Source organism: Pseudomonas sp. RT4P38 (assembly GCF_054897765.1).
Genome location: NZ_CM142703.1, coordinates 229275 through 286363, shown reverse-complemented (window position 1 = coordinate 286363; position 57089 = coordinate 229275). Strand labels below are relative to the sequence as shown.

At 58.1% G+C, this 57089-nt stretch carries 53 protein-coding genes (2 of these 53 cut by a window edge); 20 read left to right on the top strand and 33 right to left on the bottom strand.

Annotated features, from left to right (window positions below):
* A protein-coding gene (gene katE / locus ACYZT7_RS01290) for a catalase HPII (RefSeq protein ID WP_462039646.1) crosses the window boundary here: on the top strand, positions 1–560 show its 3' end. The gene continues 1579 nt to the left of window position 1, outside the view; 560 of the gene's 2139 nt are visible here — the last part of the coding sequence; its start codon lies beyond the left edge, outside the window; it ends in the stop codon at positions 558–560.
* Positions 561–677: 117 nt separating this feature from the next.
* On the opposite strand, the gene ACYZT7_RS01285 is transcribed toward katE, so the two are convergent.
* Genes ACYZT7_RS01285 through zur form a run of 4 tightly spaced genes read right to left on the bottom strand, consistent with a single transcriptional unit; the run spans position 678 to position 3481 of the window.
* Positions 678–1394 carry a PA5502 family lipoprotein gene (locus tag ACYZT7_RS01285; protein ID WP_449644411.1) on the bottom strand — a complete coding sequence of 239 codons (717 nt, stop codon included), beginning with the start codon at positions 1392–1394 and terminating at the stop codon, positions 678–680.
* A gap of 38 nt (positions 1395–1432) precedes the next feature.
* Entirely contained in the window at positions 1433–2221 is a 789-nt protein-coding gene (gene znuB, locus ACYZT7_RS01280) for a zinc ABC transporter permease subunit ZnuB (RefSeq protein WP_056738429.1), read from the bottom strand.
* The gene (gene znuC, locus ACYZT7_RS01275) at positions 2214–2999 is read right to left on the bottom strand and encodes a zinc ABC transporter ATP-binding protein ZnuC (protein ID WP_462039645.1); all 786 of its coding nucleotides are present in this window, start codon (positions 2997–2999) and stop codon (positions 2214–2216) included. The genes znuB and znuC overlap by 8 nt, the downstream gene beginning before the upstream one ends.
* Positions 2999–3481, bottom strand: a complete 483-nt coding sequence (gene zur, locus ACYZT7_RS01270; RefSeq protein ID WP_462039644.1) for a zinc uptake transcriptional repressor Zur — start codon at positions 3479–3481, stop codon at positions 2999–3001. The genes znuC and zur overlap by 1 nt, the downstream gene beginning before the upstream one ends.
* A gap of 66 nt (positions 3482–3547) precedes the next feature.
* Between zur and ACYZT7_RS01265 the strand changes: the two genes are divergently transcribed.
* Positions 3548–4468 carry a zinc ABC transporter substrate-binding protein gene (locus ACYZT7_RS01265; RefSeq protein WP_462039643.1) on the top strand — a complete coding sequence of 307 codons (921 nt, stop codon included), beginning with the start codon at positions 3548–3550 and terminating at the stop codon, positions 4466–4468.
* A 33-nt stretch (positions 4469–4501) separates the two neighbouring features.
* Here the strand turns inward: ACYZT7_RS01265 and ACYZT7_RS01260 are convergent, their stop codons facing one another.
* Complete coding sequence (locus ACYZT7_RS01260; protein ID WP_462039642.1) at positions 4502–5452, bottom strand: homoserine kinase; 951 nt, start codon at positions 5450–5452, stop codon at positions 4502–4504.
* A 58-nt stretch (positions 5453–5510) separates the two neighbouring features.
* Complete coding sequence (locus ACYZT7_RS01255; RefSeq protein WP_449644416.1) at positions 5511–5801, bottom strand: DUF2782 domain-containing protein; 291 nt, start codon at positions 5799–5801, stop codon at positions 5511–5513.
* A gap of 74 nt (positions 5802–5875) precedes the next feature.
* Between ACYZT7_RS01255 and polA the strand changes: the two genes are divergently transcribed.
* Positions 5876–8647 carry a DNA polymerase I gene (polA, locus tag ACYZT7_RS01250; RefSeq protein WP_462039641.1) on the top strand — a complete coding sequence of 924 codons (2772 nt, stop codon included), beginning with the start codon at positions 5876–5878 and terminating at the stop codon, positions 8645–8647.
* Between the two features lie 303 nt (positions 8648–8950).
* Here the strand turns inward: polA and yihA are convergent, their stop codons facing one another.
* On the bottom strand, positions 8951–9592 hold the full coding sequence (gene yihA, locus ACYZT7_RS01245) for a ribosome biogenesis GTP-binding protein YihA/YsxC (RefSeq protein ID WP_462039640.1): 642 nt from the start codon (positions 9590–9592) through the stop codon (positions 8951–8953).
* A gap of 191 nt (positions 9593–9783) precedes the next feature.
* Between yihA and ACYZT7_RS01240 the strand changes: the two genes are divergently transcribed.
* The 7 genes from ACYZT7_RS01240 to ACYZT7_RS01210 all read left to right on the top strand — a co-directional run bounded on the left by ACYZT7_RS01240 (position 9784) and on the right by ACYZT7_RS01210 (position 17118).
* Positions 9784–10074, top strand: a complete 291-nt coding sequence (locus tag ACYZT7_RS01240; RefSeq protein WP_449644419.1) for a c-type cytochrome — start codon at positions 9784–9786, stop codon at positions 10072–10074.
* A gap of 46 nt (positions 10075–10120) precedes the next feature.
* Positions 10121–10732: a c-type cytochrome gene (locus ACYZT7_RS01235; RefSeq protein WP_462039639.1), complete on the top strand. Its 612-nt coding sequence runs from the start codon at positions 10121–10123 to the stop codon at positions 10730–10732.
* A gap of 200 nt (positions 10733–10932) precedes the next feature.
* Complete coding sequence (locus ACYZT7_RS01230; RefSeq protein ID WP_462039638.1) at positions 10933–11574, top strand: thiol:disulfide interchange protein DsbA/DsbL; 642 nt, start codon at positions 10933–10935, stop codon at positions 11572–11574.
* Positions 11575–11588: 14 nt separating this feature from the next.
* A complete protein-coding gene (locus tag ACYZT7_RS01225) occupies positions 11589–12467 on the top strand; it encodes an endonuclease/exonuclease/phosphatase family protein (protein ID WP_449644422.1) in 879 nt (292 codons plus the stop codon).
* Complete coding sequence (locus ACYZT7_RS01220) at positions 12464–14545, top strand: diguanylate cyclase (protein WP_462039637.1); 2082 nt, start codon at positions 12464–12466, stop codon at positions 14543–14545. Before ACYZT7_RS01225 ends, ACYZT7_RS01220 begins: the two co-directional genes overlap by 4 nt.
* Before the next feature lie 103 nt (positions 14546–14648).
* On the top strand, positions 14649–15428 hold the full coding sequence (locus ACYZT7_RS01215; protein WP_462039636.1) for an N-acetylmuramoyl-L-alanine amidase: 780 nt from the start codon (positions 14649–14651) through the stop codon (positions 15426–15428).
* A gap of 76 nt (positions 15429–15504) precedes the next feature.
* Complete coding sequence (locus ACYZT7_RS01210) at positions 15505–17118, top strand: EAL domain-containing protein (protein WP_462039635.1); 1614 nt, start codon at positions 15505–15507, stop codon at positions 17116–17118.
* Between the two features lie 12 nt (positions 17119–17130).
* Here the strand turns inward: ACYZT7_RS01210 and ACYZT7_RS01205 are convergent, their stop codons facing one another.
* Both ACYZT7_RS01205 and algB read right to left on the bottom strand, forming a co-directional pair.
* Complete coding sequence (locus ACYZT7_RS01205; protein ID WP_462039634.1) at positions 17131–18921, bottom strand: ATP-binding protein; 1791 nt, start codon at positions 18919–18921, stop codon at positions 17131–17133.
* A 10-nt stretch (positions 18922–18931) separates the two neighbouring features.
* Positions 18932–20278, bottom strand: a complete 1347-nt coding sequence (algB, locus tag ACYZT7_RS01200; RefSeq protein WP_462039633.1) for a sigma-54-dependent response regulator transcription factor AlgB — start codon at positions 20276–20278, stop codon at positions 18932–18934.
* 432 nt (positions 20279–20710) lie between these two features.
* On the opposite strand from algB, the gene ACYZT7_RS01195 reads away from it, so the two are divergent.
* The 4 genes from ACYZT7_RS01195 to ACYZT7_RS01180 all read left to right on the top strand — a co-directional run bounded on the left by ACYZT7_RS01195 (position 20711) and on the right by ACYZT7_RS01180 (position 24684).
* Positions 20711–20998, top strand: coding sequence for a hypothetical protein (locus tag ACYZT7_RS01195; RefSeq protein ID WP_462039632.1), 288 nt, complete (start codon positions 20711–20713; stop codon positions 20996–20998).
* 79 nt (positions 20999–21077) lie between these two features.
* Positions 21078–21242, top strand: a complete 165-nt coding sequence (locus ACYZT7_RS01190) for a DUF1328 domain-containing protein (protein WP_003177151.1) — start codon at positions 21078–21080, stop codon at positions 21240–21242.
* Between the two features lie 778 nt (positions 21243–22020).
* Complete coding sequence (gene gltP / locus ACYZT7_RS01185) at positions 22021–23352, top strand: glutamate/aspartate:proton symporter GltP (RefSeq protein ID WP_462039631.1); 1332 nt, start codon at positions 22021–22023, stop codon at positions 23350–23352.
* Between the two features lie 102 nt (positions 23353–23454).
* Positions 23455–24684 carry a nucleoside recognition domain-containing protein gene (locus tag ACYZT7_RS01180; protein ID WP_462039630.1) on the top strand — a complete coding sequence of 410 codons (1230 nt, stop codon included), beginning with the start codon at positions 23455–23457 and terminating at the stop codon, positions 24682–24684.
* Positions 24685–24801: 117 nt separating this feature from the next.
* Here ACYZT7_RS01180 and ACYZT7_RS01175 read toward each other — a convergent pair whose 3' ends face one another.
* From ACYZT7_RS01175 to ACYZT7_RS01115, 13 genes are all read right to left on the bottom strand, one after another.
* Positions 24802–25428 (bottom strand): ABC-type transport auxiliary lipoprotein family protein, encoded by a 627-nt coding sequence (locus ACYZT7_RS01175; RefSeq protein WP_462039629.1) that lies wholly within the window; start codon positions 25426–25428, stop codon positions 24802–24804.
* Complete coding sequence (locus ACYZT7_RS01170) at positions 25425–26363, bottom strand: MlaD family protein (protein WP_462039628.1); 939 nt, start codon at positions 26361–26363, stop codon at positions 25425–25427. The genes ACYZT7_RS01175 and ACYZT7_RS01170 overlap by 4 nt, the downstream gene beginning before the upstream one ends.
* A 1-nt stretch (position 26364) precedes the next feature.
* Positions 26365–27168 (bottom strand): ABC transporter ATP-binding protein, encoded by an 804-nt coding sequence (locus ACYZT7_RS01165; RefSeq protein ID WP_462039627.1) that lies wholly within the window; start codon positions 27166–27168, stop codon positions 26365–26367.
* On the bottom strand, positions 27165–28313 hold the full coding sequence (locus tag ACYZT7_RS01160) for an ABC transporter permease (protein WP_462039626.1): 1149 nt from the start codon (positions 28311–28313) through the stop codon (positions 27165–27167). The genes ACYZT7_RS01165 and ACYZT7_RS01160 overlap by 4 nt, the downstream gene beginning before the upstream one ends.
* A 53-nt stretch (positions 28314–28366) precedes the next feature.
* Positions 28367–29398, bottom strand: a complete 1032-nt coding sequence (locus tag ACYZT7_RS01155; protein WP_462039625.1) for a DUF5924 family protein — start codon at positions 29396–29398, stop codon at positions 28367–28369.
* Positions 29399–29661: 263 nt separating this feature from the next.
* Complete coding sequence (locus tag ACYZT7_RS01150; protein WP_462039624.1) at positions 29662–31038, bottom strand: M16 family metallopeptidase; 1377 nt, start codon at positions 31036–31038, stop codon at positions 29662–29664.
* 56 nt (positions 31039–31094) lie between these two features.
* The gene (locus ACYZT7_RS01145; protein ID WP_462039623.1) at positions 31095–32753 is read right to left on the bottom strand and encodes a Na/Pi cotransporter family protein; all 1659 of its coding nucleotides are present in this window, start codon (positions 32751–32753) and stop codon (positions 31095–31097) included.
* A gap of 286 nt (positions 32754–33039) precedes the next feature.
* Complete coding sequence (locus ACYZT7_RS01140) at positions 33040–33417, bottom strand: hypothetical protein (RefSeq protein WP_462039622.1); 378 nt, start codon at positions 33415–33417, stop codon at positions 33040–33042.
* 259 nt (positions 33418–33676) lie between these two features.
* Positions 33677–34318 (bottom strand): hypothetical protein, encoded by a 642-nt coding sequence (locus ACYZT7_RS01135; protein ID WP_462039621.1) that lies wholly within the window; start codon positions 34316–34318, stop codon positions 33677–33679.
* 8 nt (positions 34319–34326) lie between these two features.
* Entirely contained in the window at positions 34327–35073 is a 747-nt protein-coding gene (locus tag ACYZT7_RS01130; RefSeq protein ID WP_462039620.1) for a DUF2515 family protein, read from the bottom strand.
* On the bottom strand, positions 35030–35515 hold the full coding sequence (locus tag ACYZT7_RS01125; protein ID WP_462039619.1) for a PAAR domain-containing protein: 486 nt from the start codon (positions 35513–35515) through the stop codon (positions 35030–35032). The genes ACYZT7_RS01130 and ACYZT7_RS01125 overlap by 44 nt, the downstream gene beginning before the upstream one ends.
* Before the next feature lie 241 nt (positions 35516–35756).
* On the bottom strand, positions 35757–36524 hold the full coding sequence (locus ACYZT7_RS01120) for a TerC family protein (RefSeq protein WP_462039618.1): 768 nt from the start codon (positions 36522–36524) through the stop codon (positions 35757–35759).
* 85 nt (positions 36525–36609) lie between these two features.
* Positions 36610–37917 carry a CitMHS family transporter gene (locus tag ACYZT7_RS01115; RefSeq protein ID WP_282379672.1) on the bottom strand — a complete coding sequence of 436 codons (1308 nt, stop codon included), beginning with the start codon at positions 37915–37917 and terminating at the stop codon, positions 36610–36612.
* A 315-nt stretch (positions 37918–38232) separates the two neighbouring features.
* Between ACYZT7_RS01115 and ACYZT7_RS01110 the strand changes: the two genes are divergently transcribed.
* Entirely contained in the window at positions 38233–38634 is a 402-nt protein-coding gene (locus tag ACYZT7_RS01110) for a GFA family protein (protein ID WP_462039617.1), read from the top strand.
* A gap of 5 nt (positions 38635–38639) precedes the next feature.
* Here ACYZT7_RS01110 and ACYZT7_RS01105 read toward each other — a convergent pair whose 3' ends face one another.
* Positions 38640–38966, bottom strand: a complete 327-nt coding sequence (locus ACYZT7_RS01105; protein WP_462039616.1) for a DOPA 4,5-dioxygenase family protein — start codon at positions 38964–38966, stop codon at positions 38640–38642.
* 82 nt (positions 38967–39048) lie between these two features.
* On the opposite strand from ACYZT7_RS01105, the gene ACYZT7_RS01100 reads away from it, so the two are divergent.
* The gene (locus ACYZT7_RS01100) at positions 39049–39720 is read left to right on the top strand and encodes an NAD(P)-dependent oxidoreductase (RefSeq protein WP_462039615.1); all 672 of its coding nucleotides are present in this window, start codon (positions 39049–39051) and stop codon (positions 39718–39720) included.
* Between the two features lie 48 nt (positions 39721–39768).
* On the opposite strand, the gene ACYZT7_RS01095 is transcribed toward ACYZT7_RS01100, so the two are convergent.
* The 5 genes from ACYZT7_RS01095 to ACYZT7_RS01075 all read right to left on the bottom strand — a co-directional run bounded on the left by ACYZT7_RS01095 (position 39769) and on the right by ACYZT7_RS01075 (position 47153).
* On the bottom strand, positions 39769–40995 hold the full coding sequence (locus tag ACYZT7_RS01095; protein ID WP_462039614.1) for an MFS transporter: 1227 nt from the start codon (positions 40993–40995) through the stop codon (positions 39769–39771).
* Between the two features lie 12 nt (positions 40996–41007).
* The gene (locus ACYZT7_RS01090; RefSeq protein WP_462039613.1) at positions 41008–42294 is read right to left on the bottom strand and encodes an ATP-grasp domain-containing protein; all 1287 of its coding nucleotides are present in this window, start codon (positions 42292–42294) and stop codon (positions 41008–41010) included.
* A gap of 13 nt (positions 42295–42307) precedes the next feature.
* Complete coding sequence (locus ACYZT7_RS01085) at positions 42308–43363, bottom strand: iron-containing redox enzyme family protein (protein WP_462039612.1); 1056 nt, start codon at positions 43361–43363, stop codon at positions 42308–42310.
* A 21-nt stretch (positions 43364–43384) separates the two neighbouring features.
* Complete coding sequence (locus tag ACYZT7_RS01080) at positions 43385–45934, bottom strand: pyridoxal-phosphate dependent enzyme (protein WP_462039611.1); 2550 nt, start codon at positions 45932–45934, stop codon at positions 43385–43387.
* Positions 45935–46202: 268 nt separating this feature from the next.
* Positions 46203–47153, bottom strand: a complete 951-nt coding sequence (locus tag ACYZT7_RS01075; protein WP_462039610.1) for a choline sulfate utilization transcriptional regulator — start codon at positions 47151–47153, stop codon at positions 46203–46205.
* A 114-nt stretch (positions 47154–47267) separates the two neighbouring features.
* Here ACYZT7_RS01075 and betC point away from each other — a divergent pair, with 114 nt between their 5' ends.
* From betC to ACYZT7_RS01060, 3 genes are all read left to right on the top strand, one after another.
* On the top strand, positions 47268–48782 hold the full coding sequence (gene betC / locus ACYZT7_RS01070; RefSeq protein ID WP_462039609.1) for a choline-sulfatase: 1515 nt from the start codon (positions 47268–47270) through the stop codon (positions 48780–48782).
* A 16-nt stretch (positions 48783–48798) separates the two neighbouring features.
* Positions 48799–49719: a choline ABC transporter substrate-binding protein gene (gene choX / locus ACYZT7_RS01065; protein WP_462039608.1), complete on the top strand. Its 921-nt coding sequence runs from the start codon at positions 48799–48801 to the stop codon at positions 49717–49719.
* Between the two features lie 262 nt (positions 49720–49981).
* Positions 49982–51550: a SulP family inorganic anion transporter gene (locus ACYZT7_RS01060; protein ID WP_462039607.1), complete on the top strand. Its 1569-nt coding sequence runs from the start codon at positions 49982–49984 to the stop codon at positions 51548–51550.
* A 23-nt stretch (positions 51551–51573) separates the two neighbouring features.
* Here ACYZT7_RS01060 and aroE read toward each other — a convergent pair whose 3' ends face one another.
* Together aroE and hemF are read right to left on the bottom strand one after the other, a co-directional pair.
* The gene (aroE, locus tag ACYZT7_RS01055; protein WP_462039606.1) at positions 51574–52395 is read right to left on the bottom strand and encodes a shikimate dehydrogenase; all 822 of its coding nucleotides are present in this window, start codon (positions 52393–52395) and stop codon (positions 51574–51576) included.
* A 13-nt stretch (positions 52396–52408) separates the two neighbouring features.
* Complete coding sequence (gene hemF / locus ACYZT7_RS01050; RefSeq protein ID WP_462039605.1) at positions 52409–53323, bottom strand: oxygen-dependent coproporphyrinogen oxidase; 915 nt, start codon at positions 53321–53323, stop codon at positions 52409–52411.
* Between the two features lie 171 nt (positions 53324–53494).
* On the opposite strand from hemF, the gene ACYZT7_RS01045 reads away from it, so the two are divergent.
* Complete coding sequence (locus ACYZT7_RS01045; RefSeq protein WP_462039604.1) at positions 53495–54472, top strand: NADPH:quinone reductase; 978 nt, start codon at positions 53495–53497, stop codon at positions 54470–54472.
* Between the two features lie 99 nt (positions 54473–54571).
* Here ACYZT7_RS01045 and ACYZT7_RS01040 read toward each other — a convergent pair whose 3' ends face one another.
* From ACYZT7_RS01040 to ACYZT7_RS01030, 3 genes are all read right to left on the bottom strand, one after another.
* Positions 54572–55129, bottom strand: coding sequence for an L-threonylcarbamoyladenylate synthase (locus ACYZT7_RS01040; RefSeq protein WP_462039603.1), 558 nt, complete (start codon positions 55127–55129; stop codon positions 54572–54574).
* 54 nt (positions 55130–55183) lie between these two features.
* On the bottom strand, positions 55184–56284 hold the full coding sequence (gene dprA, locus ACYZT7_RS01035) for a DNA-processing protein DprA (protein WP_462039602.1): 1101 nt from the start codon (positions 56282–56284) through the stop codon (positions 55184–55186).
* Positions 56285–56364: 80 nt separating this feature from the next.
* Positions 56365–57089 carry the 3' portion of a LysM peptidoglycan-binding domain-containing protein gene (locus tag ACYZT7_RS01030; protein WP_462039601.1) on the bottom strand. Its footprint extends 301 nt past the window's final position, so only the last 725 of its 1026 coding nucleotides appear in the window; its start codon lies beyond the right edge, outside the window; the stop codon is at positions 56365–56367.

Genomic DNA, 57089 nt, shown 5'->3' with positions numbered 1-57089 from the left:
GGTTGCCAGCGCCCAAAGCCGGGACGGTCGAAGTACGCAAAACCTCACCGGATCGCTCGCCGGCCCTGAGTCAGGCCAACTTGCTGCCGGCGGATATCAAAACCCGCAAAGTGGCAATCCTTGCAGCCAATGGGGTCGATGGTGCAGCGATTGATGCAATGAAGAAAGCGCTGAAGGCCGAAGGTGCGCACGCCAAACTGCTCGGCCCGACGTCTGCGCCTGTGACGACCGCCGATGGCAAGACGCTGCCGGTCGATGCGTCGATGGAAGGCTTGCCTTCGGTGGCGTTCGATGCAGTGTTTGTGCCCGGTGGCGCAGCGTCGATCAAGGCGTTGAGCACCGACGGTGTTGCCCTGCATTACCTGTTAGAGGCGTACAAGCACCTGAAGGCGATTGCACTGCATGGCGAGGCCAAACAGTTGCTGGATGTGTTGAAGCTGGAGGCTGATGCGGGGTTGATCGTGGGTACGGATGCGAAGTTGATCAAACCGTTTTTTGCCGCGATCGGGCAGCATCGGGTGTGGGACAGGGAGCCAAAAGCCAAGGCGATTCCGGCTTAAGGTTTTGTATCAATAGGGAGGACGCCTTCGCGGGCAAGCCTCGCTCCTACGGAATCGTGTCGTTCACAACACTAGCGAACGGCACAAATCCTGGAGCGAGGCTTGCCCGCGATGCTTTTAGGGTTTGCGAGGACTCAGAACCATCTGCGCAGGAATGTTGCGCAGAATCTGCTTCTCCAGATTCAGATCAAAATCCGCATCAAGCTTCTTCACGCGCTTGGTCAGCAACGTGGCCAACCAAGGGTAGTCCTGGGTGCGTGGTGCCTGAATACTCACGTCGCACTGGTAATTCACCACATCAGCGGCGATCGCATCCAATTGGCGACGAAGCTTCGTCATATCCGTCAGGTTCAACGCAACCGTGGTGCTTTCTGCCGTCGGATCAATGACTTTAGCCTGTGGCTTGGCTTCGGCAGCCATGAGCGCAGCTTCGGCTCTATCCAGCTCCGCTTTGCGGGCATCAACGATGGCATTGTTGACCCCGCCAGTCAGAGCCGGAGCCTTGGGCATCAACGACCGGGCGCGGCTCAGCGCCGTGGCAGCCGCATTCACATCGCCCTTTTGCAGCACGATCTGACTGCGGCGCAGATAGGCTTCGGCCAGTTGCCGCTGGTATTGCTCAAGGGATTGATCATTGGGCGACTCGGCCTGCAAGGCAGCCAGTTGATCTTCGGCAGTCGCCAGTTCGCTGCTGGCTAGGCTTTGTTGCAGCTGCGCGATGGCCGTGGCCCGTGCACCGGTAGCCTCGGTGGCCGCCGGTGGCGTGCTTTGGCAAGCGCCCAGTAGCAGCGAAAATGCGACAAGGAGCAGATAACGGGAGGCTAACAGCTTCATTCCTGCGACTCTCTATTTGCGCCAAAAAACGAGCAAGTCTACACCCCTCGACGGGGCAGGACAAAACTCAGCAGAAACAGTGCGGCGGCCGTCACGACGATCGATGGGCCCGCCGGGGTGTCTTTGAACCATGAAAGCGACAGTCCGCCACAGACCGCGAGCATACCCAGCAGGCTCGCGCCCAATGCCATCTGCTCCGGTGACCGGGCGTGACGTTGTGCCGCAGCCGCCGGGATGATCAGCAGTGAGGTAATCAGCAATACACCGACGATTTTCATTGCCACCGCGATCACCACAGCGATCAGCAACATCAGGGTCAAGCGCAACGCCGCCACCGGCAGACCTTCAACCCTGGCCAATTCTTCGTGCACCGTGATCGCCAGTAATGGCCGCCACAACGTCACCAGCAAGGCCAGAACAGCCGCGCTGCCGCCGAGTATCCAGGCCAGATCGGTCGGACTGATCGCCAGCAGGTCGCCGAATAGATAGGCCATCAGGTCGATCCGCACTTCGTGCATGAAGCTTAGTACGACCAAGCCCAGAGAGAGCGTGCTCGGTGCGAGAATTCCCAAAAGCGTGTCGGACGCCAGCGGTTGGCGCTGTTGCAAGGTCACCAGCAGCACGGCTAACAGCAAACAGCCTACGGTGACCGCAACGGTCGGGCTGACATCCAGCAGAAAGCCCAGTGCCACGCCAAGCAGCGCGGCATGGGAAAGGGTGTCGCCGAAATAGGCCATGCGCCGCCAGACCACGAACGAACCCAGCGGGCCCGCGACCAACGCCAGGGCCAGGCCTGCAAGCAGGGCGTAGAGCAGAAAATCAGCCATGCTTGCAGCCATCTCCGTGAACGTGGATAGGGGCCGACGGGGCCGTGCTGACCACCGAACCATGCAAGTCATGGGCGTGGTCGTGATGGTGGTGATAAATCGCCAGGCTTTGTGCGTTCTTTCCGAACAGCTCGACGAAAGCCGGATCGCCGCTGACCTGCTCGGGGTGCCCGGAGCAGCAGACGTGACGATTGAGGCAGACCACTTGGTCGGTGGTGCTCATCACCAGGTGCAGATCGTGGGACACCATCAACACGCCGCAGCCGTGACGGTCACGCAATCGTGTGATCAAGCTGTAGAGCTCGGCCTGACCGGCCACGTCGACGCCTTGCACAGGTTCGTCGAGCACCAGCAATTCCGGCTCGCGCAGCAATGCCCGGGCCAGCAACACCCGCTGCATTTCGCCACCGGAAACACTTTGCACCGGACTGTCGATCACCTGTTCGGCGCCGACTTCCTTGAGGGCCGCCAAGGCCATGGCGCGGTCTACGCCCGGCACCAGACGCAAGAAGCGCAGCACCGACAGCGGCAACGTTGGATCGACGTGAAGTTTTTGCGGCATGTAACCGACCCGCAGTTTCGGCTTGCGCCACACGCTGCCACTGTCCGGTTTCAACAGACCGAGTACGGCGCGAACCAGGGTCGTCTTGCCGGCACCATTGGGGCCGATCAGGGTGACGATCTGCCCGGGCTCGACGCTCAGCTCAATGTTATCCAGCACGTTTTGCCCGGCAAAGGTCACGGCAACCTGCTCGAGGCGGATCAGCGCATTGCTCATCAAACCCCCTGGCAACCCGAACAGAGGCCGACCACTTCAACGGTCTGGCCTTCGACGACGAACCCGACATCCTTGGCGCTACTGATAATCGCGTCGCTGATGGATTTTTGTTCCAGTTCAATCGCGGCGTGGCATTCACGGCATATCAGGAACTGGCCCTGGTGGGCGTGTCCCGGGTGATTGCAGCCGACGAAAGCGTTCAGCGAGGAGATGCGGTGTACGAGGCCGTTTTCCAGCAGGAAATCCAGCGCACGGTACACGGTCGGCGGCGCCGCGCGGCGGCCGTCCTGCTCGCTGAGTACCGCGAGAATGTCGTAGGCACCCAACGGCTTGTGGCTTTGCCATACCAGTTCCAGCACCCGCCGGCGCAAGGCGGTCAGGCGCAGGCCTTGACGTGCGCACAGAGTATCGGCCTCAGACAATGCGCTGTGGACGCAATGAGAGTGGTCGTGGGGACGGCTGGCAATCGGTGTTTTAGGCATGAGCGGCGACGAGTTTTGTGAGAGACGTTATTATGTTACCCGTTCTCACCTCTTTGAGTGGTCATCGTGTCCCGACTTTTTTCTATCTTTGTCGCATTTATCGCAAGTTTTCTGCTGATGGGTTCAGCTCACGCCGAAGTCAAAGTTCTCACCAGTATCAAGCCTCTACAGCTGATCGCCGCCGCGGTGCAGGACGGCGTGGCGATTCCGGAAGTCTTGCTGCCGCCCGGCGCCTCGCCTCATAACTATGCCTTGCGCCCATCCGACGTACGGAAGGTGCAGTCGGTTGATCTGGTTTACTGGATCGGTCCGGACTTGGAAGGTTTCCTGCCTCGCGTGCTGAACGGTCGTACGCTCCCCAGCGTCGCCGTGCAGGACTTGCCGGGCCTGAAACTGCGACGTTTCGCCGAAGATAGCCACTCCCATGAAGAAGAAGCCGACGAACATGATCACGACCACCGTCCCGGCAGTCTGGACTCGCACTTGTGGCTTTCGCCGGTCAACGCTCGCGTAATCGCCACTAAAATGGCTGCTGACCTGAGTGCAGCCGATCCTTCCAATGCGGCGCGTTATCAGAGCAACCTCAAGGCGTTCGGTGAGCGTCTGGATGCGATGGATCTTCGCTTGAAGGCGCGTCTGGCCGGCATCGCAGGCAAACCGTATTTCGTATTCCACGAGGCCTTCGACTACTTTGAAGACGCCTACGGCCTCAAGCACACCGGCGTGTTCAGCGTCGCGGCCGAGGTCCAGCCTGGCGCCCAGCATGTCGCGGCGATGCGCACTCGACTGCAGGAAGTCGGCAAAACCTGCGTGTTCAGCGAACCGCCGCTGCGTCCGCGCCTGGCAGAAACCCTGGTGGCGGGTCTGCCGGTGAAACTTGCGGAACTGGACGCGCTGGGCGGGTACACGCCGGCAACCGCTCAGGGGTATGAGCAGGTGCTGGAGAAGTTGGGGAACGATTTGGCGGGGTGCCTGGAGTCGTTGTAACCCACACTCTGTGGCGAGCCCCCTCGCCACGATTTAAAGGGCGAACGGCAGCAGCGTACTGATCTTCTGACGCTGCGCCAGACGCTGTTGAAACTCCATCGGATCGTGAATCAACACGTCCTGCCCGGCGAAAGACTCCGCCGCGATCAACCGCGACAACCAGAACCGCACACACGCCACCCGCAACAGGGTCGGCCACAACTCGGCTTCGGCTGCGGTAAACGGCCGCAACGCCGCATAAGCGCCGAGTAACGCCCGCGCTCGTGGTCCGACGATCAACCCGTCCTCGTCTGAACACCAGTCGTTCAACGCAATCGCCACGTCGTAGAGCATCGGCCCCGAACAGGCGTTGTAGAAGTCGATCAGCCCGGTCAGGTGAGTGCCTTCGAACATCGCGTTATCGCGGAACAGGTCGGCGTGGATGTTGGCTCGCGGCAGCGCCAGAATTTTCGTCTTCTGCTGTGTGATTTCGTCCAGAGCCCGTTGCAGCAGATCGCTCTGCTCGGCATTCAGGTGCGACAGCAACTGCGTGCCCTCCTCCAGCATCCAGTCCAGGCCGCGATCGGTCTTGCGTTTGATCATGTTGGCCCGGGTTGCAAGGTGCAGATGACCGAGCAACTCGCCGACCTGAGCGCAATGCTGCGCGTTGGCTTCCTTGATGTGCTTGCCGGCCAGGCGTGGCTGCAACAGCGCGGGTTTGCCGGCCAGTTCGCGCAAGGCGACGCCGTCGGTGGTGCGCAATGCATAAGGCACTGGCAGGTTGGCGTCGTGCAGCACGTCGAGCAGCTCGATGAAGAACGGCATCTCCTGAACCGGACCACGCTCAACCAGGGTCAGGACAAATTCGCCCTGCTCCAGGCTGATAAAGAAATTGGTGTTTTCACTACCAGCGGCAATCCCCTGGAAATCAAGCAGGCGGCCGAGCCCGTAAGGGGCGAGAAAGGTTTCCAGCTCGGGCCGAGCCAGCGGGGTGAACACAGACATGTTTAAACTGCCAGTACGGGCGCCGCTGCTTGAGCTAGCGCCGATTGAAATTAAGAAACTACTTCCACTCAAAAATCTTCCACGAAGGAATCAGCATATCCGGTTGATCCGAGCGGATGAAGTTTGCATCCGTCCCGTCCGCACGCACCAGAAAGTAAGGCGGTGCGCCCTTCGGTGTGACCTTGATCGCGTACAGGAAACCGTTTTGGCGGTATTCCTGAATGACTTTGTCCCCTTCCGTGCGAATGGTGACGTCCGGCTCCGGCGATGGCGCATCGTCCGCCGCCATGACGGCCAATGGTGCGATTGCAAACAACCCAGCCAGCAGCAAGCGATTTAGTGTGCGCATGATAACCTTGTCCCTTTGTCGTCAACGGTCCCGCTATTCTAGCGCCGGACCCGCCGAAAAGGTTGATCCTGCTCATGAGCCAAGCCCCCCTCGTCCTGGTGGACGGTTCTTCTTACCTGTACCGCGCTTTTCACGCCCTCCCACCGCTGACCACGTCCAAAGGCTTGCCGACCGGCGCGGTCAAAGGCGTGTTGAACATGCTCAAGAGCCTGCGCAAGCAGTACCCGGAAAGTCCGTTCGCCGTGGTGTTCGACGCCAAGGGTGGGACTTTCCGCGACGAAATGTTCGCCGAGTACAAAGCCAATCGCCCGAGCATGCCCGATGACATGCGCGTGCAGATCGAACCGCTGCACCAGAGCGTGATCGCCCTCGGTTTCCCGCTGTTGTGTGTCGAAGGCGTCGAAGCCGATGATGTGATCGGCACCCTGGCCCGCAGCAGCGCGGCGGCCGACCGCCCGGTGGTGATCTCCACTGGCGACAAGGACATGGCGCAATTGGTCGACGGCCACATTACCTTGGTCAATACCATGACCGGTAGCGCGCTGGACGTGGAGGGCGTGAAGGAGAAATTCGGCGTCGCTCCCGAGCAGATCATCGATTACCTGGCACTCATGGGCGATTCTTCCGACAACATTCCGGGCGTTCCGGGCATTGGTCCCAAGACTGCTTCCGGCCTGTTGGTGGGTGTGAACGGCGGCCTGACTGAGCTCTATGCGCAGCTCGACATTGTCCCGACCTTGCCGATTCGCGGGGCCAAGACCCTGCCGGCCAAGCTGGAAGAACACAAGGAGATGGCGTTCCTCTCCTATCAACTGGCAACCATCAAGATCGACGTGCCGCTGGACATCGGCCTCGACGACCTGCAAATGGGCAAGCCGGATCACGACAAGCTCGCCGAGCTCTATACCCTGCTGGAATTCAAGAGCTGGTTCGAAGAGAACCAGCGCGATGCCAAGCGTTCCGGCCAGGAAGTGACTGCTCCGGTGGCTGAAGAAGCCGCTGTCGAGACTGAGCTCAAGTACACAACGATCCTCACCCAGGCAGACTTCGACCTGTGGCTGAAGAAGCTCAACGACGCCAAGCTGATTGCCTTCGACACCGAAACCACTGGCATCGATGCGCAGCAGGCGCAATTGGTAGGCCTGTCTTTCGCAGTACAAGCCAACGAAGCGGCCTACATCCCGCTGACCCATTCCTACATGGGTGTACCCGACCAGCTTGATCGCGACACCGTGCTGCGAGCACTGAAACCGATCCTGGAAGACCCGAACAAGCTTAAGGTCGGCCAACACGCCAAATTCGACATGAACATCCTGGCCAACTGCGCCATTGGTGGCGATCAGAATTGTGGCATCACCGTGCAAGGCATTGCCTTCGACACAATGCTCGAATCCTACGTGCTGGACTCCACCGCAACCCGTCACGACATGGATAGCCTGGCGCTCAAGTACCTGAATCACACCACCACCAGTTTTCAGGACATCGCCGGCAAAGGCGCCAAGCAACTGACCTTTGACCAGATCTCCCTGGAGCTGGCCGGGCCTTACGCCGCCGAAGACGCCGACGTGACGCTGCGCCTCCATCAAACCTTGCAGGAAAAGCTCAACGCAATTGCGAGCCTGAGCAAGGTTCTGAGCGAAATCGAAATGCCGTTGGTGCCGGTGCTGGCACGAATCGAACGCCAAGGTGCGCTGGTCGATGCCAACCTGCTGGGCATTCAGAGCGTTGAGCTGGGCGAGAAAATGGTCGCCCTCGAGCGTGAGGCGTTCGCCATCGCCGGGGAAGAATTCAACCTCGGCTCACCGAAGCAATTGGGCGTGATCCTGTACGAAAAGCTCGGCCTGCCGATCCTCAGCAAAACCGCCAAGGGCCAGGCGTCCACCGCCGAAGCCGTGCTGGCGGAACTGGCCGAACAGGATTTCCCGCTGCCCAAGGTGCTGATGCAGTACCGCTCGATGAGCAAGCTGAAAAGCACCTACACCGATCGCCTGCCAGAGCAGATCAATCCGCGCACCGGACGGATTCACACCTCTTATCACCAAGCCGTAGCGGCGACCGGGCGTTTGTCGTCCAGCGATCCGAACCTGCAGAACATTCCGATCCGCACCGCCGAAGGTCGTCGGATTCGTCAGGCCTTCGTCGCGCCAAAAGGCTACAAGCTGCTGGCCGCCGACTATTCACAGATCGAACTGCGGATCATGGCTCACCTGGCGAAGGACGAAGGTTTGCTGCACGCCTTCCGCAACGATCTGGACGTGCACAAAGCCACCGCAGCGGAAGTCTTCGGGGTTGAACTGGCGGACGTCACCACCGACCAACGGCGCAGCGCCAAGGCGATCAACTTCGGCTTGATCTACGGCATGAGCGCGTTTGGCCTGGCCAAGCAGATTGGTGTTGATCGAAAGCAATCCCAGGCCTACATCGACCGTTACTTCACCCGATACCCAGGCGTACTGGAATACATGGAGCGCACCCGCGCCCAGGCCGCCGAACAAGGTTTCGTCGAAACCATCTTTGGTCGTCGCTTGTACCTGCCGGAAATCAACGCGAAAAACCCGGCCTTGCGCAAAGGTGCCGAACGCACAGCGATCAACGCCCCGATGCAAGGCACCGCGGCGGACATCATCAAGAAAGCCATGATTGCGGTGGACGGCTGGCTGACAGCGTCAGGCCTCGACGCCAAAGTCATTCTGCAGGTGCACGATGAATTGGTTCTGGAAGTGCGGGAAGATTTGGTCGACCAGGTCCGTGATGAGATTCGCGTGCACATGAGCGACGCAGCGAAGCTTGATGTGCCGCTTTTGGTCGAGGTTGGCGTAGGAAATAACTGGGATGAGGCTCACTGAGCCGTCTGAAATGACGTTTTCCGCTGCGGCATAGTGCCGCGGCAGAAAGGGCGAAAGGGTTCTTAGTTCAGAAAAGGAGTTGGGTTATTCCAAAGGCTTTTTAAGAAATTCTGAACTAATCTTCTGAATCGCCACTCAGAGTAACTGAATGGGTGGTGAAGCCCTTCGATGCTCCTAATGTTGTGTTAAGTGTTGGCAGATATCTGGACCCCGCCCTAGCGGTCCGGAACTTGAACCCCGGAACTTCCCCCTCCCCATAAGAAGTCCGGGGTTTTTTTTGCCTGCTGCTTTTGTTTGGACAGCTTACTCGGCAAGCTCGGCGCCCTTGTCTGCCAGTTCCATCCAGCCCGCCAGTACAGTGTAGGCGTCTTCCAGACCCATGCGCTTTGGCGCCGAAAATAGCTGGATGCTGATTGCATCACCCCAACCCCTGCGGATGTCTGCCTGAACCTTGAGCAGGACGTTTTTCGCCGCGCCGTAGGTCAGCTTGTCGGCTTTGGTCAGCAAAATGTGCATCGGCATGCCGCTGGCGACGGCCCAATCGAGCATTAGCAAGTCGAAGTCGGTCATTGGATGACGGATGTCCATCATCAAAATCAGACCTTTCAAACTTTCGCGACCACCCAGATACGCTTCCAGGTGACGCTGCCAATGCAGCTTCAACGGGATCGGTACTTTCGCGTAACCGTAACCCGGGAGGTCGACCAGACGACGATCATCGTCTAGCTTGAAGAAGTTCAAGAGCTGTGTGCGCCCCGGAGTTTTCGAGGTTCGCGCCAGGCTGGCGTGCGTCAGGGTGTTCAGAGCACTGGACTTGCCGGCGTTGGAACGTCCGGCGAAGGCCACTTCAAAGCCTTCGTCGTCGGGACATTGGTCGACTTTGGCGGCGCTGAGCATGAAGGTGGACTGTTGGCACAGACCGAGGATGGGGTTCTTGAGTTGCATGGGATTTCCGATGTGGGCGGCGCCGGGAATGGACGCGGCGAGCAGTGTCGTTTCCGTTTCAGTGACGCCAGTATATAATGCCGCAGATTTTGTGTGCGCTTTGTCCCAGCGTAGGATGAAGTTCACGAGAGCGATTGACCTTGATTGCGCACTAGAACGCAGCACGCTCTCAACCCTGAAAAGGTCGTTTTATGACGAAATGGCTGCTAGCTGCCGGTGTCTTGATGCCGCTTTACAGCGCTCAGGCTACACAGGATCCGGAAGCTGTGTACAACCGTGTTTGTGGTGCTTGTCATTCCGGCCAACTACCCATGGCGCCTAAAAAGGGCGATCAGGAAGCTTGGACGCCGAGGTTGGCGAAAGGTATGGGGACGCTGGTGCAACACGTAACCCAGGGTTTCAAGGCGATGCCGCCGCGTGGTTTGTGCATGGACTGCAGTGCCGAGGATTACCGAGCAATCATCCAGTGGATGAGCGAGTGATCCCGGCCCATAACTCTTTAACCCTTAGCCGTAGTTGGATTAGCTGATGAACAAATTGATCGTGAGTCTGCTGTTGACCGTGGGGATCTCCGGCATTGCCCATGCTGCAGGTGATGCGACTGCTGGTCAGGCGAAAGCCGCAGTATGTGGCGCCTGTCATGGCCCGGATGGCAACAGTATGGCGCCTAACTTTCCGAAACTGGCAGGCCAGGGCGAACGTTATCTGAACAAGCAGCTGGTCGACATCAAGTCCGGCAAACGCACGGTGCTGGAAATGACCGGCCTGCTGACCAACCTGAGCGATCAGGACCTGGCCGATATCTCCGCTTACTTCGCCAGCCAGAAAGGCAGTGTTGGCGCCGCCGACCCGAAAGTCGTGGCTCGCGGTGAAGCACTGTTCCGCGGCGGTGACCTGGCCAAAGGCCTGCCAGCCTGCACCGGCTGCCACTCGCCGGACGGCAAGGGTAACGCGGCTGCCGGTTTCCCGCACCTGGGCGGCCAGCACGCTCAATACATCGCCAAGCAACTGACCGACTTCCGCAAGGAAGAAGCCGGCCGCACCAACGATGGCGACACCAAGCCGATGCAGACCATCGCCAAAAGGCTGAGCGACGAAGATATCGCAGCAGTGTCCAGCTACATTCAAGGCCTGCACTAAGACCGGCAAATGGGGCGGCGCGCGAGGCTTACATCTCCTGCAACGTTAACGCTCTATTAATCCGTCGCAGCAAGTATAAAAAGGGTGGCTTAGGCCGCCCTTTTTTGTGGCCGCTGCCGTTACACTACAGAACTCAAGCCCGCCAGGACCTGTCTGAAAACAGGTCGCGCGAGGCGACCCAAATTGTCCAGGAGTAAAGCATGCGTAATCTGATCATCAGCGCCGCACTCGTCGCTGCCAGCCTGTTCGGCATGACTGCCCAAGCCGCCGAAGCACCCGCTGCCCCTTATGTCGAACTGACCAATCCGGTTCCGGTTGCCGTGCCTGGCAAGATCGAAGTCGTGGAGCTGTTCTGGTATGGCTGCCCGCATTGCTACGCTTTTGAGCCAGTGATCAATCCATGGGTCGAGAAGCTGCCTTCCGACGTCAACTTCGTCCGCATTCCGGCCATGTTCGGCGGCCCTTGGGACGCACACGGCCAGATGTTCCTGACCCTGGAAGCCATGGGTGTCGAGCACAAGGTTCACGCCGCGGTTTTCGAAGCGATCCAGAAAGAACACAAGAAACTGGTGACTCCAGAAGAAATGGCCGAATTCCTGGCCACTCAGGGTGTCGATAAAGTCAAGTTTCTGGCCACCTTCAACTCCTTCGCCATCAAGGGCAAAATCGTCCAGGCCAAAGAGCTGGCCAAGAAATATGAAATCTCCGGCGTTCCAACCATGGTCGTCAACGGCAAGTATCGCTTTGACGTGGGCTCTGCCGGCGGTGCCGAGCAAGCACTGCAACTGGCCGACAAACTGGTCGACAAAGAGCGAGCGGCTAACAAGGCTGCTGCCAACTAAGCGCGGGGCCTGCCATGCGCCGCTGGGGTACTGAACGCATCGTTGGCCTGCATGATCCACGGGTCAATGAGCATCATCTGGAATCGACGGGTTTGCCCGCAGACAGCCGTCTGCGCTTGCTCAGTTTCAATATCCAGGTCGGCATCAGTACCGAGCGTTATCGGCACTACCTGACCCGGGGCTGGCAGCATCTGTTGCCGCACACCGGGCGTGCCGACAATCTGCAAAAGATCGGTAATCTGTTGGGCGACTTCGATCTGGTCGCCTTGCAGGAGGCCGATGGCGGCAGCCTGCGATCAGGCTACGTCAATCAGGTCGAACACCTGGCCCAGCTCGGTGCATTCCCCTACTGGTATCAACAACTCAATCGCAATCTCGGGCGCCTCGGCCAGCACAGCAATGGCGTGCTCAGCCGCCTGCGCCCGTGGGCGATTGAAGATCATCCGCTACCGGGGCCCAAAGGTCGCGGGGCGATTCTGGTGCGCTTTGGCGAAGGCCCGGAAGCGCTGGTAGTAGTCATGATGCACCTGGCGCTCGGCGCGCGCGCCCGCACGATGCAGCTGTCGTACATCCGCGAGTTGATCGGCGGCTATAAACACCAGGTGCTGATGGGTGACATGAACACCCACGCCAGTGACTTGCTGCAAAACTCTCCATTGCGTGACCTCGGCCTGCTCGCGCCGCAACTGGAAGCGACCTTTCCCAGCTGGCGTCCGCAGCGTTGCCTGGACCATATTCTACTGAGCCCGACCCTGACCCTTGAAAAGGTCGAGGTGCTGGCACAACCCATTTCCGATCACCTGCCGGTCGCGGTAGAGATTCGTCTGCCGGGTTCGCTCACGGCTGATGCATTGCCCGCGTTGAGTCCTGCCCCTCGCGGATCCCATGAATGAGCGACGAAGCACAGCGCTGGAAAGAGAAATACCTCAAAAGCATCGAACAACAGGAAAAGCTTGAGCGTCGATGGGACGCCCGGCTCGACCTGCTTCGTCGTGGCTTGGTACGCAGCACCCTGGCAGCCGAGGGCACTGACCGCGCTGTTGACCTATGCATGAAGGAAATGCGCGAAGTCGTGCGCACCGACGACATGGACGCCGGCCTGGCCGCCCTGCTTCCGCGGCTGGAAAAAGCCGTACTCGACTCCGAACAGCGCCGGGAAACCCGGGTCAATCAAACCAGCGCCGCACTGACCGCACTGGTCTCGCAGCTGCAAACATTGCCGCTGCCCCGGGAAGTAAGCCGGCCGCTGAAAAACTTCGCCAAGCATCTGGATACAAGGGTCGGGCAGGCGCGCGAGATTCCGTTGCTGCTCAGCGAACTGAGTGGCCTGCAAGGCAAAGCCTTGGGTCAGCTTGAAAACCCGGTGGAACCCGGTCGCCCGGGTTTGCTGCAGCGACTGTTTGGTAGCCGCGAAACGGATGAAACGGCATTACAGGTCACCCCCGTCGCTATTCCGACGCCCGGCCCGCAGTATGCCGAATCGATGGCTCTGCCTCATGCCGAGAGACCACAGGTAAACGTCGATCTCGCGCCAGACGTCGATAAGCCGCAAGTGGCGGTCGTACACGTCGCCGCTCCCGTTGCTGCACCCGAGCGACTGACGATCGAGACACAATCGCCCGCAGCAGCGCCTTCTCCTGCCGTTGTAGCGTTTATCCCGCCAGTGCTTGAGCCGCAGCAAGCACCCGACCAGATACCAGAGACGCAACCGCAACCGGGCCTTGAACCTCCAGAAGAACTGGCTCCTTTGAGTATCGAGCCAGCAACTCAGGCTCAACCGGCACTCAATCCCGACGAATTAACCCCGGTGGTCTACCTCGACAGCCTGCCGCTGCCCCCGGCCATGGCCCAGGTGTTGGCCGCCGCAGGTCCTGAACAACCCGAACCGGATATTCTCTACGCCCTGCCGGACTCACCCGAACCCTCCTATAGCTCGGTGGCCAAGCACATCGAAGACACGCTACTGGGCTTACTCGACGACCTGACGCTTCCCGAGCATCATCGTCCGCAAGCCGAAACCCTGCGTGATCGACTGAAAAATGGCCTGAACTGGTATGAGTTGCTGCCAATCCTCGATGATCTGGCAACCTTGATGCTAGCCATCACCGACAGCGGCCAGCACGAATTCGAAGCCTATCTGCAGCAGCTCAACGAACGCCTCGAGTCGTTCCAAAGCAACTTGCAAGCCGCCAGCGACGGGCATGCCGACAACCGTTCTGCCGCACGCGAGATGGACACCCAGATCCGCGAGCAGGTCGACGGCTTGCAGAACAGCATGCAGGACGCGGCCGACCTGGACGATCTCAAGCACGTCCTGGAAAACCATTTGGAAGGCCTGCTCGGCACCATGGACCAGCACCAGAGGCAGCGTGACGAGCGCGAGCAGGAAGTCGCGGCGCGCCTTCATGGTCTGGCCGAACGCGTTGCGCACATGGAGCAGGAAGCCTTGGGCTACCGCGAGCATCTCGAAGAGCAACGCCAGAAAGCCTTGATCGATCCACTGACCGGCCTGCCTAACCGGGCTGCCTGGAGCGAACAGCTGGATCACGAAATCAGCCAATGGCAGCAACAGGGCAACTCCCTGTTGCTGGCAATGCTCGACCTCGACCATTTCAAACGTATCAACGATAACTATGGTCACCTGGCGGGCGACAAAGTGCTGAAAATCATCGCCAGCGTGCTCCGCAAGCGCCTGCGTGGGACGGATTTCATTGCCCGGTTTGGTGGTGAGGAGTTCGTCCTGTTGATGCCCGCGACAGTACCGGCTGTCGGCGCGAAACTGCTGGAAAACCTGCGCGCGTCGATCGAAGCCTGCCCTTTCCACTTCAAGGGTGAGCCGGTGACCATCACCATTTCCATGGGGCTGACTGCGTTCAAACCCGGCGAACATAGCGATCTGGTGCTGAAAAGAGCCGATCAGGCGCTATATCGGGCAAAACATGCAGGCCGCAACCGGGTGGAACTGGGCTGACGGTCAATTGTTCCATTTTGTTTAAAACTTCGCGCTGGCCGTCTGAGTGCAAGGCAGTACGTTACACTGTTGCATTACTGACTTGCGTGTGTTGCCTTCTGCCATGAAATACCTAGCCCTCGTCGTGTCGCTGATTCTGTTGGCCGGTTGTGCCAGCGGCCCACGGTTTGACACCCGTCACCCTTCAGCCAATCACGACAGCCGCATTCAGTTCGTGGTGGTGCATTACACCTCCGCGTCACTGGAACGTTCGCTGCAACTGCTGACCCATGGCGAGGTCAGCAGCCACTACCTGATTGGCGACGACAAGAACGCCACTATCTATAAGCTGGTGGATGAAAATCTCCGGTCCTGGCATGCAGGGGAAAGCGAATGGGGAGGCCGGACCTGGTTGAACTCCAGCTCCATTGGCATCGAAATCGTCAATCCGGGCTTCAAAGTCATCCCGACAGGGCGTCTCTGGTACCCCTATAGCGAAGCCCAGGTCCAGTCCTTGATCATTCTGCTCAAAGACATCAGCAAGCGTTACGCCATCAGCCCCCGCAACATCATCGGCCATAGCGACATCGCACCGCTGCGCAAGCTGGATCCGGGCCCGATGTTTCCCTGGAAACGTCTGGCTGCCGAAGGCCTTGGAGTCTGGCCGAACGAGCAGGCCGTAACGCGCCAGCAAGTACAGTTCGAAGTACAACTGCCAACCATCAGCTGGTTTCAGGCACAGCTGGCCCGCGCGGGTTATCCCACGCCGCAAACCGGCGAACTGGATGTTGCGACGCGTCATGTGATTGCGGCCTTTCAGATGCATTTCCGACCCTCTCGTTTCGATGGCACACCGGATGCGCAAACCGCGGCGCTTCTGCAAGTCTTGAATCAGACAAAATAATGACGCCCGCCCGACGGTCAGGGCTTTTTTTTCAACCAGCAGCTATAACTCATTGGTAACTCTTCGGATATTCCCTATGCCTGCTGCTCGAGAGACACTACGTAGTTGGTTCTATCGCCCCTGGTTTTTGGCGATACTGGCTGCTGCCTTGAGCGCGACACTCCTGATGGCCGGCAGCCTGTTCATGGCCATGCATCAAGTCGAGAAGAGCGAAAGCGAAGAGATGAATGCCCAGGGCGAGCGCTTCCTTGCTCGCCTGGAGCAACTTTTCGGGCAGTTGCGTGAAAGCCTCGACGACCTGGAAGCCCAGCCGTTACGAGGCTGCGATGACGAAATGATCGCGACCTTGCAGCAGGTCAGCTTCAATTACCGCTTCGTTTATGAAGCTGCCTATATGGATGCCTCGCGAATCTGCTCCAACCGCCCCCGCCAGGAAGGGCTGTCAATGATAAGGCCGCCGGACATAAGAGGCCCTACCTACAGTTACTGGCTGAACACCACGACCGAACCCGATGAAAACCGTGCCGCGCTGATGCTTGGGCGCGGTAATTTTCGTGTTGCGACGTCTCGCGGGCATTTGACTGACATGGTCGACTTGTTACCGGGAAGCAGCCTGCTGGTGGTACTCGACCACGGCACGCGCGCGATTCCGGTACTGGGTTTCTCACAGGTCTGGCCACCGACCGAACCCTGGCCCCCGAAAAGCGGCGACGCGCTACAGGTCACGCAGTCCCGCTTGATTTACCGCATGCCAACCAACAATCCCGAATACCAATTGGTGCTGATCAGCCCGCGCACCGGCATGAATGTGCCTGCGGTTTGGTGGTGGTTGCTACCGGCCAGCCTGGTGCTGGCGGTGTGTGTGGGCTTTCTGGTGCTTCTGTTGGTGCGCCAGCGACAGTCGCTGGACGCCGAACTGAGTGGCGCCATACGGCGAGGCGAGTTGCAGGTGTTGTACCAACCGATCTTCGACCTCGACAGTCGCAATTGTGTCGGAGCAGAAGCCTTGTTGCGCTGGCGAAGGCCGGACGGCACCCTCACCAGCCCCGACCTGTTCATTCCGATGGCAGAGAATACCGGTCAGATCCGCCAGATGACCGACTTCGTCCTGCAGCGCCTGCTTGAGCAACTTGGTCAATTGTTGCGAGCCAATCCACAGCTGTACATTTCGGTCAATCTGGCGGCCTGCGACGTCATGGTGCCGCGTATTGGCCAGGTGATGGCACGCCTGCTGACCTTGCACCGCGTCGCAGCAAAGCAAATTGCCTTTGAGGTCACCGAGCGGGGATTGATCGATGTCGTCGTAGCTCGGGAAAACCTGCAAGCCTTGCGGGATGTGGGGCATCAGGTGCTGATTGATGACTTTGGCACCGGCTATTGCAGCCTCGCCTATCTGCAAACCCTGCCAGTCGACTGCCTGAAAATCGATAAGGCGTTTATCGATGCGCTGGGTCATGACGCTGCGAGTAGCGGTGTCGCACCGCACATCATTCACATGGCCCAGGCCCTGCAACTCAAAGTCATTGCCGAAGGCATCGAACATGAATCCCAGGCGGCGTTTCTGAGCAGTGAAGGCGTGAAGTTCGGTCAGGGTTGGCTCTTTGCCCATGCGTTGAGCGCGGTGCAGTTCATCGAGCTGATTACCCGTGGCCGCCGATTGGCTGCTCGACGTCTCGATGACGAAGCCTGAAGCTGCTGCGGCTTATACCGACAGCGCCATATAGAACTGGGTACCCTGCCCTGGCCGCGAATAAACACCCATCCGTCCGCCGTGCAACTGCACGATTTCCTTGCACAGTGCGAGACCTAGCCCGGCACCGCCCTTCTTGCGACCCACCTGTACAAAGGGTTCGAAAATCCGCCCCTGCTGGCCGTAGGGAATACCTTCGCCGTTATCCTCGACGCTGATAATGACTCGCTCTCCATGGCGTCGAGCCTGCAAACGTATTTGCCCGCCGGGGGCGGTGTGGCGCAACGCGTTGTCGATCAGGTTATCGAGCACTCGGTCCAGCTGCGGCTGATCAGCCTGCAATCGCGGTAATGGCCCTTGCACCTCCACCGACAGGTCGATGCGCTGCTCTTTTGCAGGGCCGACAAAACGTTCCCGGGCCTGTTCCAGCAACTCCTCGATGGCGCACGGCGCCAGCGTGAGTTTCTGTAATCCGTTCTGATAGCGGGAGAAGTTCAGCAGATCGTTAATCAACTGCATCAAGCGCTGCATCTCTTCGTTCACGGTATCCAGCAAATCAGCTTCACGCGAGTCCTCGGCAAAGTGCGCGCGCTCGCGGAATAGGCCGAACGCCATGTGCATCCCAGTGACCGGCGTTCGCAATTCATGGGAGGCGCGCAGTACGAACTCGCTGCGCACTCGTTCAAATGCACGCTGTTCGGTGACGTCATGCAGCACCATCACAGCGCCGAGAATATGGCCCTGAGTATGGCTGACCGGTGTCAGGCTAAAGGTCAGCAACCGCGACTCACCGTCGACCTCGATACTCAGGTCTTCCGGCGCCCGCTCCAAGGTGCCGCCGCGTAGCACCAGTTGCAGCTGTTCATCGAGTTCGGGACGCTCAAGCGCCGTCCCCAGACCTTGACCGAGACGATCGGTGTCCCAACCCAACTGACGCTGCGCCACGGGGTTGAGGTGTTCCAAACGACCATCGCGGTCAATCATCAGCAACCCATCGTCGATGCTGTCGAGCACCGCCTGCAAACGTTGCTGGCCTGCGAGCAGCTCATGGACATTGGTGGCCTGATGCTCGCGCAAGGCTTCGGCCATGATCCCGAAGCGCTTGGTCAACTGGTTCATTTCCACTGCCGAGGAAATCGGCAGCGTAACTTCGAAATTACCTTGGCCAATGTTGTCCGCTGCCTGGGCCAGGGCCTCGATCGGTTCACCAAAACGTCGAGCGATAGCGTGGGCGGTGATGAAGCCGATGATCAGCACCGCCAGCCCCACAAGCCCGAGCAGGCCGGCAACCAGCAGCGCCCTTTCCCGAGCCTGCCGTTCGGTGGCATTGATGTTATCCAGCGCCCGCTTGTGCTCGGCGAGCAAACCATTGCGCAGCGCATTGAATTTTTCGGTGAGTACTTCGTTGCCACTCAACACGTGCGTCGAATCACGTGACGAGTCGTACGCTTGCAGAAAGCTCTGGTAGTCAGCCTTGGCCTGCGCGAAGCCGTACTGGAGCTCATCACCCGTCTGGGTATGGGCAATGCCGTCATCAAGCAACTGAAAATAATGCTGCCTGGACGCCTCGAACGCCGCAGGATCTGGCTTTTCGCTGAGCATGATGATCAGTTGATCGTCCAGGGTTTGACGCAATTTCAGCCCCAGGTCGAGCGTGACGAAATTATTGCGAATCAGCGCTTCCTGGGTACCCGCCATCTGCATGACGCTGACCAGCCCGAGCAACAGTCCAAGCAGCGCCACGGTGATCAGTGCGGAAATACTCAGAAACAGCCGCGTGCGCAACTTCATCGCCAGTTTCATCGCAGACAGCTCACAAGTTGTACTGCTTGCGTTTGCGATACAACGTCGAGGCATCGATACCCAGGGTCTTGGCGGCCTGGTCCAGTGTGTCTGCGGTGGCGAGGACTGCTCCGATGTGGGCTTTTTCCAACTCGTCCAGACTCAACGCAGCGCCGATCCGTGGTGCGTTGTTGACCGAAGTTTCGGCCATGCCAAGGTGGCTGATCTCGACCCGCTCCTGTGGACAGATAATGCTTGCCCGCTCCACAACGTTGCGCAGTTCGCGAATGTTCCCCGGCCAGCGGTAGCCGAGCAGCGCTTCACGGGCTTCGTCGCTGAAGCCCCGAGCCGGACGCGCGTACTCCTTGACGAAACGGGCCAGAAAGCGATCGGCCAGGTTCAGAATATCCTCCCTGCGCTCGCGCAGTGGCGGCAGGTGCAGGGTGATCACGTTCAGGCGGTAGAGCAAATCTTCACGGAAACGGCCATCGCGGACCATGTCTTCGAGGTTCTGGTTAGTGGCCGCGAGGATGCGCACATCGGCGCGGCGGGTGACCGGGTCGCCCACCCGTTCATATTCTTTATCCTGGATGAAACGCAGTAGTTTTGGTTGCAAAACCAACGGAAAATCGCCGATCTCGTCAAGAAACAGCGTCCCACCGTCGGCCTGATTGACACGACCCAGAGTACTTTCGCTGGCCCCGGTGAACGCGCCACGGCTGTGGCCGAAGAGCTCGCTTTCCATGAGTTCGGCGGTCAGGGACGGGCAGTTGATCGTGATGCAGGATTTCTTCGCGCGCTTGCTCCAGCCGTGAATGGCCTGGGACAGTTCGCCTTTACCGGTGCCGGACTCGCCGAGAATCAAAATATTGGCATCGGTGCTGGCCACCTGGCGGGCGGTTTCGAGCACGACTTTCATCGCCGGGCTGTGAGAGTCCAGGCCATCCTTGGGTTTGCGCACTTCGCCTTCAAGGGCTTCCAGACGTGCCGACAGTTGCCGTACTTCCAACTGCTTGGCGGTGGCCAGACGCAATTGGTCGGGGCTGCAAGGTTTGACCAGATAGTCGGCCGCACCGGCCTGTATGGCATCCACGGCGGTGTCCACAGCCGAATGAGCGGTGACGATCACCACCCTCATCCAGGGTGCCTGAATACGCATTTGGGCCAGTACATCGAGGCCATTGTCTTCACCCAGGCGCAGGTCGAGGAAGCACAGGTCGAAGACTTGGCGCTGAAGCAGTGCATCAGCCTGGGCGGCGCTGTTGGCGGTAGCGACGCTGTAGCCTTCATCTTCGAGGCAATAACGGAAAGTACGCAGGATGGCGGACTCATCGTCCACCAGCAGAATGCGGCCTTGATGCTCAGTGGCGGATTCCATTTCCTACGCTCCTTAATGAATGATCTTGGTTAGTCCCGGAAAAATCGGGCAAGTTGCATGGTTGATTCTGGTCGATTCCAGCCACAGCAGCGTAGCTCTCTCCGCACCCTACGGCTAATCGTCTGATTTCGTTGTTTTTTTATCAGATAGCCGGTTCGCAGGCAGTTGCCGGTGTCCCCTTGTGACATCCATGCCCTCCTCGCAATTCAAAAATATTGAAATTTCCTACGAATCTATCGTGCATTACGCACGACTTCAAAAGGACCATCGTGCAGGATGCGTCCGATCCGAATCCCACATCATTCATAACATATTGATTTTGTTCGATTTTATTATCATGAAAAACTGGCATGCAGGCTGCAATAGTTTGCTTAAACAGGGCATCTAAACGGCGCCCGAACAAGATCACCACCGTGTGGGAGGAGCTTCAGGATGAGTCGTCAACGTGCCACCCAATTGCGTTTCTCGCCACTGCATATCCAGCAAGGTCTGTTTGCTGTCCTGGCGCTATTAATTACCTTGATCGGCGGCCAGCAGTTTCAGCGTTGGGAGCAAAGTCAGCAGCAAGAAGCGCCACGCCTCTCGATCCAGCATCCGACCCAAACCCATTTCAGTGCGGCCAGCAATAACCAGGCTGACAGTGCGCCGATGCGAATGATGGACGTCGACCAGGCTCAGCCTGTGGATGAGATGCCTCGTCAGGAACGTTGGGTGTTCTAAACACAAACTTGGCGCGTTCGATGCGCCGGGAAAAGCACCACAAGTCACATCTCTAAATAGAAGCGTAAGGAGAATCACCATGTTGAGCTGGGCAATCACATTCTTGATCATTGCCATCATCGCTGCGGTATTGGGCTTCGGTGGTATCGCGGGCACCGCCACGGGTATCGCCAAGATTCTCTTTGTCGTGTTCCTGGTGATGTTTATTGCTTCCTTCTTCTTTGGCCGTCGCGGTCGAGGCTGAATATGAGCGTTTTATTAAAGACTCTGGCAGCCGCCTTGCTTCTGGGCGGTTGTGCCATGGCGATGGACTGAGTTCGAAACAAGAAAGAAGCCACAGCGCTTCTTTCCCATGCGCTACCCGAGGAAGGTAGCCGCATGACCAAGGAGTCGGGACGTTCTGCCTGTTTCAGGGGCGGAGTGACCTACGGGCACATGGAGTGTCTGCGCAAGGGCCGGGTCAGGCAAAGCTGCGACGCAAGTTCGCCGGTTACTCATGACTTGACGGGCTTGCGAGGTGCTTCGTCAGCGTAAAGCATTGTCCTAGAGCGTTCTGCTCGCATCCCCCGCTCCCCCTCTGTCAATCCCTCGCAAAACAATTTCACGGTGTTTCTTTTGTGACCGTATATCGAGAAAGCTGCGCCTAAAAAATAGAGAAGTTTCGCGTTTAAACGTAGGCTTTTTCCCAATTTTTTGCCCGAATCCCCTCGCTTAAAAAACAACCAACCTCCTCTGTGATGGCCGGTTCACGGCACTTATGCCTGCCGAAATGTCGTATTCGAACCGGTTGGGACGCGAGTTTCAGTTCAAAAAGCTCATGCCGATTCGGCATAGGGTAGGCGTTTACGGCATTAGACGTTGCTTCCTTGCATCTGAATAGTTGCGCCTTTTTTCGCCTGCCAGAGAGCCGATAACAAGCGCTCCGGGGCACCTTATACGGGGGTAGACGCACAAGACTTTTTCGCCACAAGCGTTCCAGTTTTTTGCATCTGCCTGAGTCAAACGCAAGTAAGGGTAAAGATATGAAGAAGGCAAAGCTTAGCCTCGCCTGGCAGATCCTCATCGGTCTGGTATTGGGGATTGCAATCGGTGCGCTGCTCAACCATTTCAGTGCCGAAAAGGCTTGGTGGATCAGCAACGTCCTGCAACCGGCAGGCGATATCTTTATCCGTCTGATCAAGATGATTGTGATCCCGATCGTGATCTCGTCCTTGATCGTCGGTATCGCGGGTGTCGGTGACGCGAAGAAGCTCGGCAGCATCGGCCTGAAGACCATCATCTACTTCGAGATCGTCACCACGATCGCCATCGTCGTCGGCCTGGTGTTGGCCAACCTGTTCCATCCGGGTGCCGGCATCGACATGAGCACGCTGGGTACTGTGGATATTTCCAAGTACCAGGCCACTGCGGCCGAGGTTCAGCATGAACATGCGTTCATCGAAACCATCCTCAACCTGATCCCGTCCAACATCTTCGCGGCTATTGCCCGCGGTGAGATGCTGCCGATCATTTTCTTCTCGGTGTTGTTCGGCCTCGGTCTGTCGAGCCTGAAGGCTGACTTGCGCGACCCGCTGGTGAAGTTGTTCCAGGGCGTGTCGGAAAGCATGTTCAAGGTCACCCACATGATCATGAACTACGCCCCGATCGGCGTTTTCGCACTGATCGCGGTGACCGTGGCCAACTTTGGTTTCGCCTCCCTGCTGCCGCTGGCCAAACTGGTGATCCTGGTTTACGTCGCCATCGCCTTCTTTGCCTTCGTGGTGCTGGGCCTGATCGCTCGCCTGTTTGGCTTCTCGGTGATCAAGCTGATGCGCATCTTCAAGGATGAGCTGGTGCTGGCCTACTCCACCGCCAGTTCCGAAACCGTGCTGCCGCGCGTTATCGAGAAGATGGAAGCCTACGGCGCGCCGAAAGCCATTTGCAGCTTCGTGGTCCCGACCGGCTACTCGTTCAACCTTGATGGTTCGACCCTGTACCAGAGCATTGCGGCGATCTTCATTGCCCAGCTCTATGGCATCGACCTGTCCATCAGCCAGCAATTGCTGCTGGTGCTGACCCTGATGGTCACCTCCAAAGGCATCGCCGGTGTACCGGGCGTGTCCTTCGTGGTGTTGCTGGCCACCCTGGGCAGCGTCGGCATTCCACTCGAAGGCCTGGCGTTCATCGCGGGTGTCGACCGCATCATGGACATGGCGCGAACCGCGCTGAACGTGATCGGCAATGCCCTGGCCGTATTGGTCATCTCCCGTTGGGAAGGCATGTACGACGATGCCAAGGGCCAACGCTACTGGAACTCCCTGCCGCACTGGCGCAGCAAGGAAAAGTTGCCGGTCGGTGAAGTCACCAGCAACTGAGTCATCCTGCATTAGAACCAAAACAAACCCCGGAGAAATCCGGGGTTTGTCGTTTCTGGCGACCCCGCTATCATTCGCCGCATTCTTCGGGGGATTTAACTGATGCTCAATGGCCTGTGGCTAAGCTTTTTCATCGTGGCTGCCGTTTCGGCACTGGCGCAATGGCTGATCGGCGGTAACGCCGGGATCTTCGCGACGATGGTGGAAAGCATTTTCGCCATGGCCAAATTGTCGGTCGAGGTGATGGTCCTGCTGTTCGGCACCCTCACCCTCTGGCTGGGCTTTCTGCGGATTGCCGAGAAGGCCGGGATCGTCGAGTGGCTGGCCAAGGCGCTCGGCCCATTGTTTCTGCGCCTGATGCCCGAAGTTCCGGCGGGTCACCCGGCCATCGGCCTGATCACGCTGAACTTTGCCGCGAATGGTCTGGGCCTGGACAACGCCGCTACGCCGATCGGCCTTAAAGCCATGAAGTCGCTGCAAGAACTCAACCCCAGCGACACCATCGCCAGCAATGCGCAGATCCTGTTCCTGGTACTCAACGCCTCCTCCCTGACCCTTCTGCCGGTGACGATCTTCATGTACCGCGCGCAGCAAGGTGCCCCCGATCCGACCTTGGTGTTCCTGCCCATCCTGCTCGCCACCAGTTGCTCGACATTGGTCGGCCTGCTGTCGGTGGCGTTCATGCAGCGTCTGCGCCTGTGGGACCCGGTGGTGCTCGCGTACTTGATTCCCGGTGCCCTGGCCCTCGGTAGCTTCATGGCGCTGCTGGCGACGCTCTCGGCGACCGCTCTGGCCGGCCTGTCATCGATCCTCGGCAACCTGACGCTGTTCGGGCTGATCATGTTGTTTCTGGTGATCGGCGCGTTACGTAAGGTCAAGGTCTACGAAGCGTTCATCGAAGGCGCCAAAGAAGGCTTCGACGTGGCCAAGAACCTGCTGCCGTATCTGGTGGCGATGCTGTGTGCCGTCGGCGTGCTGCGGGCATCCGGAGCGCTGGACTTTGGCCTGGACGGGATTCGGCATTTTGTGGAATGGGCCGGGTGGGACACGCGCTTCGTCGATGCGCTGCCGACCGCCATGGTCAAGCCGTTCTCCGGCAGTGCCGCCCGGGCGATGCTGATCGAAACCATGAAAACGTCTGGCGTGGACAGCTTCCCGGCGCTGGTGGCGGCGACGATTCAGGGCAGTACCGAAACGACCTTCTATGTATTGGCGGTGTACTTCGGCGCGGTGGGGATCCAGCGGGCGCGGCATGCGGTAGGGTGTGCGTTGCTGGCCGAACTAGCCGGGGTGTTGGGCGCGATCGGGGTTTGTTACTGGTTCTTTGGCTAAACCTATATCCCTGTGGGAGCGAGCTTGCTCGCGATAGCGGTGTATCAGTCGACATGAATGTGGGCTGTACTCAGTCATCGCGAGCAAGCTCGCTCCCACAATGAAGTGTGCAGGTCTTCAAGGCCTCAGCGGCGGCGCAACTTTCTGTCCTTGCTCAACCGCCCAAGCCACCACCTGCGACGTCAGTTGATCACTGGCCTGGCCAAACCCGGCCACCACCGCCGGCACCTTCACATCGCTCAATGGCTGGCGCACTTCAAAGCGTCGGCTGGCGAGGATTCGCTGGTCATAACCGCGCACCAGCAACGCATCCAGACGCACGACCACGCTTGCAGCCGTGCCTTGGTACTCGGTCTGGAACGCTTGCAGGCTACCGCCCAGTTCAAGATCTGCCTGGAAGTTGCTGTCATCGGTACTCAGCAATGAAACTCGACCATCACGCTGGAAACCGTCCAACAGGCGATTGCGCAGCAACACCGGTGCCGGGTCGCTCCAGCGCGAGGCCTTGTAGCTGCTGATCAGATCACCCCGAGGGATCACGGCGATCTTCGGGCTGTTCAAGGCCTCGCTGGCCTGCGGCTTGGCCAGGCGCAGCGACCAGCGTTGCGACGTCCCGTGACTGGCCGGTGCGCTGCTCTGGGCCGAAGGCAACCGATAGACATCGGACGGCTCGGACTTGGGCAGGATCGAGCAGGAGCTGACCCCAATGAAGCTGACGAGGAGGGCGAGGTGAGTCAGCTTCATGGCGTGAACTCCTTGTTCTTGTCATTGCCCAGCAAGTAACCGCTGGGGTTGGCTTCCAGACGCTGGGAAATAGCCCGCAACGATGTCAGGGTATCGCGCAGCTCACGCACCGCCGGGGCCAGGCCATTGAGGCCTTGCATGCCGCTGTTGAGCGAATCCTGATTGGTCGTGAGCAACGTGTTGATGGTCGCGCTGCTCTGTTCCAGCGATTTCATCGCCTGCTCGGCGCTGCCGAACATCTGCTTGCCTTGATCGTTGAGCATGCCGTTGGCGTTGCGCATCAGCGCCGATGTCTGTTCCAGCATCGCGCCGGCCTGTTTGCCGACCGACGCCAGTTGCTGCATTGCCTGGCGGATGTCGCCGCGCTGGTCGGCGATGGTGCCGGTGGTTTGTTCCAGATGTTCAAGGGTCTTGCTGATGCGCTCTACGTTCTCCGCGGAAAACATCTGGTTGGCGTTATGCATCAGCATGCTCACGCCAGCCATCAGGTCATTGCTGTCGTTCAACAGACGGGCGATGGGTGAGGGCGAGGCAATGATCGTCGGTAAATTACCGTCCTTGCCCTTGAGCGTCGGACTCTGCGGAGTACCACCGCTGAGCTGGATGATCGAGGTCCCGGTAATCCCGGTCAGTGCCAGTTTGGCCTGGGTGTCTTCCTTGATCGGGGTATCGCCGCCCAGGCGGATCCGCGCCAGCACCCGGCGTGGGTCTTTCGGGTCCAGGCGCAGGGTCACCACGTCGCCGACCTTGATCCCGCTGTACTGCACGGCGCTTCCCTTGGACAGGCCGCTGACGGCCTCGTTGAAGACAATCTCGTAATCCTTGAACTCGGTGTCGACGCTGGACTTGGCCAGCCACAAGCCGAAGAGCAGGGCGCTCGCCACCACAATCACGGTGAACAGGCCGATCAATACATGATGGGCTCGGGTTTCCATGTCAGACCTCCTTAAGCTGTTGAGCGGCCGTCAGCGCCGCGCGGCCGCGAGGGCCATGGAAGTATTCGTGAATCCACGCATCGTCGGCTTCCGACACCTTGTCGATAGCGTCCGCCACCAGCACTTTCTTCTGCGCCAGCACCGCCACCCGGTCAGTGATGGTGTAGAGCGTGTCGAGGTCGTGGGTGACCAGAAACACACTCAGGCCCAACGCATCGCGCAGGGTCAGAATTAATTGATCGAACGCGGCCGCGCCAATCGGATCGAGGCCGGCGGTGGGTTCGTCGAGAAACAGGATGTCCGGATCCAGCGCCAACGCCCGGGCCAGTGCCGCACGCTTGATCATGCCGCCGGACAGTGAAGCGGGGTACTTGTCGGCCGCCGACAGCGGCAGCCCGGCCAAGGCCAGTTTCACCGCCGCCAGGTGCTCGGCGTCCTCTCGGCTCAAACCGGCATGCTCGATCAGGGGTAGGGCGACGTTCTCGGTGACCGTCAGCGAAGAGAACAGGGCGCCTTTCTGGAACAGCACGCCGAAGCGCCGTTCGACCTTCGAGCGCTCGTGTTCAGACAGCGTCGGCAGGTTTTTACCGAAGACCTTCACCACCCCTTCGCTGGGCTGGCGTAGCCCGACGATGCTGCGCAACAGCACCGATTTACCGCTGCCGGAACCGCCGACCACGGCGAGGATTTCGCCCTTGTACAAATCCAGGTCGAGGTTCTCATGCACGCTCTGACGGCCGAAGCGATTGCACAGCCCGCGGACTTCAATCACCGCCTCGGAGGGCGCTCTGGGTAGACGACTCACCAGCCCATCTCCATGAAAAACAGCGCGGCCACGGCGTCGAGCACGATCACCACGAAAATCGACTGGACCACGCTCGACGTGGTGTGCGCGCCGACGGACTCGGCGCTGCCGCTGACTTTGAAGCCTTCAAGACAGCCAATGGCGGCAATCAAAAACGCGAAAATCGGCGCTTTGACGATCCCGACCAGGAAGTGCTGAACGCCGATGTCCGATTGCAGCAGCGACAGGAACATCGCGGGCGAAATATCCAGCGACACTGCGCAAACCACACCGCCGCCGACAATCCCCGAAAGCATCGCCAGAAAAGTCAGCATCGGCAGCGCGACCAGCAGGGCCAACACTCGCGGCACCACCAGCAACTCCATCGGGTCGAGGCCCAAGGTGCGAATAGCGTCGATTTCTTCGTTGGCTTTCATCGAGCCGATCTGCGCGGTGAACGCACTGGCGGTGCGGCCGGCCATCAGGATCGCGGTCAGCAACACACCGAATTCGCGCAGGAAGGAGAACGCCACCAGGTCCACGGTGAAAATACTTGCGCCGAAGCTCGCCAGCACCGTCGCGCCGAGAAACGCCACCACGGCGCCCACCAAAAAGGTCAACAGGGCGACGATGGGCGCGGCGTCGAGGCCGGTCTGTTCGATGTGCGCCACCATCGGCGTGATGCGCCAGCGCTTGGGGCGAAACAGACCGCGGGCGATGGTTTCCAGGATCAGGCCGACGAAACCCAGCAGTTGCAGGGTGTCCTGCCAGACCGTGTCCACCGCGCGGCCGATGCGGGTCAGCAGTTGAATGCCGACGCTGATTTCCGGTTCCTTGATCGGCACGCAGAAGTCGGTCAGCGAGCAATAGACGGTTTGTAGCAAAGCGCGATCGGCGGAGGAGAGGGTGCACTCGGGGTGTTCAGCCGATCGGCCGAGGCGCTCGGACCCCAGCAACTCCACCAGCAGCGACGCGCCGGCGGTATCGAGCGCGCCGAGGCCGTTGAGGTCGATGTGAGTGCTGTCGTCGTATTGGCCGTAGAGCTTTTCGCTCAGGTGCTTGAGATCGGCGTAATGGGCAAGCGTCCAGTCGCCCGTGACCCGCAACTGAGCAGGGGAGTGAGAGGTGTCCAGTTGGGCACTGCCGGCCATTGTGTTACTGGTCATAAGCTCCGTGCTTTATCGGCTATTACGCAGATCTACGTAATAGCACGAACGAGTTACTTTGCGGCATTCGCAGGCTTGTTGTCCTTTACCTCGAAACGCAACACACCGATGACCTGGCCATCTTCGGTCAGCACCCGAACCTGCCACTTACCCGCAGGGTTGCCGGGGAAATTCTGCTTGTGGGTCCAGGCGCGGTAGCCTTCCTTGCGCCCGCCATGGATGTCCAGGGGGATGCGGTCGACCTCTTTGCCGTTGAACTGCCACACATGATAGATCCGCTCCTCCAGACCACGCGGGGCGTTGATCGCGGTGTAAGCGTACAGGCCGCTACCACGGATCTGGTCGGCGGTGACCTCATCGAGGCTGTCGCCGGGGATACGGCCCTGCATTTGCGTACTGATCGCCACATCAGTCAGCCACAGCGTCGCCGGCGGAACCCATGAACGCAGCACCCAGCCAACGCCGCCGATGCCCACGGTGATGCTCAGAATCGCCAGCGCGTTGCGCACAGTACGAATCGGGAAGATCGACGCCAGGCTCGGGAACGACAACACGACGGCGGTGCCCAGGGCCAGTTTGAAACTCTGGGAGGTGGTCAGGTGCAGGATGACGGGCAGGGCGGTCAGCAGTGCAGCGAACAACGTCAGCGTGTGCAGCGCCAGGAACGCCCAGCGCCGAGGCGCCAGCCATTTGTAGTAGAGCGGATCGATGATGGAAATCAGCGCGGCGATAGCCAGCAACCCGGTGAAAAACAACTGGCCGCTGTTCCAGGTGGTGGTGATGAAAAAGAACGGCAGGACGAAGAACAAGCTTTCCTGGTGGATCATCTGCGTGGCGTAACGCAGCAGAGACTGGGGTATTTCGCGCTTGAAGATCCTGGCGAACAGCTTGGTGAGGCTGTTTTCCAGCATCAGCCAGATCCAGCTGACCAGCATGATGGTGGTGATCCAGGTCGCCAGACCTTGCTGACGATCCACCAGAATGAAGCTGCCGACCCCGGAAATGAAACCACCGAGCGCAATGACTCCCGGATAGCGCTTCATCAATTCCAGGATGCGCTGTACGAATAGGGTCAGAGTCGGCATTCGGCGGTTCGCAATAGTCGTGGGAAAAATCCTCGACAGGGTAACCGCCGAAGGTCGGCGTGGCGAGGGGCTGCGATCCGATCACAAAACCCTTGTATCAGCTGCGTTGTGGCGAGGGGATTTATCCCCGTTCGGCTGCGCAGCAGTCGTTAAACCTGCATCGCGGTCTGCCAGGCATAACCAACGTAACGATTCACGACTGCTTCGCAGCCGAACGGGGATAAATCCCCTCGCCACAAAAGCCCCCTCGCCACAAGGGACGGTTACCGTCTGCGGTGGACGCGCCAAGCCAACAGGCCGAGTACAAACAACCCGAACACCCCGGCAATCGCCCACATAAACTGATCATCACTGATCAACGGCTTTTCGATCCGCAGGTAGCCCGGCTGCATCAGCAATTCACGCATGGCCTTGTTCGCTTCCGCCAGCGTCACCCCTTGCAGTTCCTTGGCCGGGTTGGCGAAACGGCCGTCCTCGTAATCCCCAAGGGCACTCCAGTAGTAATCGGCCAATGCGCTATTGCCTTGCACGGCCCAGGCCTGGCGGGCGATGGCGGCCTGTTTGAGGCGGTTGAAGGTGTCGGCATTGAGACCGTCCCTGAGCAACCCGGCCTTCAGATCATCCAGCACCTGTTCGGCCTCGGACACGTCATCGCGCTCAACGTCGGCGTTCAGGCTCATGAAACCCACGCCACCAAACACCTCGCGCTCCGCCGAAGGTCCGTAGGACAAGCCATGGGCCAGGCGCATTTGGCGGTAAAGCGCCCAGTCCAGATAGTCCTTGAGCAAGTCGAAGGTTTCGTCATGCTGATCTTCCAGCACCGGCTCCGGCACCAGCCAATGCAACTTGGCACTGCCGCCGACAAAACCGTGACTCAGGGTGCGCTCGTGGGCGGCACTGGCCTGGATGGCCGGCAGGGGCGGGTGATCGGTAGGGTCGACCGCTTCAAGCGCACCATAAGACCGTTCCAGATAGGCCGGCAGTAACCGATTGAGGTCACCGACCACGATCAGGGTCATGTTGTTCGGCGCGTACCAGGCCTTGCGTACCTTTTCCAGCTGTTCGCGGGTCAAGTAATCGACCTCAGCCCGCTCGGGGCATTTGAGGCCCAGTTCCACCGCCAGCTGATTACTCGCCGTGTGGCCAAGATCCTGGCGATCCAGCCAGCGCTGCAGGTGCGAGTAATGGCCGCCGTCTTCGCGCTCGACCACTTGTTTGGCAGCGTTAATAGCGTTGTCGTCGATTCGGGTTTGAGTCAGCAGTGCCAGCAGCAGGTCGAGGACCTTGCGCTGGTTTTTCGCCGGGGCTTCGATGACGAACGTCGTGTCGGCGTTGCTGGTGTAGGCGTTCCACTCGCCGCCCAGCGCCTGCATGCGCTCTTCCAGCCCGCCTTCGCCCGTGGCGTCGATGCCGCTGAACAGCAAGTGCTCAAGCAGGTGCGGCAGCTCTTTGTCGGCACAACTGAAATCATCGATGCCGACGCCAACCACCAGACGAATTGCCACATGCCCGCGCTCCGTGCCGGGTTTTAGCAGCAATTGCAGGCCGTTGGGCAGCGTGTAGCCCTCGACCTGGAAGCGATCCAGGGCAAACAAAGGGAGTGAGCCAAGCAACAGACAGGCGAATAACAGACAACGCATAACGAGTTTCCATACGGCTAGCGTAAGTTCAACAGACTTCAGGCAACTGTGGACGTTCAGGGTGAATGCGTGATGTCAGCCAAATCATCGGCAATGAGTGCGCCGGTGTCGGAGGTTTCCAGCACCACATAGGCGCTGCTGCAGAACAGCGAATTCAGACGCTTCATGTCGGCAATCAACTCCAGGTGCAACGAGCTGGTCTCGATGCTCTGCACGATCTTACGTTGCAATCGGCTGACGTGAGCATGGGCCAGGCGGCGTTCCTGTGCGCGAAAGCGACGTTTCTCACGCAGTAACTGGCGAGCACTTTCCTTATCGGCACTGAGGAACACTGACAATCCTAGGCGCAGGTTGGATATCAACTGACTGTGCAGCCCCGCCAACTCTTCCAGGCCGACCTCGGAAAAAGACCGGCGCTGCGAGGTTTTCTGCTGCTGAACCTTGCGCAGCATGCGTTCGATGAGGTCGCTGGCGAGTTTAAGGTTGATCGCCAACTCGATGATTTCCGCCCAGCGCCGGCTGTCCTGCTCGCTGAGGTCCTCGCGGGGCATTTGCGCCAGATACAGCTTGATCGCACCGCAGAGCGATTCCACATCATCGGTCAGGCGCCGTATTTCCTGGGTCACGGCGGTTTGGTTGCCGCGAAGCACGTCGAGCATGGCTTCGAGCATGTTGTCGATCAGGTCGCCGATGCGCAGGGTTTCCCGGGCGGCATTGGCCAGCGCCAGGCTGGGCGTGACCAACGCCGTCGGATCAAGATGCCGCGGTTTGGCGGTGCCGTTGATTTCCGGCCGCTCCGGCAGCAACCACGCGCAAAGCCTGGCCATCAGCCCGACACTTGGCAGCAAGATCAGGCAGCGCGCGGTGTTGTAGAGCAGGTGAAAGCCAATGACCATTTCCTGAGGGCTGAAGTCCAGACTGTCAATCCAGCTCACCAACGGGTCGAGCACCGGAATGATCAGCAGCAGGCCAATCAGTTTATAGAGCAGGCTGCCCAAAGCCACTTGGCGGCCGGCGGCGTTCTGCATGCTGGTGCTGAGGAAAGCAAGGATGCCGCTGCCGATGTTGGCGCCGATCACCAGGCCGATGGCAACTGGCAAGCTGATCACCGCGGCACCGGCCAGGGTCGCCGTCAGCAGGACGGCGGCCAGGCTGGAGTAGGAAACCATCGCAAACAGCGCGCCGACCAGGGCATCCAGCAGAATGTCGCCGGTCAGCGAGGCGAAAATTACTTTCACACCTTGTGCCTGCGTAATCGGCGCGGCGGATTCGACGATCAGTTGCAGGGCCAGGATGATCAGCCCCAGGCCGATGCCGACCCGGCCCATCTGTCCGACCCGGGTCTGTTTGCGCGACAGGAAGAAAATCACCCCAAGAAAGATCAGCAGCGGCGACAGCCATGACAGGTCGAGGGTCAACACTCGCGCCATCAGCGCGGTACCGACATCGGCCCCGAGCATGGTCGCCAGGGCCGGGGTCAGCGCCATCAGGCCCTGACCGACAAAGGAAGTGACGAGCATGGCGGTGGCGTTGCTGCTCTGGACCATCGCTGTCACGACGATCCCCGAGATGAATGCCAGCCAGCGCTTGGACATGTTCCGGCCGATCACGTGACGCAAGTTGGAGCCGTAGACCCGCAGGATGCCGGTTCGGACGATGTGCGTGCCCCAAATCAACAAGGCCACGGCAGATAACAAATTGAGCAGGGTGAGCATGCAGGCCCCCTGTGGTGGTAGCGCCCCAAAGGGGTAAGTTGACGGTGCCGCGCGTTCTTCTACGTTCTGTACTTAAGCTGTAGTTGGCTAACGGTCTGCGCGCCAGCATCGCACAGCTAAAGAAGCGATTGAAACAAAACTGTCATGAAAAACGGGTTTATGCAGAGGTGAAAAAGAGTCCGGAGGACGCTACCGCTCAGCTGAAAAGGTGCATGAAACATAACCCCTGTGGCGAGGGAGCTTGCTCCCGCTGGGCTGCGCAGCAGTCCTAAAATCGGGGGAGATTTCAATCGCTGAAGTGATCCCTGCTCAGCCCGATGTCGATCAGATACTTGGCTGTTTCGGCGTCTCGTTCATCACAGCGGGCGTAGCATTTGATGTGCAGTAACAGACTGTATTTGTCGGGAGTCAGAAGAATTACTCCGTCAGCCTGATCAAATAGCTTGGCTTGTAACTGTCGTTTCTCTTCTTCACTCAAGGCTTTTATCCAGTCGTTTCCTTCAACCGGCTCAGGTGTCCAACCCGTCTTTTTGAACATGGATTGCAGCTCGCCCAACAGTTTTGCTGTCTGGGCGAAAGGTAGCGTCTCCACCATCGGAGACGTAGTGATGCCATCCACTTTCCCCTTGCTGTAACCCACAGCCCCGTAGATGGTTTTGGGCAAGGTAAAGCCATGTTCAGGATCATCAACCGTAATGACGACCGGACTGCTTATCCAAGTGGAGTCACCTCGGGAGGTTCGCTTGGGTAAACGGCGGTTTGTCGTTTGACTGGGAATGTGGAGTCTTTAACGAGTGTTGCGTACGGCTTACCGATATGAAGGGCCAACCTATCAATCGGGAAGTGAAAAGAGGTTAGGCAAATGAAAAGCATAAAAAACGTTGCTTTGTGCAGATAATCGCCATGCCTCGGGAAGTGGCTTCTCATTTCTCGGTGCGATCCCGCCCAACGCTGATATCGATCAGGTACTTTGCTGTCGTCGAATCACGCTCATCGCAGCGTGCATAGCACTTAATCAAAAGCAGCAGGTTGTACTTTCCAGGCACATACAAATCGATGCCCACGGCCTGATCGAAGAGCTTGACCTGTAATTGATCACGCTCTGCAACAGACTCGATTCTGAACCAATCGTTATTCTCTTCAGGCGCAAGCTTCCATCCTTGGGATTTGAGGGTGTTTTGTACCTCCACCAATCGAACCAGTGCATCTCCAAATGGCATCGTTTCCAACATGGGCGACGTAGTCAGTGTCGTGACTTTCTGGCCCCCATAGGTAACTGCACCAAATACCGTCGGGGGGAGTGTGAATCCGTAAGCGGGATCATCAAACTCAACGACGGTCGGGCTGCTGATCCACGTGGAGCCAGGCCGCGGAGGGTCTTCTGCGTCGGTAGGGTCACCGGGATAAATCGCCGTGTTGCCCTCGACAGGGAATGTCGAATCTTGGACGACCTTCTCGTAGGGCTTTCCGACATGGACGGATAACGTCTTGGTGCCCGAGCGGGAATACACCAGGCTACCCGCCACCAGAAGAATGAAAAAAATCAAAATCAACCAGCGTTGCATTGGTCTGGTCACTGGCGCACTCCATTTCCATTTGCGATATCTGTGATGGAGCTTTGTAGCTGACTTTTAGTTGTTGGATTCTTTAGCAGGCTGTTGAATTGTGCTGCGGCACGAAGCACGAACTCCATCCTTTGGTTTTTATCCGCAAGATTTGCTAGCGGATTGTTGCTGAAAGAGACGCTTCGGTTGTCTGGTGCTTTGCACTGACTGGCCAAGGTGAGTTGTATTCCCTCTGGAACGCCGGAAAGCAGCCCCGTCACGACAGAAACAATATCTGAAGCATGTGTGCCACGGATGAGCGAGGCGAAGTGCACGTCCTCGTACATCGCGGGTTGCAGGATATTAATCTGCTCATGAGCGGCCATAGAGTTGACGCTGTCGGCAATTTTTCCCGCATCGATTGCCTCAAACGTATCAAAGATCTCTTTATGAGCCACGCCGAACGCAACGCTGTCTCCTATAGGCCACATGACATCCTTGGCTATTTCCCCGCGACTTCGCAGACATTTCTCCATTTCCTTGTAGCCACGTACCATAAAAAAACGGTGCAGAGGATAAACATCCAAAAATAGAGAGGTGTTCCCCAATGCCAACATCTCGTACACATAGTCGAGTTGTTGTTGAACTAACGAACGGGAATTGTCGCCGAGAGTGATATCCGTAGTAGGAACCGGATTCTGTGACCTGGCTCTGTCTACTTCCTCTTGAACTTTAGGATCGGTTCGGCTGAATTTGAAACCAAATCCCTCGAACAAGGTTTCCGACGGTCTTGGTCTGGCCTTTGACGATGCGGCCTTCGGCGGTTTCGATTTCGTAGTCTTGCTGGGCAATCGGTTCGCCGTTACCGACGCTGATGGCTTTGAATTCGACCAAGGGCTGACCAATGATCGGCAAGGGCGGAATGAATGGCGCGGGGGTGTGAGCGCTGCCGATGATGACGTTGCTGGAGCCGCCAATCACTAGGCCGCCATGACTGGTGGTGCTATCGAGGGTCATGGCGTTCAGGCCGTTGATGAACACCGTTGAAGAGAATCCGCCGCTCAGGGCCTGACCGCAGGTGCATTTGTCACTGACTCTCGCCGCGGCGAGGCCATTGAAAAAGACATCGGGTGAGCCGCTGGCGATCGGGTTGGTGCCATGCCCGGGAAGTGGGCAGGTGGTGGGGTCCGTGAGACGTGCAGCCGGTTTTCCAGACATATGCATTCCTTGTCATTGTCGTTTGTTGCGAGCCGGGGACGCTAACCAGCTAAACCCTTTGCGTCAACCTTCGGCACAAATGCCTATGGGTCGAGCAAAAAAATGTGGGAGCGAGCTTGCTTGCGATGTGGCCGTCACATTCAACATTGGTGTTGACTGACAGGCCGCTATCGCGAGCAAGCTCGCTCCCACAGGTTTTGCGCACTCACTGACTGATTTTAGTCAGTGCACAGCATTCGGGTTACTGACCCGGAACGTCCTTGCGCAGTTTCACTGGGTCTTGCTGCTTCTTCTTTTTCATCATCGCGGAACGCATCTTGATGTTGATCGCTTCCACCGCCAGCGAGAACGCCATGGCGAAGTACACGTAGCCTTTTGGCAAGTGCACTTCGAAGGACTCGGCAATCAACACGGTACCGACCAGCAACAGGAACGACAGGGCCAGCATTTTCAGCGACGGGTGCTTGTCGATGAACTCGCTGATGGTGCCAGCCGCCAGCATCATCACCAGTACGGCGACGATGATCGCAGCGACCATGACCGGCACATGGGAAACCATACCCACGGCGGTGATCACCGAGTCCAGGGAGAACACGATGTCGATAATCGCAATCTGGATGATGGTGTACAGGAAGCTGCCACCCTTGGCGGTCGGTTCCTCGTGGGTCTCATCCTCGCCTTCCAGTGCGTGGTACATCTCTTGCGAGCTCTTCCACAGCAGGAACAGACCACCGAAGAACAGGATCAGGTCACGCCCGGAAATACCCTGGCCGAACATTTCGAACAGGTCGGCGGTGAGGCGCATGACCCAGGTGATCGACAGCAACAACAGGATCCGCGTGACCATGGCCAGCGCCAGGCCGAAAATCCGGGTGCGCCGTTGCATGTGCTTGGGCATGCGGCTGACCAGGATCGAAATCATGATGATGTTATCGATACCCAGGACGATTTCCAGGGCGGTCAGGGTAAAGAAGGCAACCCAGATTTCAGGGTTGGTCAGCCATTCCATGTGTATTCCTTTGAGCGATTGTTAAACCACGAAGGGCCCGGGCTTCAAACAGCAAAGCCTGGACCCGTCATGGTGAGTCTTGGGCTTATAGAGTGCTGAACAGCGGAAAAATCCCCATCAGCAACGCGGCAACCAGTATGCACATGCACACCAGCACTGCCCATTTCAGGGTGAAGCGCTGATGGTCACCGAAGTCGATACCGGCCAGGGCCACCAACAAGTAGGTCGATGGTACCAGCGGGCTCAACAAGTGGACGGGCTGACCGACGATCGAGGCACGTGCCATTTCAACCGCGGTTATACCGTAATGACTGGCGGCTTCCGCAAGTACCGGTAACACGCCGTAATAAAATGCATCGTTCGACATGAAGAACGTGAACGGCATGCTTACCAGCGCAGTGATCACGGCCAGATACGGGCCGAGAAAATCCGGGATGACCGCCAGCAGGCTTTTCGACATCGCGTCGACCATACCGGTGCCCGTCAGGATACCGGTGAAGATGCCCGCGGCAAAGATCAGCCCGACCACCGCCAGCACGCTACCGGCGTGGGCCGCGACGCGGTCCTTCTGTTGTTGCAGGCATGGGTAGTTGACGATCATCGCGATGCTGAACGCCACCATGAACAACACGGGCAGCGGTAACAGGCCGGCAATCAGGGTGCACATCAGGCCCAGGGTCAGGGCGCCGTTGAACCAGATCAACTTCGGACGACGGGCATCCGGGAATTGCGAAACGCTGATTTCACTGTGGTCGATTTCATCGCCCACCAGGTGCAGCTCACCCAGACGCGCACGCTCACGCTTGCCGTAGAAGTAGGCGATCACGAGAATTGCCAGCACCCCGGCAGCCATCGCCGGAATCATGGGTACGAAGATGTCGGATGGGTCCACATGCAGCGCACTGGCCGCACGGGCGGTCGGGCCGCCCCATGGGGTCATGTTCATCACGCCACCGGCGAGGATGATCAGACCCGCCATGATCCGCGGGCTCATGCCGATGCGGCTGTAGAGCGGCAGCATGGCGGCCACGCAGATCATGTAAGTGGTCGCGCCGTCACCATCGAGGGAGACGACGAGCGCCAGTACGGCGGTGCCGACCGAAACTTTCAACGGGTCGCCCTTGACCAGTTTGAGGATCTTGCGCACGGCGGGGTCGAACAGGCCGGAATCGATCATCAAGGCGAAGTACAGAATGGCGAACATCAGCATCACACCGGTGGGTGCGAGCTTGGTGATGCCTTCGAGCATCATCGGGCCGATCTTCGGCGCAAAACCACCGAACAGCGCGAACAGGATCGGGATGATGATCAGAGCGATCAGCGCGGACAGGCGCTTGGTCATGATCAGGAACATGAACGTGATGACCATGGCAAAGCCAAGGAAAGTCAGCATGGGAATACTCCAGGCATAGCGCGGCTAGGGAATGGGCGAACCGGGTGGTCAGCGCAGAACGGGAAGCACGAGACGTATGGGCGGAGTGACAGCGAAGTGGCGGGTAGCAAAGGACATCAGGATCACCATTGTTGTTAAATGGGCTGTGCGAGCGATAAAACACTGGCATTGGCCGACCGGTCTGTTGCCGGTAGTGGGGGCGATCCTAATCGGGGAAGCTTTCACCCAGCTTTCGCGGATGAAAGCATTGACCAGATGTGCAACCGGTCGTCGGACGGGTTTAAAGTCCCTGAATACGGGGCAGGAGGAAAAAACATGGCCGACATTCATACCGGCGGCTGCCACTGCGGACATCTGCGCTATCAATTCAGCGGGCCTTTGCACGACATCGCCCACTGTCATTGTTCGATTTGCCGACGGGTCAGCGGCGGGATCGTGACCACCTGGATCACCGTGCCCGCGTCAGCCTTTGAATGGGTGAAAGGGACGCCGGCGCAGTACGACTCTTCAACAACCTGCGTGCGGTATTTCTGCGGCAACTGTGGGGCGCAGCTGGCGCTGGTCACGCACCTGAGCCCGGACACTATCGACGTGACCATCGCCACCCTCGATCATCCCGAGCAGGCACCCGCCCAAAGGCATATCTGGACTGACGACCGACTGCCCTGGCTGCATCTGGACGAACATTTGCCCGGCGAAGCCGAGGAACAGTTGTAAACTGATCAAAAAATAGACAGATCCAGTGGCCGAATGGCGCCCATCCAGATGGCATGCTCGGTGTGGTCGAGCAGATCGTCGCCGGTGTCCGGGTGCAGGAACACCACCAAACCCTTGCGGTTGAGCGCAAGCCAGGGCAGCACATCGCCGATGTATTGCGGCTCGAAAGCCAACTGGCAGCTCCAGTCAGGGTGCGGGCCCACCAGGCGTTCATGGACGCGGCCCATCTTCACTGGAAACAATTGCGCCGCCTGCTCACACAAGGCTCGCGCCTGAGGAAGGGTGCTGGCGTCGAAGTAGACATGGGCGTGGTAGCCCTTGATCCGCTGCATTTGAAACCCTCTGAACCGAGTCGAACCGGCGTTGTTTCCCACAGGTCACACGCCATATACGTAGGAAGAACGGAGCACAGCCATGAAAAATGCCGAAACCCCGGTGGTGAAAGTGGTGCTTTATGGTGCCATGAGTAGCCTGGGCAGTGCGCTGATGGCAGAAATGTTGCGGCGCCAACATGAAGTGATCGCGATTCTCGATGATCTGACGGCGCTCGCGCCGCGCCCGGGATTGCGGACCAAAACTGGCGATTTGTTCGACGCCAAGCGGGTCAAGCAGAGTGTCGCCGGTTGTTCGGCGGTGATCTGTCTGCTGGATGCACCAGGGTTGCCGATGAACAGCGAGCACGTGGAAAAATCCATCGTCCCCGGCCCGGTCGAGCAAGTGCTGGCGGTGGATGCTCTGATCGATGGCATGCAGGCCTCGGGGATTGTCCGGTTGTTTCTGGTGGGCGATTTCGAGGCATTGGACGATCCGGAAATAGAAGATCGACTGCAACGCCACGCCGCCGAAGAAATTCGAGAAGCCCTGCAAAGCAGCTCCTTGCACTGGACGCTGGTGAATGCGCCGCGCGGGGTGCCAGGGCTGACCATCGAGCATTTCAGCCATATCAGCAGCAACCTGGAGCCGAGCCTCACCGAACCGCTTGAGCGGTTAAACCGGGTGGCGGTGGGGATTGCCGATGAGTTGCGGTTGAACCTGCATGTCGGCGAACACGTGACCTTTGTCGCGACCGAGGCCATACAGCGATAGAGGAAAGAGCCGGGACACAGCATCAGGTAACGCGCTCACCTCCAGCCCTCAATGAACAATCGATGCCTGTTCCTCCGTACTTGTAACAGGGGCTGTCCATAATCTTGGGACAGCCGAGTAATGCAGAATGACCATCAGCAACCCCGCCCCCGCGCATATCCACCACAAAATAAAGCCACCATAGGCGCCGTACAACCATGTTCCCAAACCAGGACCATACAGCGAGTGCCCTAACCAGGCGGCGCTGAATATCCCCAAATATTTTCCTCTTTGACGCCCTTGGGATCGGTTCATAACCGACAGTGTCCAGACAGGCGTCAGCAGTAACTCGGCAGCAGTGAGTACCAACATCGTCAACACAGCCCAGATGATATGGCTGCCCATGTTCAAAATAAGAAAAGCTCCGCTGAGTAGCAGACCTCCCAAGCGCGAGGCGATGACCACTCCGTGTCGTTCGATCATTCGACTCACGGGTAATTGCAACACCACTACAAGCAGTGCATTCATGGAAAACAAGTAGGCAATCCACGGGGCGCCGGCATCAGTGTGCTCACGCAGGAAGATCCCGAACGTGCCGTACATCTGATCGAATATGCCTAAAGCCAGCAATTGGCCAAGTATGAAGACAAGGAAAAAACCGTCTCTCCAAGGGGAGCTCCCTCCATCCCCGCCAGCGTCCTTGTGCACTAACTCAACACCCGCCGGCCGCCATAAACCAGTGGTTTGTTTCAAGGCATAGCCGAGCAAGAAAAAGCTACCGAACAAATTCAGCAACCCTTGAGTTAGAAACACGTAGCCGTAACCAAAACCGACCAATGCTCCGGCCAGAACGCCCGCCAGGGCAACTCCCAGATTGAACACCACCCGATGCACCCCCTGCACACGCACTTGTATCTCTTGCGGGCTGCCCTCCATCACCAGACGCAAATTGGCGGGACGAAACGCACCGTCAAAAACACCTACCAGAGGCACCACGATCAGCAATAGTTCAAGGGGTGGAGCCAACGCCAGAGAGGCAGCAAAAATGCCGCTCAACAGTAAGGAAATTCCGGTGGCCCATTGCGAATCCAGGCGCTCCGACAATACACCCCCGACATAAGCTCCGAGAATGCATCCGCCGCCATAGGCCGCCATGAGCCAAGCAATAGTAGAAAATTCGTACCCATACACTTCAAGGAAGTACAACGGCATAAACAGTTTGACGATACCGCCGGCGCTATTCAGCAAGGTCGCCAACAGTTGGAGTTGTACCGCTCGAGGCAGGGTTCGAATCATGTGATTTATCAGTTAATTAGAGGACGAAATAGCGATATGTACGGTGTCGTCATGCCTGCTTTTGGACAAACGCACTTTTGCTGCTTTGGCCAATGATTCGGCCAAAATCATAGCTTGCTCCGCTGAGTCCTGAGAGACGATGATCGAGCCTATGACTCCTTGGTTAGAGGCTGCCGGTTCGTACCATTTGTTGATTTCACCCAACACCTGAACACTCTCGACACTAGGGTGCCCCCTCATTTCCTGCTCGTTTTCAAGCCCCAGAAAAAAACCGGCCTCGGGCATCGTCACGCGATGGATCGCAACACCTCTGTTAATGGAAGGTTTCCATTCAATGGATTTGCCCTGAGCCAGTTCGACAATCGCATGAGCCGGGTTTTCACCCGTCGCGAGCTCAATCATATGGCTCCCCATCTGATCACCGACCAGGCGCGGATTTATTTCCAGAATTTTGACCTGCCCATCAATGATTTTGCAGTCGACGTTAACAGCGCCTACTACAAAGCCCAACTGCTTCAGCAGCGGGGCAATATGCCGAAACAACAACACCGTTTCTTCGTCAGAGGATGGGAAACTGGCACCTATTTTTATAAAGTTAGTTCCATCCCCCTTGGTGATTGTCTTCCTGAATGCACCCATCAAAATAAATTCTTCATAGAGCGGTTTCAGTAGATCAAGGCAAAACTCCTCCCCACCGACCAGAGCTTCCAGCAATGTGCCACGTTCAAAATCCTGCCCGGAAACATCACACCCCCAGCCCTGGCGGGCCTGCAAATAGCGCTCAAGTTCAGCAGGGTCATTGATTTTCTTCACATACAAACTGTCATTGCCGTTAACCGGCTTGGCAATAAAAGGAAATCCAACCTCTTCAGCAAATGCCAGCGCTTCTTCCAGATGACTCGCCAAGCTATACGCAGGGTTGAGTGACGGCGCGATACGATTGATGGCTTCGCGCATCTGAAATTTGTTTCTGAATCGCTGCACGACCGACGGCTTATTTGTCGGCAACCCATAGTGCGTGGCCAGTTGCGCAGCTTGGACAACGAAAAAATCGCTGGTTGTAGTAACAGCACGTATTTTCGATCGGTCCATTAGTGATTCAATAGCGTCGACCATTAACTCGACGTCGGATGTATCGACTTTCACCACGAGCTGACAATGTTGAGAGATGGCTCGAGGATAGGCTTTCGGTTCGCGGCATAGCAAAATAACGTCAAACCCTTGCTGGTGTGCGTAACGGCATGCGACTTCACCCGCGCCAGATTGACTTGCTTCGACAAATATTAAACTTCCTGTCATCACAACCTCCCTGCTATTTGGCAGCTGAGAATGTATTGAGAATGGCATCCCAATAGCGTTTTGATACAAGCTCACGCAATAGAACACCCAAGGCAAACAATCGGGCAACGTCAGCGCCTTTTTCCTTTATTTCTGAAAGAATTATGTTATCCAGCCAGCCTTCTGCGTGTTTGACGTCAAGTTCTGAATGGTCGTAATGATACGCCAGCACATGCTCGGACAACCCCAAACGGGCCCCACCTTTGGCAATGCTGGAGAACCGTTTCGGCGTCAACGCTTCCAAAAAACCAAGATAACCGGCGCAGTAATGGTAAAGACTCCGGAAATGCGCGAGGTATAACATATAGTTGCCGCACGCCACTGCCTGCCAGGCAATATCACTCTGACGAACCGTATTAATTTCCAAAGCAGAAACCAAGCGACCAAACATTGTCAAATGAAACTTTTCAGGATCACTGCTTCCCAACTCGTCCTGGAAGTTATCAAAAAACTCCAGTTTTGGACTGCCTCGAACACCGATTTGTGCAAGCGCGATAACATCGTCAAATGAAACATGCACTGCGGCTTCCGTCTCGATAAAGTTACGGTACTCTGCCAGTGACGCATCATGCTCAATGTATTCAAACAAAGGGTGAGGTGAGTGTTTATAATTTGCACACTTTTTATTAAACCACTCTTTGAACTCTTCCTCCGTCGAGGGAAGCTTTTCGTTTCTCAGCGACGCCAGATCACTCTGTAGCTGTGCTTGCATGATGCGTTGCTGAACTTTAAACATCAACGGTGACATTTCCAGCCCGTCATCTAGCAAAAGATAGCGACGGCGAAGTAATTCGTTCGCCAAAAAATGGACCGCCGCCAGACTTTTCGTGGAGTGTTCGACGAACGCCAAATTCAACTCACTTTCCAGCAAGGCCAACAGGGCTTGCTCATCACTCTCGATAGCTGCCTCATCACCGGCAACGTGCCGTGCCAAGCGTTTTTGTAAGTTATCCAGCAATTTATTTTTATAAACTCCGGTGACACCGGCAACCCGCTTGGCCGTGAACTCCACACTTTCAAAAACTGACATTTCCCTGTCTCCAGATGAGGCTCAAATAGCTTCGTTATCAAAATCACTCAAGAAATCGCTTAAGGTAAGGACTACTGTATTCACCAGTTTTTGCATGTGCTTAGTACTTTCCTCTCCGAGGGAGAAGCGCAGAAACGGAGGCATGTTGTCAGCCATCGCCGCTGCGGCAGACACGCGAGTAATGGAAAATCCAAAACTCACTCCCTTGGTCATAGGAATATGATTTTCACGACAACGCTGCAGTAACAAACCAATAAAGCCATCCAGACAAGCACGATTATTAAGACCGGGGGCCTTCATCGAAATAGCAACGACACCACCACCGTGCTGCCAGCCAAGTTCGCGCCAGCCCCAGGGATAGGCAAGATCAATTCGGGCCATCAGATAGTCGTTATCATGCAGGCCTTGAGTAAACATCTGGGCGTTTCGGCTCAACAGTCGCATTCTGCTCAGGTACATCTGGCGGTCATATTCAGGGAATTTGGTGACCGCTGACTGGTACATTACGCCCCCCGTATTTCTGCGATGAGTTGCCAAACTGGCAATGTGGGCCTTGGTGCTCACCACTACGCCCGCCATCTGCATGTCTAAACCGAACTGTAGGTACTTACTGCCACTCTCGTAGTAGAGAACGGTTGGATGGTTTCGCGCAGAAAACACCTCGAAGACATCGATACCACCAGACACCATCGTGCCGTCTATCACCAGCCATTTATGCCGCCAGTCATGTATCACCATTTTGCTGGCTAAGGTTTTCAGGTCCAGGATGTTCATGACGCCAAGATTGGCTAGCGGGTCGAGGAATATAACGCTGGCATCCGAGCTATTGATCAACGCAACTAGTGCATCCAGTTCCCATGAGTCGGATCGGATCAGTTCAATGTGCTGCAGACGTTCCAGTTGCTCCAGTGCTTCGAAGTAGATATAGGGAGACGTGACAACCTTGGTGCCCGGCTGAAAAACACTTCCCAACAGGAAGCTTTCAATCACCGTATAGGCGGCCTGACCGGAAGACACTAACAACAAGTCGTTCTTCGTGTTACTGAATCCCAGACTCTGTAATAGATTGATTTCCACCTCCCGCAGCAGCATTGAACCATACCGATCATAATTGACCGCCGAATCACTGTTTTCCTGTGGATCGAAAAACATTACACAATCGCTTTGATCGTTGCTGGCGCTGCACCACGCCAGACTGTTACGCAAAAAGGCGTACTCCTGGATAATCAAACGATAACGATGGCTGGCCGAGGAGTGAGACAACCCTTGTCCATTGATATCATTCAAGCGGGCCAGCGTCGTGCGGGTACGGTTCAGCACATAGTTAATACTGTCTTGCTCAAGTGAAAGTCCCTCCAGCGTCGCAAACTCTTGATGCCGCTGAACGTCAGTCAGCAGCTTCTCGAACTTGAGCGCCAACTGATCGAGCATGTCGAACCAGAAATGCTTGCTCTCGGTGACGATAACGTCCTGCGGATACTCTCGCGTCATCTCAAGACTGGTCGGTATGTTTCGCTGCGTCTCGGCGATCAACTTGGCCGACTGGTGGCCAAGCAATGTGGCAGACGCACTATCCTTTTCATGGGTCGCAATACACTTCATCAATACCGAAGTCGATATATTCCCTCCACTGATGATAACCAGCGTGTTGCCTTTAATAACCTTTCCTTGAGGATCGGCAAGCAATGGCGCTAATGAGATGGCGCCGGCGCCCTCGGACAAGACACCTTCATTGTGCAACAACGCCACGATGGCCCGTTCGACATCGTGCTCCGCCACGGCGATATTCGAAGTAATCAAAGGCAGGATAAAGTCGCGCAAAGCCACATCATCGTCTGTGTGCTGCACCGCCAAGCCATCAGCAATTGTCGGATAGACTCCTTTTTTCAACGCGTCTAACGAACCTTCTTCCAGATCCCTGTTGAATATTTTTGGATGGACAGTCAATACACGTGTATGGGGGCTGCGTGCCTTGAACACCGCGCCGACACCTGCCAACAGGCCGCCGCCGCCAAGTGGAACAATTATGTTATCGAACTCAATTACGGCCTCTTCCAGTATCTCGGTTGCCAAGCTGCCCTGTCCCTTTATGACGTCAGCATGCGAAAACGGAGATATAAAAGCGCCTGCTTGCTGAGCTGCCTGCTTCCTGGCGATCTCGCAAGCCTCGAAAAGGTCTTTTCCCGCAGCCTCGACATGCGCACCGCTATCAACCAGCCTTCGCAGTTTCAGCTCTGATGCGTTAGCAGGCACAAAGACAGTACAGGTTCGCTTCAGGTGCTGCGCCACATAGGAAACTGCCAACCCGTGATTGCCGGCAGAAGCGGTGAACAGAGGAGTATCTGGAGATAGTTTTCGAATTGCATTGTAAGCACCCCGAATCTTGAACGAGTTGGTGAGCTGATTACACTCAAGTTTCGCCCAGACAGAGCGTGTCGCAGTGCTAAGCCAAGGGAGTCTTATCAACGGAGTGTGTAAAGCGAGCTCTCTTATGAAGAGAGCATCCTGCTCTACCTCATTGGCAAACTTTTGATATTGATCACTTGAACGCGTACGCGTCAGATCGTTCATAGCTTACATTCCTTGTAATTAGACGCAAAGTCGCGCCCACTAACTATCGCCTAAAAAACAATCGCATACAAAAAACTCATTCACAATAATTTTATTCTTTACTCATTTAGAAAGTTCTGTAGGTCGATTCCTAACACCCCGTCATTACGGGGCTGTACAGCGCTTCACGCTAATTAATATTTCGGAAAATAATTAATATATTAGGAACGCTCATGTAGCTATCAGTTAAGAACCTGTGGAAATTTGTAACTTCTAAACGAAACCGGGACTACACCGCAATCGACGGCAGCGGTAAGCCATTCAACGATTGCGCACTGCTGGCCTGCTCAGCCATCAGCCAGTCCACAAACTGTTGAATCAGCGCACCACGCCGTTTTCGCTGGGGCAGGACCACGTAATAGCCGAGCCTGGAGATAACCGTTTGCGCAATCGGTCGGCACAACAATCCCTGCGCCAGCAAGTTATCCACAAGGTGTCGCCAGCCAATCGCCACCCCTTGGCCGCCAATCGCCGCTTGAATCAGCAACGTGTAATTGTCGAAGCGCAATTGCCCCGGCGCGGGTGCCGAAGCAATCCCCAACTCACGAAACACGCCGCTCCAGTCGAACCAGTTGCTGCTGTTCTCACCTCGAAGGTGCAGTAACGGGAATTCCAGTAGTGATTTGACTGGCAAGGGCAGGGCGCGGTCCTTCAGCAACAGCGGGCTGCACACTGGAAACACTTCTTCGCTGAATAAGCAGTGGCTTTCGCCCTGCTTGAATCGACCATCGCCAAACAACACCGCCACATCGATATCGGTGCGCAGCATGTTGAGGCTGCGTTCGCTGGTGACCAGGCTGACATCCACCTGGGGATTGGCGGCATGGAAGCGGTGCAGGCGCGGCATCAGCCAATACGCGGCGAAGGCGAAATCGGTGGCGACCTGCAACACTTCATGTTGGTGCTGTGCACTGATCGCGCTTAATCCTGCGTCGATGTTCTGCAATCCGAGCTGAACCTGCTCAAACAGGATCGTCCCGGCCTCAGTCAGTTCGATCCCGCGATAAATCCGGTCGAACAACCGCGTTCCGAGTTGTTCTTCCAACCGTTTGATCTGCTGGCTGATGGCCGGTTGCGTGGTGCCAAGCTCCACCGCAGCAGCGGTGAAGCTGCGCTGACGGGCCGCCGCTTCAAAGGCGCGAAGCAAATCCAGAGACAAATCACCAAGGGCGTCATACATAAGCTGTGCTTATCCTAGTCATTGCCGCGCATGGGCTTTACCACAAATTGCATGGGCTACATGCTCGATCGCAGCACTCTCGCATAAATATTCACTATGGAATGCCGCGATCACATGAAGCGCAAGAATATTCTTTTCATCATGGCCGATCAGATGGCCGCGCCAATGTTGCCGTTCTACGGCTCTTCGCCCATCAAACTGCCGAATCTCAGCCGCCTCGCCGCCCAAGGCGTGGTGTTCGACGCCGCTTATTGCAACAGCCCACTGTGCGCGCCGTCGCGTTTTACCCTGGTCAGCGGTCAGTTGCCGAGCAAGATCGGCGCCTACGACAACGCGGCCGATTTCCCCGCCGACGTACCGACTTATGCCCACTACCTGCGTCGACTCGGCTACCGCACCGCGCTGTCGGGTAAGATGCATTTCTGTGGCCCGGATCAACTGCACGGCTATGAAGAACGCCTGACCAGCGACATCTACCCGGCCGATTACGGCTGGTCTGTGAACTGGGACGAGCCGGACGTGCGTCCAACCTGGTTTCACAACATGTCTTCGGTGCTGCAGGCCGGGCCATGCGTACGCACCAATCAGCTGGATTTCGACGAAGAGGTGGTGTTCAAGGCCCAACAGTATTTGTTCGACCACATTCGTGAGGATGGCGATCAGCCGTTCTGCCTGACTGTTTCCATGACTCACCCACACGACCCGTACACCATTCCCAAGGCCTTCTGGGATATGTACGACGACGCCGACATCCCATTGCCTGAGACCCCGGCCCAGTCCGAACTCGACCCGCACTCCCAGCGTTTGCTCAAGGTTTACGACCTGTGGGACAAACCGCTGCCTGTGGATAAGATTCGCGATGCGCGCCGGGCGTACTTCGGTGCGTGCAGCTATATAGACAGTAACGTCGGCAAACTCCTGCAAACACTAGAGGAAACCGGCCTCATCGATGACACCATCATTGTGTTCTCCGGCGACCACGGCGACATGCTCGGCGAGCGTGGGCTCTGGTACAAAATGCACTGGTACGAAATGGCCGCCCGCGTGCCGCTGTTGATCAGTGCGCCGGGGCAATTCGGGGCTGGCCGGGTCAGCGCCGCGGTCTCCACTGCCGATCTGTTGCCGACCTTCGTGGAACTGGCCGGCGGTTCGCTGGAGCCAGGGCTGCCGCTGGATGGTCGCTCGCTGGTCTCGCACCTGCAAGGGCAGGGCGGTCATGACGAGGTCTTCGGTGAATACATGGCCGAAGGCACCATCAGCCCGCTGATGATGATTCGCCGCGGCGCCTACAAATTCATCTACAGCGAAGATGACCCTTGCCTACTCTTCAACGTACACAACGACCCGCGCGAACTGGAAGAACTCAGCCAATCGCCACAACATCAGCCGCTTTTCGATGAATTTCTCGCTGAAGCCAGGGCCAAATGGGATATCCCCGCGATCCATCAACAAGTGCTCGCCAGCCAACGGCGCCGACGTTTTGTCGCCGATGCGTTAACCATCGGCAAGCTGAAGAGCTGGGATCACCAGCCGCTGGTGGACGCCAGTCAGCAGTACATGCGCAACCACATCGACCTCGACGATCTGGAGCGTAAAGCACGTTATCCACAACCCTGCCAAAACCAATAATGTTAAGGGGAATGCCATGCGTAGGTTATCCACAGCAATGACGGTCGGGCTTCTGGCTCTGGGCAGTGCATCGGCGTATGCCGAGCAGAGTTGCGAGACGGTGAAAATGGCCGACCCTGGCTGGAGCGACATTGCCGCGACCAACGCCATCACCGGGTTTCTGCTGGACGGCATGGGCTACAAGGCCAAAGTCGACACGCTTGCCGTGCCGATTACCTTTGGCGGGCTCAAGGATGGGCAGGTCGATGTGTTTCTGGGCAACTGGATGCCGGCGCAGCAAGGTTTCTACGATAAATTCGTGGCCACTGGAGATGTCACGCAACTGGCGAAAAACCTAGATGGCACCGAATTCACGCTCGCGGTCCCGGACTACGTCTGGGACGCTGGTGTGCATAACTTTTCCGACCTGAACAAATATGCCGACAAGTTCGACAAGAAGATCTACGGCATCGGCTCCGGCGCTCCCGCCAACATCTCCTTGCAGGAAATCATCAAGAAGAACGACTTCGACATGGGTCAGTGGAAACTGGTCGAGTCCAGCGAGCAGGCGATGCTGGCGGAAGTGTCTCGCGCGGTGAAAAAGCAGAAGTTCGTGACCTTCCTCGGCTGGACCCCGCACCCGATGAACGTGCAGCTGAAAATGCATTACCTCAAAGGCGGCGAGAAGTATTTCGGCGACACCGGCAGCGTTCATACGCTCACCCGCAAGGGTTATGCACAGGCCTGCCCGAACGTCGGCAAGCTGCTCACCAACCTGAGTTTCACGCAGGAGATGGAGAACAGCATCATGGCCGAGGTGGTGAACAAGAAGGTCAGCAATGCTGATGCGGCCAAGGCGTGGATCAAGGCTAATCCGGCGGTGCTGGATAAGTGGCTGGACGGGGTGAAGACAGTGGATGGGAAGGATGCGTTGGGGGCGGTAAAAGCGAAGCTTTGATCGGGTGATCGTGGATTTGTGTCGGGCTCAGGATCGCCCCCTCACCCCAGCCCTCTCCCCACAGGGGAGAGGGGGAAAGGGAGCAGACCTCTAGTGTTAGCCAAACCTGAGTACGACTCGATATCGCAGGTCGCAGAATTTCTTAAGATCCACATGGTCAGTCCCCTCTACCCTCTGGGGAGAGGGTTAGGGTGAGGGGTCGATCAAACTGACACTCCTCACACCCTGCTACCCTTGCGCAAAATCCCACCCGAGAGGACCCATGGCCTTCCCAAGCCGCCATTCGCTCTTCCCCTTCCTCAGCTGGCTGCCCCGGCAAACCCGCGCCAGCGTCGGTCGTGACCTGATCGTCGGCCTCAGCGGTGCGATTCTCGCGTTGCCGCAATCCATTGCCTACGCGCTGATTGCCGGCCTCCCACCGGAATACGGTCTGTACGCCGCCATCATCCCGGTGCTGATCGCGTGTCTTTGGGGGTCTTCGTGGCATTTGATCTGCGGTCCTACGGCGGCGATTTCTATCGTCTTGTACGCCAGCGTCAGCCCTCTGGCCGTCCCCGCGTCAGAGGACTACGTCACCCTGATTCTGCTTCTGACGCTTCTCGCCGGTATTTTCCAGTGGCTGCTCGGGTTGCTGCGCTTTGGCGCCCTGGTGAATTTCGTCTCGCACTCGGTGGTCCTGGGTTTCACCCTCGGTGCGGCGGTGGTGATTGCCATCGGCCAACTGCCGAACCTGCTGGGGCTGGAATTGCCCAACCAGGCAACAGCGCTGAACAGTTTGATGATGCTCTTCAGTCATCTTGGCGAAGTGGATAAACCGTCGCTAATGCTAGGCCTGGCGACGGTCGTCTTGGGCGTGATCTTGAAATTGCTCCTGCCGCGCTGGCCGACGCTATTGATCACCCTGGCGCTCAGCGGATTGCTGGTCTGGCTCTGGCCATCGATGTTCGGCCATGTGAAGTTGGTCAGCGCGTTTGTCGGGCGGCTGCCGCCCTTAAGCCCGCTGCCACTGGATCTGGACCTGATTCTGCGCTTGCTACCCAGCGCGGTGGCGGTGGGCATGCTCGGGCTGGTCACCAGTCTGTCGATTGCCCGATCCTTGTCGGCCCGCTCCCAGCAGTTGCTCGACGCTAACCAAGAGGTCCGCGCCCAGGGTTTATCGAACATGGTCGGTGCGTTTTTTTCCGGATCGCTGTCCGCCGGTTCCTTCACCCGCTCGGGCCTGAGTTACGAAGCAGGTGCCTGCTCGCCGATGGCCGGCGTGTTCTCAGCGTTATGGGTCGCACTATTCGCCATCTTCGGCGCGGCGTTGATCGCGCACATTCCAATCCCGGCCATGGCCGGCAGCATTCTGTTGATCGCCTGGGGGCTGGTGGATCATCGCGGCATTCGCGCGTTGTTGCGGGTCAGCCGCGCCGAGTTCCTGGTCATGGCGCTGACCTGTGTCGCCACGCTGCTGCTGGAGTTGCAGACGGCGATCTACGCCGGCGTGCTGGCCTCGCTGTTCTTCTACCTCAAGCGCACCTCGCAACCGCGGGTCCAACATTGGCGCGATGGGGATGAAGACATTCTGCGGGTCGGCGGCTCGATCTTTTTCGGCGCCAGCCATTACCTGCAAGTACGCCTGCAACGGATGCACGGCGCGCGCGTGGTGATTGAAGCGCAGCAGATCAACTTCATCGACTATTCCGGCGTGGAAATGCTCCATCAGGAAGCGCGACGGTTGCTCAAGGAGGATCGCAGCCTGACCCTGCGGCGCGCGCGGCCGCAGGTAGTGGAAGAATTGAGGAAGCTGGAAGGCGCGGAGAAATGCCCGATCCGGTTTGAGGACTGAAACACCGCTCGCTTCTACAGGGGTTATATGGCCAACTGGCGACGGAGTTCAGCCAGCACCGGTGCGGTATCCGGTCGCACGCCGCGCCACAGGAAGAAGGCTTCTGCCGCTTGTTCAGCGAGCATCCCCAAGCCATCCATCGACACGGCCGCGCCATGTTCACTGGCCCAACGGCAGAACGAGGTCGGCTCCTTGCCGTACATCATGTCGTAGCACACCGTCTTGCCCGGCTCGATCAAACTGCTGGCAATTGGCGGTACTTCGCCTGACAGACTGGCGGACGTCGCGTTGATGATCAGGTCCACCGACTCTTTCAACCAATCGAAACTACTCGCCGACACCGGTCCCAGGTCCGCGAACAATTCCGCCAGCAACTCGGCTTTTTCCACCGTGCGGTTGGCGATGACCACCGAGGCGGGTTGCTCCGCCAGCAACGGCTCCAGCGCACCGCGCACCGCGCCTCCGGCACCGAGCACCAGGATGCGTTTGCCCTTGAGGCTGAACCCGGCGTTGACCGTCAGGTCCCGCACCAGACCGGCGCCATCAGTGTTATCGCCCAGGAGGCTGCCATCGGCCAGTTTGCTCAGGGTGTTCACCGCACCGGCGCGTTGCGCCCGCGCCGTCAGACTGTTCGCCAGACGATAGGCCTCTTCCTTGAACGGTACCGTGACATTCGCCCCGCGCCCTTCGAGGAAAAACGTCCGGGCGCACGTGGAAAAATCGTCGAGGGGCGCCAGCAACGTGCTGTAGTCGAGTTTTTGAGCCGTCTGCTCGGCGAACAGACGGTGAATCAGCGGCGACTTGCTGTGGCCAATCGGGTTACCGAATACGACGTAACGGTCCATCAGAATTCCTCGTTCAGGCCTTGGCCAACCAATCACGGTCTTGCAGGAAGTATTCGGTCAGGCGTGCCTCTTCGCTGCCCGGATCGACTTTCCAGTCGTAGCCCCAGCGTACTTGCGGTGGCAGGGACATCAGGATCGACTCGGTACGACCGCCCGATTGCAGACCGAACAGCGTGCCACGGTCGTAGACCAGATTGAACTCGACATAGCGCCCACGGCGGAATTCCTGGAATTCACGCTGTTTCGCGGTAAACGCATCATTTTTGCGGCGCTGCACGATCGGCAGGTAGGCGTCGATGAACGCATCACCGATGGCACGCATGAAGGCGAAGCTCGTGTCGAAGTCCCACTCGTTCAAGTCATCGAAAAACAGCCCGCCGATGCCGCGTGGCTCGTGGCGATGCTTGATGTGGAAGTAGCTGTCGCACCAGGCCTTGTAGCGCGGGTAAACATCCGCACCGAACGGCGCGCAGGCCTGCTCGGCGACACGGTGCCAGTGCATACAATCTTCTTCGTTGCCGTAATAAGGCGTCAGGTCAAAACCACCGCCGAACCACCAGACCGGTTCTTCGCCTTCTTTTTCAGCGATGAAAAAGCGCACGTTGGCGTGGGACGTCGGCACATACGGGTTGTGCGGGTGAATCACTAGCGACACACCCAAGGCTTCGAAGCCACGGCCGGCCAGTTCTGGTCGGTGGGCGCTGGCGGACGGTGGGAGACCACTGCCGAAGACGTGGGAAAAATTGACGCCGCCCTTTTCGATGACCGCACCGTTTTCGATCACCCGGGTGCGACCGCCACCGCCGGCAGGCCGGGTCCAGGCGTCTTCGACGAAGCGCGTGCCGCCGTCTTCAGCTTCGAGGGCCGCGCAAATGCGGTCTTGCAGGTCGAGCAGGTAGGCTTTTACGGCCTCGGTGCGGGTCGTCATTTCATCACCTTGAATCGGGCAAAGCTACGCGGCGCTTAACGGCCGGCGGCAAATTGCTGCGTAGGATAACACTGCACCTTGCTCCGTCGCAGTTGACGAAGATCAAGCATGGGAGTTCGATAGGGCGCTTCGCGCTACAACTCTAGTAGCTAAGACCCAAGGAGTAGGCAGATGGCTAAGCGTATCCAGTTCCGCGCCCATGGCGGCCCTGAAGTGCTCGAGTATGTCGATTACCAACCCGCCGAGCCCGGCCCGCAGCAGGTTCGCGTGACTAATAAGGCCATCGGCCTGAATTTCATCGACACCTATTACCGCAGTGGCCTCTATGCACCGCCAGCCTTGCCGTCGGGCGTGGGCGCGGAAGGTGCGGGCGTGGTCGAGGCGGTGGGCAGTGAAGTCACCCGGTTCAAGGTCGGTGATCGCGTGGCTTACGGCAGCGGTCCGTTGGGCGCCTACAGCGACGTTCACGTCTTGCCGGAGGCCAATCTGGTGCACCTGCCGGACGCGATCAGCTTCGAACAGGCCGCCGGGGTGATGCTCAAGGGCCTGACCGTGCAGTACCTGCTGCGTCAGACGTATGAACTCAAGGGTGGCGAAACCATCCTGTTTCACGCTGCCGCGGGTGGCGTCGGCTCCCTGGCCTGCCAATGGGCCAAGGCCTTGGGTGTGAAGTTGATCGGCACGGTCAGCTCGCCGGAAAAAGCCGCTTTGGCCAAAGCTAATGGCGCTTGGGCAACCATCGACTACAGCCATGAAAATGTCGCACAACGCGTACTGGAATTGACTGACGGCAAAAAAGTCCCTGTAGTGTACGACGGCGTCGGCAAGGACACCTGGCTGACCTCGCTCGATAGCACGGCGCCTCGCGGTCTGGTGGTGAGCTTCGGCAATGCGTCCGGTGCGGTAGACGGGGTGAACCTGGGGATTCTCTCGGCGAAGGGTTCGCTGTACGTGACCCGCCCGACCCTGGCGACCTACGCCAACAACGCTGAAAACCTGCAACGTATGGCGGATGAACTGTTCGAGATGATCATCAGCGGGAAGCTGAAGGTGGACATCAGCCAGAAGTATCCATTGGCTGAAGCGGCGAAGGCGCAGACCGAATTGTCGGCGCGGCGTACGACGGGCTCGACTGTGTTGTTGCCTTGACGGACGCCATCGCGAGCAAGCTCGCTCCCACAGTGGTTGTGTGTCGATCACAAATACCCTGTGGGAGCGAGCTTGCTCGCGATTGGCAGCGCCGCGGTTTTAATCGGGGCGCACAACGTGCCCGGTCGCCAGATCCCGAATAACACTCGGATTCTTGCGCCCCCCCAGGTTCCCGCCCAACACGTAATCCAACTGCCCACGGAAATACTGCTCCACGCGAATCCGCGTCCGCGCCGCCGGCCGGCCCTGTGGATTGGCCGAGGTCGATACCAGCGGCCCGACCAACGCACACAAATCCCGCACTTGCGGATGATCACTGACCCGCAACGCCACCGTTTCATGCACGCCGGTAATCCACTGGGGCAACATATTCTGATGCGGCACCAGCCAGGTGTTCGGTCCCGGCCAAGTGCTGGCCATGCGGTCCATCCACAGTTCCGGGAAGTCTTCGAACAGGAAGTCGAACTGACGGATATTGTCGGCGACCAGAATCAGGCCCTTTTCCACAGACCGACCCTTGATCGCCAACAGACGATACACCGCCTCTTCGTCCCACGGATCGCAACCCAGCCCCCAGACCGCTTCGGTTGGGTAGGCAATCACTGCCCCTGCGCGAACGGCTTGTGCGGCTTGTTGCACACGCCAACTGTTGACCATGAAAAACTCTCCGGAATAACGCTCTGCGCAGTTTACCGATCTTCCTTATAAAACCTAGCTCACCCGCGCAAACCAGCGCCCGCTTTCGCAGACCGCACGGCCGTCCATTTCCAGCTCCGTCAGCGCTGCCAGCACTTTGGGCAAGGCCCAGCCGCTGGTGACGGACAACGCTTCACTGGTGTGAGGCGCGGCATGCAGCAGCATGAGCAACGGATGTGTCACCGCTGGTGTCGCTGTGGATAACGGCAACTGCTGCCAGCCGCGCAAGGCTTCGAGGATATGCTCGATGGTTTCCACCAGCACCGCACCGTCGCGGATCAGTTGATGACAACCCTTTGCGCCCGGGTGATGAATCGACCCGGGAATCGCATACACCTCGCGCCCTTGTTCCGCCGCCAGCCTCGCGGTGATCAACGAACCGCTGGCGACACTCGCCTCGACCACCAGCACGCCGAGGGATAAACCGCTGATAATTCGATTGCGCCGGGGGAAGTTGCTGGCGCTGGGACCGGCGTCCAGCGGGAACTCCGAAATCACCGCGCTGCCCGAGTCGATCATGGCGTCCGCCAGCCGTCGATTGCGCTGTGGATAAAACTTTTCAAGTCCCGTGCCAAGTACACCGACCGTTCGCCCGCCCACGTCCAAAGCGGCTTGATGCGCGGCGGCATCAATCCCCAGCGCCAAACCGCTGGTAATGACAAAACCGGCGCCCGCCAAACTGCGGGAAAAGGCAGCGGCAGTATCCATGCCCGGCCGCGAAGCGCGACGACTACCGACCATCGCGAGCTGCGGTTTTTCCAGAATGCCCGGATCGCCCGCCACGAATAACAGCGGCGGCGCATCACTGATTTCCGCCAGCAGCGCCGGGTAGTCAGGTTGGTCCCACATCAGTAAATGCTGGCCCGGACGCTCTAACCAGGCCAATGCGTGACCCGCACCATCACGGATTTCAGTGGAGCGCCTGGCCTCCGCACAAGCAAGGGGCAAACCCAGCGAACGCCAGGCACTGGCGGGCGCGCTGATAGCCTTGGAGGCCGAGCCGAACGCCTCAAGCAATTTCTTGAACCGCGCAGGGCCGAGCTCCGGCAAGCGATGCAAACGTAAACGAGCTTCCAGTTCCGCAGGGGAAACCGGTGCAAAATCAGGCAGTGACATGGATCATCCTTGATCGTTATGAGCCCCGTTCAAACGGGAATAAGCTGTGGATAACTCTGTTGGTAACTTGTGGAGCCTGCTTACGGATTTCGCACCTTGTCCAGGACCGCCAGGGAGCGTGATGCGTTGAGCACCAGCCCGTAGCTGAGCTTGTCGTAGGTGCGAAAAACCATCAGCAAACCGGCGCGCTCATCCGGGATTTTCAGTGGCTGACCGGTGATCCGATCACGCACGGTCTCGCCGGTTTTCATCACCACCAGCACATTGCCTTCGGCGAGACCATCGCGCCGGCCCTTGTTTAGCGTGACCACATCCAGTGCGCCAATCTGCGTGACACCGCGCGGCACGTCGATGATCAACCCGTTGATCTCGGTTATTGGCGCACTGGGCATGAAGGTCGAGTTGATCGATCGCTCTTCACCGCTGAACAAGCGGTCGCCGAGGCGGACCTCTTGAGTAGTGCGTTGCAGCGCGAGGGTGGCGACGTCGCCTTCGGTGGCCACGATCTCGCCACTGCCGATGTCATCGGCATTGATCCCCAAAAACTCTTTACTGTCAGGGTCGGTGTAGATCTTGCCCTGACGGAAGATGCCGTAAACCGGCTGGGCCGGGTCGAAATGGCCGCGAGCGAAGATTCGGTCACCGGTGCCACTGAGCACGCGCTCGGCATCGCCGGCGACGATATAAGGCGCCTTGTCGAAGTCCTCGACCGTGTCGACGATGCGATTGCTCAGCAGAAAGCTGTTGATCGACTGCAGCGGAATGCTCGGGATCGCATCGGCAACCGGGCTGCTGCGGATGCGTG

What these genes read in the sequence shown, in the direction of transcription:
- ACYZT7_RS01285 (WP_449644411.1), bottom strand. Translation starts at nt 1,394, where the DNA reads ATGAAGCTGTTAGCCTCCCGTTATCTGCTCCTTGTCGCATTTTCGCTG.
- znuB (WP_056738429.1), bottom strand. Translation starts at nt 2,221, where the DNA reads ATGGCTGATTTTCTGCTCTACGCCCTGCTTGCAGGCCTGGCCCTGGCG.
- znuC (WP_462039645.1), bottom strand. Translation starts at nt 2,999, where the DNA reads ATGAGCAATGCGCTGATCCGCCTCGAGCAGGTTGCCGTGACCTTTGCC.
- zur (WP_462039644.1), bottom strand. Translation starts at nt 3,481, where the DNA reads ATGCCTAAAACACCGATTGCCAGCCGTCCCCACGACCACTCTCATTGC.
- ACYZT7_RS01260 (WP_462039642.1), bottom strand. Translation starts at nt 5,452, where the DNA reads ATGTCTGTGTTCACCCCGCTGGCTCGGCCCGAGCTGGAAACCTTTCTC.
- ACYZT7_RS01255 (WP_449644416.1), bottom strand. Translation starts at nt 5,801, where the DNA reads ATGCGCACACTAAATCGCTTGCTGCTGGCTGGGTTGTTTGCAATCGCA.
- polA (WP_462039641.1), top strand. Translation starts at nt 5,876, where the DNA reads ATGAGCCAAGCCCCCCTCGTCCTGGTGGACGGTTCTTCTTACCTGTAC.
- yihA (WP_462039640.1), bottom strand. Translation starts at nt 9,592, where the DNA reads ATGCAACTCAAGAACCCCATCCTCGGTCTGTGCCAACAGTCCACCTTC.
- ACYZT7_RS01240 (WP_449644419.1), top strand. Translation starts at nt 9,784, where the DNA reads ATGACGAAATGGCTGCTAGCTGCCGGTGTCTTGATGCCGCTTTACAGC.
- ACYZT7_RS01235 (WP_462039639.1), top strand. Translation starts at nt 10,121, where the DNA reads ATGAACAAATTGATCGTGAGTCTGCTGTTGACCGTGGGGATCTCCGGC.
- ACYZT7_RS01230 (WP_462039638.1), top strand. Translation starts at nt 10,933, where the DNA reads ATGCGTAATCTGATCATCAGCGCCGCACTCGTCGCTGCCAGCCTGTTC.
- ACYZT7_RS01225 (WP_449644422.1), top strand. Translation starts at nt 11,589, where the DNA reads ATGCGCCGCTGGGGTACTGAACGCATCGTTGGCCTGCATGATCCACGG.
- ACYZT7_RS01220 (WP_462039637.1), top strand. Translation starts at nt 12,464, where the DNA reads ATGAGCGACGAAGCACAGCGCTGGAAAGAGAAATACCTCAAAAGCATC.
- ACYZT7_RS01215 (WP_462039636.1), top strand. Translation starts at nt 14,649, where the DNA reads ATGAAATACCTAGCCCTCGTCGTGTCGCTGATTCTGTTGGCCGGTTGT.
- ACYZT7_RS01210 (WP_462039635.1), top strand. Translation starts at nt 15,505, where the DNA reads ATGCCTGCTGCTCGAGAGACACTACGTAGTTGGTTCTATCGCCCCTGG.
- ACYZT7_RS01205 (WP_462039634.1), bottom strand. Translation starts at nt 18,921, where the DNA reads ATGAAACTGGCGATGAAGTTGCGCACGCGGCTGTTTCTGAGTATTTCC.
- algB (WP_462039633.1), bottom strand. Translation starts at nt 20,278, where the DNA reads ATGGAATCCGCCACTGAGCATCAAGGCCGCATTCTGCTGGTGGACGAT.
- ACYZT7_RS01195 (WP_462039632.1), top strand. Translation starts at nt 20,711, where the DNA reads ATGAGTCGTCAACGTGCCACCCAATTGCGTTTCTCGCCACTGCATATC.
- ACYZT7_RS01190 (WP_003177151.1), top strand. Translation starts at nt 21,078, where the DNA reads ATGTTGAGCTGGGCAATCACATTCTTGATCATTGCCATCATCGCTGCG.
- gltP (WP_462039631.1), top strand. Translation starts at nt 22,021, where the DNA reads ATGAAGAAGGCAAAGCTTAGCCTCGCCTGGCAGATCCTCATCGGTCTG.
- ACYZT7_RS01180 (WP_462039630.1), top strand. Translation starts at nt 23,455, where the DNA reads ATGCTCAATGGCCTGTGGCTAAGCTTTTTCATCGTGGCTGCCGTTTCG.
- ACYZT7_RS01175 (WP_462039629.1), bottom strand. Translation starts at nt 25,428, where the DNA reads ATGAAGCTGACTCACCTCGCCCTCCTCGTCAGCTTCATTGGGGTCAGC.
- ACYZT7_RS01170 (WP_462039628.1), bottom strand. Translation starts at nt 26,363, where the DNA reads ATGGAAACCCGAGCCCATCATGTATTGATCGGCCTGTTCACCGTGATT.
- ACYZT7_RS01160 (WP_462039626.1), bottom strand. Translation starts at nt 28,313, where the DNA reads ATGACCAGTAACACAATGGCCGGCAGTGCCCAACTGGACACCTCTCAC.
- ACYZT7_RS01155 (WP_462039625.1), bottom strand. Translation starts at nt 29,398, where the DNA reads ATGCCGACTCTGACCCTATTCGTACAGCGCATCCTGGAATTGATGAAG.
- ACYZT7_RS01150 (WP_462039624.1), bottom strand. Translation starts at nt 31,038, where the DNA reads ATGCGTTGTCTGTTATTCGCCTGTCTGTTGCTTGGCTCACTCCCTTTG.
- ACYZT7_RS01145 (WP_462039623.1), bottom strand. Translation starts at nt 32,753, where the DNA reads ATGCTCACCCTGCTCAATTTGTTATCTGCCGTGGCCTTGTTGATTTGG.
- ACYZT7_RS01135 (WP_462039621.1), bottom strand. Translation starts at nt 34,318, where the DNA reads ATGCAACGCTGGTTGATTTTGATTTTTTTCATTCTTCTGGTGGCGGGT.
- ACYZT7_RS01125 (WP_462039619.1), bottom strand. Translation starts at nt 35,515, where the DNA reads ATGTCTGGAAAACCGGCTGCACGTCTCACGGACCCCACCACCTGCCCA.
- ACYZT7_RS01120 (WP_462039618.1), bottom strand. Translation starts at nt 36,524, where the DNA reads ATGGAATGGCTGACCAACCCTGAAATCTGGGTTGCCTTCTTTACCCTG.
- ACYZT7_RS01115 (WP_282379672.1), bottom strand. Translation starts at nt 37,917, where the DNA reads ATGCTGACTTTCCTTGGCTTTGCCATGGTCATCACGTTCATGTTCCTG.
- ACYZT7_RS01110 (WP_462039617.1), top strand. Translation starts at nt 38,233, where the DNA reads ATGGCCGACATTCATACCGGCGGCTGCCACTGCGGACATCTGCGCTAT.
- ACYZT7_RS01105 (WP_462039616.1), bottom strand. Translation starts at nt 38,966, where the DNA reads ATGCAGCGGATCAAGGGCTACCACGCCCATGTCTACTTCGACGCCAGC.
- ACYZT7_RS01100 (WP_462039615.1), top strand. Translation starts at nt 39,049, where the DNA reads ATGAAAAATGCCGAAACCCCGGTGGTGAAAGTGGTGCTTTATGGTGCC.
- ACYZT7_RS01095 (WP_462039614.1), bottom strand. Translation starts at nt 40,995, where the DNA reads ATGATTCGAACCCTGCCTCGAGCGGTACAACTCCAACTGTTGGCGACC.
- ACYZT7_RS01090 (WP_462039613.1), bottom strand. Translation starts at nt 42,294, where the DNA reads ATGACAGGAAGTTTAATATTTGTCGAAGCAAGTCAATCTGGCGCGGGT.
- ACYZT7_RS01085 (WP_462039612.1), bottom strand. Translation starts at nt 43,363, where the DNA reads ATGTCAGTTTTTGAAAGTGTGGAGTTCACGGCCAAGCGGGTTGCCGGT.
- ACYZT7_RS01080 (WP_462039611.1), bottom strand. Translation starts at nt 45,934, where the DNA reads ATGAACGATCTGACGCGTACGCGTTCAAGTGATCAATATCAAAAGTTT.
- ACYZT7_RS01075 (WP_462039610.1), bottom strand. Translation starts at nt 47,153, where the DNA reads ATGTATGACGCCCTTGGTGATTTGTCTCTGGATTTGCTTCGCGCCTTT.
- betC (WP_462039609.1), top strand. Translation starts at nt 47,268, where the DNA reads ATGAAGCGCAAGAATATTCTTTTCATCATGGCCGATCAGATGGCCGCG.
- choX (WP_462039608.1), top strand. Translation starts at nt 48,799, where the DNA reads ATGCGTAGGTTATCCACAGCAATGACGGTCGGGCTTCTGGCTCTGGGC.
- ACYZT7_RS01060 (WP_462039607.1), top strand. Translation starts at nt 49,982, where the DNA reads ATGGCCTTCCCAAGCCGCCATTCGCTCTTCCCCTTCCTCAGCTGGCTG.
- aroE (WP_462039606.1), bottom strand. Translation starts at nt 52,395, where the DNA reads ATGGACCGTTACGTCGTATTCGGTAACCCGATTGGCCACAGCAAGTCG.
- hemF (WP_462039605.1), bottom strand. Translation starts at nt 53,323, where the DNA reads ATGACGACCCGCACCGAGGCCGTAAAAGCCTACCTGCTCGACCTGCAA.
- ACYZT7_RS01045 (WP_462039604.1), top strand. Translation starts at nt 53,495, where the DNA reads ATGGCTAAGCGTATCCAGTTCCGCGCCCATGGCGGCCCTGAAGTGCTC.
- ACYZT7_RS01040 (WP_462039603.1), bottom strand. Translation starts at nt 55,129, where the DNA reads ATGGTCAACAGTTGGCGTGTGCAACAAGCCGCACAAGCCGTTCGCGCA.
- dprA (WP_462039602.1), bottom strand. Translation starts at nt 56,284, where the DNA reads ATGTCACTGCCTGATTTTGCACCGGTTTCCCCTGCGGAACTGGAAGCT.